Source organism: Sphingomonas sp. (genome assembly GCF_041661885.1).
Taxonomy (GTDB): Bacteria; Pseudomonadota; Alphaproteobacteria; order Sphingomonadales; family Sphingomonadaceae; genus Sphingomonas.
The window spans coordinates 226,148-282,490 of record NZ_JBAZTL010000004.1 but is presented as its reverse complement, the minus strand read 5'-3'; the positions used below and the strand labels follow the sequence as shown (position 1 = coordinate 282,490).

Annotated in this window: 58 protein-coding genes (2 of these 58 only partly in view); 37 read left to right on the top strand and 21 right to left on the bottom strand. The window is 64.2% G+C overall.

What is annotated here, in order from left to right; all coding sequences use genetic code 11:
- Positions 1-187: the 5' end (the start) of a response regulator gene (locus tag WC704_RS10130; protein WP_372889795.1), read on the bottom strand. It extends 251 nt beyond the left edge of the window; the window shows 187 of its 438 coding nt (coding positions 1-187); its start codon is at positions 185-187; its stop codon lies beyond the left edge, outside the window.
- A gap of 144 nt (positions 188-331) precedes the next feature.
- Here WC704_RS10130 and WC704_RS10125 point away from each other — a divergent pair, with 144 nt between their 5' ends.
- Positions 332-1,576, top strand: a complete 1,245-nt coding sequence (locus WC704_RS10125; protein ID WP_372889794.1) for a pseudouridine synthase — start codon at positions 332-334, stop codon at positions 1,574-1,576.
- A 73-nt stretch (positions 1,577-1,649) separates the two neighbouring features.
- Positions 1,650-2,198 carry a 16S rRNA (guanine(966)-N(2))-methyltransferase RsmD gene (gene rsmD, locus WC704_RS10120; protein WP_372889793.1) on the top strand — a complete coding sequence of 183 codons (549 nt, stop codon included), beginning with the start codon at positions 1,650-1,652 and terminating at the stop codon, positions 2,196-2,198.
- Positions 2,199-2,341: 143 nt separating this feature from the next.
- On the opposite strand, the gene WC704_RS10115 is transcribed toward rsmD, so the two are convergent.
- Positions 2,342-3,994, bottom strand: a complete 1,653-nt coding sequence (locus WC704_RS10115; protein WP_372889792.1) for an inorganic phosphate transporter — start codon at positions 3,992-3,994, stop codon at positions 2,342-2,344.
- 368 nt (positions 3,995-4,362) lie between these two features.
- On the opposite strand from WC704_RS10115, the gene WC704_RS10110 reads away from it, so the two are divergent.
- Complete coding sequence (locus WC704_RS10110) at positions 4,363-5,523, top strand: glycosyltransferase (protein WP_372889791.1); 1,161 nt, start codon at positions 4,363-4,365, stop codon at positions 5,521-5,523.
- Between the two features lie 56 nt (positions 5,524-5,579).
- On the top strand, positions 5,580-7,895 hold the full coding sequence (locus tag WC704_RS10105) for an ATP-dependent helicase (RefSeq protein WP_372889790.1): 2,316 nt from the start codon (positions 5,580-5,582) through the stop codon (positions 7,893-7,895).
- Here WC704_RS10105 and WC704_RS10100 read toward each other — a convergent pair.
- Together WC704_RS10100 and WC704_RS10095 are read right to left on the bottom strand one after the other, a co-directional pair.
- Complete coding sequence (locus tag WC704_RS10100; protein ID WP_372889789.1) at positions 7,892-8,482, bottom strand: hypothetical protein; 591 nt, start codon at positions 8,480-8,482, stop codon at positions 7,892-7,894. The two genes, WC704_RS10105 and WC704_RS10100, sit on opposite strands and share 4 nt — an antisense overlap.
- A 126-nt stretch (positions 8,483-8,608) precedes the next feature.
- Positions 8,609-8,860 (bottom strand): hypothetical protein, encoded by a 252-nt coding sequence (locus WC704_RS10095; RefSeq protein WP_372889788.1) that lies wholly within the window; start codon positions 8,858-8,860, stop codon positions 8,609-8,611.
- A 260-nt stretch (positions 8,861-9,120) separates the two neighbouring features.
- On the opposite strand from WC704_RS10095, the gene WC704_RS10090 reads away from it, so the two are divergent.
- From WC704_RS10090 to WC704_RS10075, 4 genes are all read left to right on the top strand, one after another.
- On the top strand, positions 9,121-9,618 hold the full coding sequence (locus WC704_RS10090; protein ID WP_372889787.1) for a hypothetical protein: 498 nt from the start codon (positions 9,121-9,123) through the stop codon (positions 9,616-9,618).
- 138 nt (positions 9,619-9,756) lie between these two features.
- A complete protein-coding gene (locus WC704_RS10085; protein ID WP_372889786.1) occupies positions 9,757-10,107 on the top strand; it encodes a DUF3147 family protein in 351 nt (116 codons plus the stop codon).
- Positions 10,108-10,209: 102 nt separating this feature from the next.
- Positions 10,210-10,446 (top strand): hypothetical protein, encoded by a 237-nt coding sequence (locus tag WC704_RS10080; protein WP_372889785.1) that lies wholly within the window; start codon positions 10,210-10,212, stop codon positions 10,444-10,446.
- Between the two features lie 150 nt (positions 10,447-10,596).
- Positions 10,597-11,568 carry a phosphatase PAP2 family protein gene (locus WC704_RS10075; protein WP_372889784.1) on the top strand — a complete coding sequence of 324 codons (972 nt, stop codon included), beginning with the start codon at positions 10,597-10,599 and terminating at the stop codon, positions 11,566-11,568.
- On the opposite strand, the gene WC704_RS10070 is transcribed toward WC704_RS10075, so the two are convergent.
- Positions 11,565-11,888, bottom strand: a complete 324-nt coding sequence (locus WC704_RS10070) for a hypothetical protein (RefSeq protein ID WP_126845409.1) — start codon at positions 11,886-11,888, stop codon at positions 11,565-11,567. The two genes, WC704_RS10075 and WC704_RS10070, sit on opposite strands and share 4 nt — an antisense overlap.
- A 134-nt stretch (positions 11,889-12,022) precedes the next feature.
- On the opposite strand from WC704_RS10070, the gene WC704_RS10065 reads away from it, so the two are divergent.
- From WC704_RS10065 to WC704_RS10050, 4 genes are all read left to right on the top strand, one after another.
- The gene (locus tag WC704_RS10065) at positions 12,023-12,433 is read left to right on the top strand and encodes a hypothetical protein (protein WP_372889783.1); all 411 of its coding nucleotides are present in this window, start codon (positions 12,023-12,025) and stop codon (positions 12,431-12,433) included.
- Positions 12,434-12,467: 34 nt separating this feature from the next.
- On the top strand, positions 12,468-14,783 hold the full coding sequence (locus WC704_RS10060; RefSeq protein WP_372889782.1) for a TonB-dependent receptor: 2,316 nt from the start codon (positions 12,468-12,470) through the stop codon (positions 14,781-14,783).
- Between the two features lie 38 nt (positions 14,784-14,821).
- On the top strand, positions 14,822-15,208 hold the full coding sequence (locus WC704_RS10055; RefSeq protein ID WP_372889781.1) for a cupin domain-containing protein: 387 nt from the start codon (positions 14,822-14,824) through the stop codon (positions 15,206-15,208).
- Positions 15,209-15,349: 141 nt separating this feature from the next.
- Positions 15,350-16,744 carry an MFS transporter gene (locus tag WC704_RS10050; protein WP_372889780.1) on the top strand — a complete coding sequence of 465 codons (1,395 nt, stop codon included), beginning with the start codon at positions 15,350-15,352 and terminating at the stop codon, positions 16,742-16,744.
- A 16-nt stretch (positions 16,745-16,760) separates the two neighbouring features.
- On the opposite strand, the gene WC704_RS10045 is transcribed toward WC704_RS10050, so the two are convergent.
- The 3 genes from WC704_RS10045 to eno form a co-directional block, all read right to left on the bottom strand.
- Complete coding sequence (locus tag WC704_RS10045) at positions 16,761-18,509, bottom strand: DUF885 domain-containing protein (protein WP_372889779.1); 1,749 nt, start codon at positions 18,507-18,509, stop codon at positions 16,761-16,763.
- Between the two features lie 95 nt (positions 18,510-18,604).
- Complete coding sequence (locus tag WC704_RS10040) at positions 18,605-18,889, bottom strand: septum formation initiator family protein (RefSeq protein WP_372889886.1); 285 nt, start codon at positions 18,887-18,889, stop codon at positions 18,605-18,607.
- Between the two features lie 85 nt (positions 18,890-18,974).
- Positions 18,975-20,252 (bottom strand): phosphopyruvate hydratase, encoded by a 1,278-nt coding sequence (gene eno / locus WC704_RS10035; protein ID WP_372889778.1) that lies wholly within the window; start codon positions 20,250-20,252, stop codon positions 18,975-18,977.
- Between the two features lie 168 nt (positions 20,253-20,420).
- On the opposite strand from eno, the gene WC704_RS10030 reads away from it, so the two are divergent.
- The 5 genes from WC704_RS10030 to WC704_RS10010 all read left to right on the top strand — a co-directional run bounded on the left by WC704_RS10030 (position 20,421) and on the right by WC704_RS10010 (position 22,426).
- Positions 20,421-20,909 carry a hypothetical protein gene (locus WC704_RS10030; protein WP_372889777.1) on the top strand — a complete coding sequence of 163 codons (489 nt, stop codon included), beginning with the start codon at positions 20,421-20,423 and terminating at the stop codon, positions 20,907-20,909.
- A 23-nt stretch (positions 20,910-20,932) separates the two neighbouring features.
- Complete coding sequence (locus WC704_RS10025) at positions 20,933-21,289, top strand: phage holin family protein (RefSeq protein ID WP_372889776.1); 357 nt, start codon at positions 20,933-20,935, stop codon at positions 21,287-21,289.
- Positions 21,286-21,603, top strand: a complete 318-nt coding sequence (locus tag WC704_RS10020) for a DUF3618 domain-containing protein (protein WP_372889775.1) — start codon at positions 21,286-21,288, stop codon at positions 21,601-21,603. The genes WC704_RS10025 and WC704_RS10020 overlap by 4 nt, the downstream gene beginning before the upstream one ends.
- Positions 21,600-22,118 carry a hypothetical protein gene (locus WC704_RS10015; RefSeq protein ID WP_372889774.1) on the top strand — a complete coding sequence of 173 codons (519 nt, stop codon included), beginning with the start codon at positions 21,600-21,602 and terminating at the stop codon, positions 22,116-22,118. Before WC704_RS10020 ends, WC704_RS10015 begins: the two co-directional genes overlap by 4 nt.
- A gap of 80 nt (positions 22,119-22,198) precedes the next feature.
- A complete protein-coding gene (locus tag WC704_RS10010; protein WP_372889773.1) occupies positions 22,199-22,426 on the top strand; it encodes a DUF4170 domain-containing protein in 228 nt (75 codons plus the stop codon).
- A gap of 47 nt (positions 22,427-22,473) precedes the next feature.
- Here the strand turns inward: WC704_RS10010 and greA are convergent, their stop codons facing one another.
- Both greA and carB read right to left on the bottom strand, forming a co-directional pair.
- Complete coding sequence (gene greA, locus WC704_RS10005) at positions 22,474-22,950, bottom strand: transcription elongation factor GreA (protein WP_372889772.1); 477 nt, start codon at positions 22,948-22,950, stop codon at positions 22,474-22,476.
- Between the two features lie 82 nt (positions 22,951-23,032).
- The gene (gene carB / locus WC704_RS10000; protein WP_372889771.1) at positions 23,033-26,368 is read right to left on the bottom strand and encodes a carbamoyl-phosphate synthase large subunit; all 3,336 of its coding nucleotides are present in this window, start codon (positions 26,366-26,368) and stop codon (positions 23,033-23,035) included.
- 57 nt (positions 26,369-26,425) lie between these two features.
- Between carB and WC704_RS09995 the strand changes: the two genes are divergently transcribed.
- Complete coding sequence (locus tag WC704_RS09995) at positions 26,426-26,689, top strand: plasmid stabilization protein (protein WP_372889770.1); 264 nt, start codon at positions 26,426-26,428, stop codon at positions 26,687-26,689.
- Positions 26,686-27,099 (top strand): PIN domain-containing protein, encoded by a 414-nt coding sequence (locus tag WC704_RS09990; RefSeq protein ID WP_372889769.1) that lies wholly within the window; start codon positions 26,686-26,688, stop codon positions 27,097-27,099. The genes WC704_RS09995 and WC704_RS09990 overlap by 4 nt, the downstream gene beginning before the upstream one ends.
- Positions 27,100-27,105: 6 nt before the next feature.
- Here WC704_RS09990 and WC704_RS09985 read toward each other — a convergent pair whose 3' ends face one another.
- From WC704_RS09985 to carA, 3 genes are read right to left on the bottom strand one after another with little or no spacing between them, the layout of a single operon-like run.
- The gene (locus WC704_RS09985) at positions 27,106-27,465 is read right to left on the bottom strand and encodes a ribonuclease E inhibitor RraB (protein WP_010408179.1); all 360 of its coding nucleotides are present in this window, start codon (positions 27,463-27,465) and stop codon (positions 27,106-27,108) included.
- A 36-nt stretch (positions 27,466-27,501) separates the two neighbouring features.
- Positions 27,502-28,335, bottom strand: coding sequence for a ribonuclease E inhibitor RraB (locus tag WC704_RS09980; protein WP_372889768.1), 834 nt, complete (start codon positions 28,333-28,335; stop codon positions 27,502-27,504).
- Entirely contained in the window at positions 28,332-29,609 is a 1,278-nt protein-coding gene (gene carA, locus WC704_RS09975) for a glutamine-hydrolyzing carbamoyl-phosphate synthase small subunit (protein WP_372889767.1), read from the bottom strand. The genes WC704_RS09980 and carA overlap by 4 nt, the downstream gene beginning before the upstream one ends.
- A 122-nt stretch (positions 29,610-29,731) precedes the next feature.
- Between carA and WC704_RS09970 the strand changes: the two genes are divergently transcribed.
- The 10 genes from WC704_RS09970 (at position 29,732) to WC704_RS09925 (ending at position 40,453) form a co-directional block, all read left to right on the top strand.
- Positions 29,732-30,184, top strand: coding sequence for a GatB/YqeY domain-containing protein (locus WC704_RS09970; protein ID WP_372889766.1), 453 nt, complete (start codon positions 29,732-29,734; stop codon positions 30,182-30,184).
- Between the two features lie 184 nt (positions 30,185-30,368).
- A complete protein-coding gene (gene dnaG / locus WC704_RS09965) occupies positions 30,369-32,258 on the top strand; it encodes a DNA primase (protein ID WP_372889765.1) in 1,890 nt (629 codons plus the stop codon).
- Positions 32,258-34,285, top strand: coding sequence for an RNA polymerase sigma factor RpoD (gene rpoD / locus WC704_RS09960; RefSeq protein WP_372889764.1), 2,028 nt, complete (start codon positions 32,258-32,260; stop codon positions 34,283-34,285). The genes dnaG and rpoD overlap by 1 nt, the downstream gene beginning before the upstream one ends.
- A 149-nt stretch (positions 34,286-34,434) precedes the next feature.
- Positions 34,435-34,983 (top strand): PAS domain-containing protein, encoded by a 549-nt coding sequence (locus WC704_RS09955; protein ID WP_372889763.1) that lies wholly within the window; start codon positions 34,435-34,437, stop codon positions 34,981-34,983.
- A gap of 173 nt (positions 34,984-35,156) precedes the next feature.
- Entirely contained in the window at positions 35,157-35,816 is a 660-nt protein-coding gene (locus WC704_RS09950; protein ID WP_372889762.1) for a hypothetical protein, read from the top strand.
- Between the two features lie 72 nt (positions 35,817-35,888).
- Positions 35,889-36,743 carry an AAA family ATPase gene (locus WC704_RS09945; protein WP_372889761.1) on the top strand — a complete coding sequence of 285 codons (855 nt, stop codon included), beginning with the start codon at positions 35,889-35,891 and terminating at the stop codon, positions 36,741-36,743.
- Between the two features lie 103 nt (positions 36,744-36,846).
- Entirely contained in the window at positions 36,847-37,404 is a 558-nt protein-coding gene (locus WC704_RS09940; RefSeq protein ID WP_372889760.1) for a CHAP domain-containing protein, read from the top strand.
- Between the two features lie 57 nt (positions 37,405-37,461).
- Complete coding sequence (locus WC704_RS09935) at positions 37,462-38,847, top strand: hypothetical protein (protein WP_372889759.1); 1,386 nt, start codon at positions 37,462-37,464, stop codon at positions 38,845-38,847.
- An 8-nt stretch (positions 38,848-38,855) separates the two neighbouring features.
- On the top strand, positions 38,856-40,034 hold the full coding sequence (locus WC704_RS09930; RefSeq protein WP_372889758.1) for a VWA domain-containing protein: 1,179 nt from the start codon (positions 38,856-38,858) through the stop codon (positions 40,032-40,034).
- Complete coding sequence (locus WC704_RS09925) at positions 40,034-40,453, top strand: hypothetical protein (RefSeq protein ID WP_372889757.1); 420 nt, start codon at positions 40,034-40,036, stop codon at positions 40,451-40,453. The genes WC704_RS09930 and WC704_RS09925 overlap by 1 nt, the downstream gene beginning before the upstream one ends.
- Here WC704_RS09925 and WC704_RS09920 read toward each other — a convergent pair.
- The 4 genes from WC704_RS09920 to WC704_RS09905 form a co-directional block, all read right to left on the bottom strand.
- Positions 40,450-40,593, bottom strand: coding sequence for a hypothetical protein (locus tag WC704_RS09920; protein ID WP_372889756.1), 144 nt, complete (start codon positions 40,591-40,593; stop codon positions 40,450-40,452). The two genes, WC704_RS09925 and WC704_RS09920, sit on opposite strands and share 4 nt — an antisense overlap.
- 170 nt (positions 40,594-40,763) lie before the next feature.
- Positions 40,764-41,960 (bottom strand): exo-beta-N-acetylmuramidase NamZ domain-containing protein, encoded by a 1,197-nt coding sequence (locus WC704_RS09915; RefSeq protein WP_372889755.1) that lies wholly within the window; start codon positions 41,958-41,960, stop codon positions 40,764-40,766.
- A gap of 140 nt (positions 41,961-42,100) precedes the next feature.
- On the bottom strand, positions 42,101-42,670 hold the full coding sequence (locus WC704_RS09910) for a DOMON-like domain-containing protein (RefSeq protein ID WP_372889754.1): 570 nt from the start codon (positions 42,668-42,670) through the stop codon (positions 42,101-42,103).
- Positions 42,667-42,963 carry a GIY-YIG nuclease family protein gene (locus WC704_RS09905; RefSeq protein WP_372889753.1) on the bottom strand — a complete coding sequence of 99 codons (297 nt, stop codon included), beginning with the start codon at positions 42,961-42,963 and terminating at the stop codon, positions 42,667-42,669. Before WC704_RS09905 ends, WC704_RS09910 begins: the two co-directional genes overlap by 4 nt.
- 98 nt (positions 42,964-43,061) lie before the next feature.
- On the opposite strand from WC704_RS09905, the gene rimO reads away from it, so the two are divergent.
- Together rimO and WC704_RS09895 are read left to right on the top strand one after the other, a co-directional pair.
- Positions 43,062-44,390: a 30S ribosomal protein S12 methylthiotransferase RimO gene (rimO, locus tag WC704_RS09900; RefSeq protein WP_372889752.1), complete on the top strand. Its 1,329-nt coding sequence runs from the start codon at positions 43,062-43,064 to the stop codon at positions 44,388-44,390.
- 48 nt (positions 44,391-44,438) lie between these two features.
- Positions 44,439-45,830, top strand: a complete 1,392-nt coding sequence (locus tag WC704_RS09895) for a M17 family metallopeptidase (protein WP_372889751.1) — start codon at positions 44,439-44,441, stop codon at positions 45,828-45,830.
- 22 nt (positions 45,831-45,852) lie between these two features.
- Here the strand turns inward: WC704_RS09895 and WC704_RS09890 are convergent, their stop codons facing one another.
- Entirely contained in the window at positions 45,853-46,053 is a 201-nt protein-coding gene (locus WC704_RS09890) for a hypothetical protein (RefSeq protein ID WP_372889750.1), read from the bottom strand.
- A gap of 197 nt (positions 46,054-46,250) precedes the next feature.
- On the bottom strand, positions 46,251-46,991 hold the full coding sequence (tpiA, locus tag WC704_RS09885; RefSeq protein WP_372889749.1) for a triose-phosphate isomerase: 741 nt from the start codon (positions 46,989-46,991) through the stop codon (positions 46,251-46,253).
- A gap of 140 nt (positions 46,992-47,131) precedes the next feature.
- Here tpiA and WC704_RS09880 point away from each other — a divergent pair, with 140 nt between their 5' ends.
- Positions 47,132-49,087, top strand: a complete 1,956-nt coding sequence (locus WC704_RS09880; RefSeq protein WP_372889748.1) for a SurA N-terminal domain-containing protein — start codon at positions 47,132-47,134, stop codon at positions 49,085-49,087.
- Positions 49,068-50,582: an anthranilate synthase component I family protein gene (locus WC704_RS09875; protein ID WP_372889747.1), complete on the top strand. Its 1,515-nt coding sequence runs from the start codon at positions 49,068-49,070 to the stop codon at positions 50,580-50,582. The genes WC704_RS09880 and WC704_RS09875 overlap by 20 nt, the downstream gene beginning before the upstream one ends.
- Positions 50,583-50,722: 140 nt before the next feature.
- Here WC704_RS09875 and WC704_RS09870 read toward each other — a convergent pair whose 3' ends face one another.
- A complete protein-coding gene (locus tag WC704_RS09870) occupies positions 50,723-51,169 on the bottom strand; it encodes a hypothetical protein (RefSeq protein ID WP_372889746.1) in 447 nt (148 codons plus the stop codon).
- A 113-nt stretch (positions 51,170-51,282) separates the two neighbouring features.
- Between WC704_RS09870 and WC704_RS09865 the strand changes: the two genes are divergently transcribed.
- The 4 genes from WC704_RS09865 to moaC all read left to right on the top strand — a co-directional run bounded on the left by WC704_RS09865 (position 51,283) and on the right by moaC (position 54,242).
- Positions 51,283-51,867 (top strand): aminodeoxychorismate/anthranilate synthase component II, encoded by a 585-nt coding sequence (locus WC704_RS09865; protein WP_372889745.1) that lies wholly within the window; start codon positions 51,283-51,285, stop codon positions 51,865-51,867.
- A gap of 133 nt (positions 51,868-52,000) precedes the next feature.
- Positions 52,001-52,996, top strand: a complete 996-nt coding sequence (trpD, locus tag WC704_RS09860) for an anthranilate phosphoribosyltransferase (RefSeq protein ID WP_372889744.1) — start codon at positions 52,001-52,003, stop codon at positions 52,994-52,996.
- Positions 52,993-53,778: an indole-3-glycerol phosphate synthase TrpC gene (gene trpC, locus WC704_RS09855; protein ID WP_372889743.1), complete on the top strand. Its 786-nt coding sequence runs from the start codon at positions 52,993-52,995 to the stop codon at positions 53,776-53,778. The genes trpD and trpC overlap by 4 nt, the downstream gene beginning before the upstream one ends.
- Entirely contained in the window at positions 53,775-54,242 is a 468-nt protein-coding gene (gene moaC, locus WC704_RS09850; RefSeq protein ID WP_372889742.1) for a cyclic pyranopterin monophosphate synthase MoaC, read from the top strand. Before trpC ends, moaC begins: the two co-directional genes overlap by 4 nt.
- Before the next feature lie 106 nt (positions 54,243-54,348).
- Here moaC and WC704_RS09845 read toward each other — a convergent pair whose 3' ends face one another.
- Positions 54,349-56,343: the 3' portion of a TonB-dependent receptor gene (locus tag WC704_RS09845; RefSeq protein ID WP_372889741.1), read on the bottom strand. Its footprint extends 375 nt past the window's final position; only the last 1,995 of its 2,370 coding nucleotides appear in the window; the start codon falls outside the window, past its right edge; its stop codon occupies positions 54,349-54,351.

Genomic DNA, 56,343 nt, shown 5'->3' with positions numbered 1-56,343 from the left:
CGACCAGTACCAGATCGATGTCGCGCGCATCGGCGATCACGGCGAGCGCATCGCTCACCCGATCGACGGTCGCGACCATCTCGAATTCGGCGTCGCGCAGGAAATGTTCGGTGTCGAAGGCGACCAGTGGTTCATCCTCGACGAGCAACAATCTGGAGATCCGCCGCTTTTTTCTGGCGAACAACATCGCTTCACCACCCACCTTGTGCCCGCGCTCAACAGGCCGCGCGTCGCGCCCTCGTTACGCACCCGTGCCTGAACGTTCGGCTACGAGATAGGACGCAAATTATTTTATACGGGCACTTTTCGACAAATTGGCTATCAGGGCGCGGTGTCAAGACCAGCAACCCCCAAAGATCGCCCCAAAGAGCAACAGCGGATCGCCAAGCTCCTCGCCCGTGCGGGCGTCGCCTCGCGCCGGGAAGTCGAACGCATGATCGCCGAAGGGCGCGTCGCGCTCAACGGCACCGTGCTCGATACGCCCGCCACGATCCTCGCCTCGCTCGCCGGTGTCACCGTCGATGGCGAACCCGTCGAGGCGCCCGCCGCCGCGCGGCTGTTCCTCTATCACAAGCCACCGGGCTTGCTCGTCACCGAGCGCGATCCGGCTGGCCGCCCGACCATCTATGATCGCCTGCCCGAGGGGCTGCCGCGACTCGTTCCGGTCGGTCGCCTCGATCTCGCGACCGAGGGGCTGCTGCTGCTCACCACCGATGGCGAGTTGAAGCGCCAGCTCGAATTGCCCGCGACCGGCGTCGAACGCGCTTACCGGGCCCGCGCCTACGGCCCGATCACGCAGGAACAGCTCGAAGAGCTGATCCACGGCGTCGAAATCGAGGGCGTTCGTTATGGCGCGATCGACGCCAATCTCGAACGCCGCACCGGGGCGAATGTCTGGATCGAGCTGATCCTGACCGAGGGCAAGAATCGCGAAGTGCGCCGCGTGCTCGAATATCTCGGGCTCAAGGTCTCGCGCCTGATCCGCACCCGCTACGGCCCGTTCGTGCTGGGTGATCTGGCCGTCGGCGAAATCGGCGAAGTGAAGCAGCATGACGTCGTCGCCTTCCGCAAGGACCCGACACGCAAGGGCGGCGGCGAAGCGCCCAAGCTGGTCGAAAAGCCCCGCCCCGCCGGGCGCGGGCGCATCAACCCCAACGAGTCCACCGCCCCCACTTCATTGCCCAAGCCGCGCCCGGTGCGCCGCATCACCAAGGCGACCGCCAACCGTGCCGACAAGGAGGCCTTTGCCGAGCCCGCGCGCCAGGCACAGCCCGGTCGCGATCCGGTGGTGCTGACCAAGGCAACCAAGGTGAAACGTTTCTACGACGCCAAGCCCAAGGCCGGCACCGCCGCGCCCGTCGCCGACACACGCCCCAAGCGCGTGTTCAACCCCGAACTCGGCCGCAACGTGCGCGCCAAGCCGCCGCGCGATGCCAAGCCGACCGAGCGGACCGAACGCCCGGAACGCGCCGAACGCGCCCCCAACAAATCCACCCCGCGCACGCCGGGCAAGGCGCTGGCCCGCCCGTCCAAGCCGCGCACCGTCAAGACCCATAAGAGCCGGACTCGCAAGTGAACGCATACGACACTGCATTTTTTAGCCAACCTTCCCCTTCACGCTTCCCCGGCGACCTTCAGGGGAACGCTTGATGCGAATCATCGCTGGAAAGTGGCGCGGTCGTCCGATCGTCGCGCCGAAGGGGGATGCCACCCGTCCCACCGCAGACCGTGTGCGCGAGGCGTTGTTCTCGATGCTCGCCAGCCGCCTCGGCAGTTTCGAGGATCTGGCGGTGGCCGATCTGTTTGCGGGATCGGGCGCGCTGGGGCTGGAGGCGCTGTCGCGCGGGGCCGCCTCGTGCATCTTCGTCGAACAGGACAAGGCCGCGCTCGACGCGCTGCGCACCAACATCACCAAGCTGGGTGGCGCCAGGGAAATTGGCGCCGATGTCCGTGCGCAATCGGTGCTGGCGCTGGGCCATGCGGTCGCGCCGCTGGACCTGATCGTGATGGACCCACCTTACGCCAGCGGCGCGGGTGCAGTGGCGCTCGACAAGCTCGCCCGGCTCGGCTGGATCGGCGATGCGACCTGGGTCAGCATCGAAACCGCCAAGCCCGAACTGGTCGAAGTGGCAGGGTTCGTGGAAGACGTCAGCCGCGTCCACGGCAAGGCCAGAATCACGCTGCTCCGCCGGGGTTAATCCCCAATCCCTCTCCCATCGGGAGAGGGAGGAAAGCGCAAAACGCCGGAAGCGTGAGGGCGGCGCGCGGGACGCGCCTGACCACCCTCACCCGTCCTCGTTCCGCCCGGCCACCCTCTCCCAAACGGAAAGGGGGAGAGGGGTTAGGCCCAGATCCTGGTGAACCCCAGGAATACCCAATACAGCCCGCCCGCCAGCGCCATCGCGGCCGGAAGCGTCAGCACCCAGGCCAGCGCCATCGAACCGATCGTGCGCGGCTGCAGGCCTGCCCCACTTGCAACCGAAGCACCCGCCACGCCCGAGGACAGGATGTGCGTGGTCGACACCGGCAAGCCGTAAACTTCGGCAGCCAGGATCGTTCCCGCCGCAACCAGCTCAGCCGATGCGCCCATGCCATAGGTCAGGTGCGACTTGCCGATCTTCTCGCCGACCGTGATGACGATCCGCCGCCAGCCGACCATCGTGCCGAGCCCCAGCGCAAGCGCGACGATCACCTTCACCCAGACCGGAATGTAGCGCGTGCCCTTTTCGAGATTGGTCTGATACGCCTTGATCGCCGCCAGTTCCGAAGCGCTGAAGATCTTCGCGGAGGCTTCCTTGTCCTTGGTCGCGAGCCGCGCGCTGTCGAGCAGCAGATACATGTCGTTGCGCAAATTCGGGGTGGCGGCGGCGGGCACCTTGTCGAGCGACCCGTAATTGCCGATCCGCTGCCCCAGATCACGCGACAGCGCGTCGGCGGCGGCGAACACTTGCGGTGTGTCGGCATGGCGCGCCTGCAATGCTGCCGTCAACACCGTGCGCGAAGCGGCGAGGTTGGTCGGCGCTGCACCCGACCCGGCGTGAGCCGCAAAGGCGTTGGCGGCGGTATTGGCGCTCGCCACGAATGCGGGCGTCGCGCTCTCGGGCATGGTGCGGTTGAGCGCATAAGCGGTCGGCGCGCACCCGATCAGGATCAGCATGATGAGCCCCATGCCCTTCTGCCCGTCATTGCCACCATGCGCAAAGCTGACGGCGGTGCAGGTGAAGATCAGCAGCGCGCGGATACCCGTGGGCGGCGGAGCGCTGCCCTCCGGCTCGCTGTACAATTTGGGGTTTTTGAGCACGAGCTTCATGACGTGCAGCAACAGGAAGGCCGCGCCAAAGCCGATCAGCGGTGCCATCCACAGCCCGGTCAGCACCTTGGTCGCCTGGCTCCAGTCGACGCCCGACGTGCCCCCGGTGCCTGCCGTCAGCAACTGGTTGGCAAGGCCGACGCCAAGGATCGATCCGATCAGCGCGTGGCTCGACGAATTGGGCAAGCCAACATACCAGGTCCCGAGATTCCACAGCACCGCCGCCAGCAGCAGCGCGAAAATCATCGCGAAGCCGGCATTGCTGCCGACATGCAGGATCAGATCGACCGGCAGCAGCGTGATGATCGAATAAGCGACTGCCCCGCTCGACAGCATCACCCCCAGGAAGTTGAAGAAACCCGACCACACCACCGCGAGTGCGGCGGGCATCGAGTGGGTGTAGATAACCGTCGCCACCGCATTGGCGGTGTCGTGAAAGCCGTTCACAAATTCAAAGCCGAGCGCGATCAACAGCGCCAGCCCCAGAAACGCGAAGGTGCCGAGCGCGAGACCTTCGCCCACTTCGGCCGTGTCCACAAAGATGCTGTACCCGGCATAGCCGATCCCAATCACCAGCAACGCCAGGAAAATCCAGCGCCCGGCGGGGTGCAATCGATGATCGAGCCGCAGCCCGTGCGAAGCGTCCGTCGCCGATTCGGGGGACGCTATGAATGTGGTAGCCATGCCGATGAAGGCCTTCGCTCGGTTGTGTTACGGGTTGATGACGCACGGTGCGGTTCGTCGCCCGATACCCGCGCAAACCACCAAAAGCCAGCCCTCAAAGGTACGCGGCGGCACGCTGCTGCGCACCATAATGTCGCCTTGTGGTCCGCAGATGGATGCGGTCAACCCCGGCCGACGGCGAACGACGCGGCGAACGATTTGCACAGCGCTTCCTGCTCGCTTATGCACAGCCATCGCTCAGGGAACGGCGTTGAGGGGGGACTGCTATCACGGTTGACGTCGCCTCGACAGCGGTCGACACCGCACGACGCGCGCAGGGATATCTCGCTTCGCTCGCGAATGGGCCGCAGCGTGCGCCGCTACGCATATTGACCTTTCTGCACAGCTTTGCGCCCGGCGGAGTCGAACGGATCGCTGCGCGCCTGCACGCGGCGTGGGTCAGGGCCGGGGCGGATGCGCAGATGGTGCTGGCCGATGCCAGCATCGCCCCACCAATCGCGCTGCAAGCCGTGTCGCAAATCGGCGCTACCCCGCGTCATCATACCGTGGCGCGCTTCGCTGCGCTGTTGCGCGGCCTCCGCGCCATGATCGCGCAGCAGCGCCCCGATGTGCTGTTCTGCGCCGGCAACACCTATACCGCGCTCGCGGTTGCGCTGAAACTGACACTCGGGCGCGCCTGTCCGCCGATCGTGGTCAAGATCAGCAACGATCTCGTCCGTCCCGACATGTCGCCGCCGCTGCGGTATGCCTATCACCGCTGGTTGCGTATCCAAGGCCGCCATCTCGACCATTTTGTCGGCATGGCCCCGGCGATGCGGGGTGAAATCGCGCGGCTGGTCGGCGTGTCGCAAAGCCGGATCAGCGTGATCGCCGACCCGGCGCTCGCCGATGCCGACCTGTGTCGCCTGGCCGCCGCGCGCGACGCGGCGGCGCGCGCGCGACCGGGCCGTCATTATCTCGCGGTCGGTCGCCTCGCCCCGCAGAAGAATTTCGCGCTGCTGCTCGATGCTTTCGCGCGCATCGCCGAGGCCGACGATACGTTGCGCATCCTCGGCGAAGGCCCCGAACGCCGCGCGCTTGAGGCGCAGGCCGCACGGCTCGGCATTGCCGGGTCGGTCTATATACCCGGCCATGTTGATCCGCTCGACGGCTGGCTGGCCGAGGCCGACGCCTTCGTGCTGTCCTCGGATTATGAGGGCGTGCCCGCCGTGGTGATCGAGGCGCTGGCGACAGGCCTGCCGATCGTCGCGACCGATTGCTGCGTCAGCATGGCCGATCTGCTCGGCCACGGCACGCTCGGCCATCTCGTCCCGACCGGCGACGCCGCCGCGCTGGCCGAAGCGATGGCGACGATCCCGCCCGATTCGGCCAGGACCATCGCCGCACGCCGCGCCGCCGCCGCGACCTTCACGATCGAATCGGCCACCGACAAATATCTCGGCCTGATGCGCACGCTCGCCGCCACGCGCACCGCCGAAACCGCGATCGGTAGTCCGCGCAGCGATCCGCTCCCAAGCCCGACGGCGTAACGCCCCCCTGCACGACGCGCTTGCCCGCGGCGCCCGCGTTCCCTACCTGTTCACCGATGATGCTCCCCGCCCCCACCCCGCAGGACCCGCCCTATCTCGCGGGCCTCAACCCGCAGCAGCGCGAGGCCGTGCTGACCACCGAAGGCCCCGTATTGGTGCTGGCGGGGGCCGGCACCGGCAAGACCGCCGCGCTCACCGCGCGGCTCGCGCACCTGCTTGCCACGCGCAAGGCGTGGCCGAGCGAGATCCTCAGCGTCACCTTCACCAACAAGGCCGCGCGCGAGATGCGCCACCGCGTCGGGCGGCTGGTCGGCGATGTGGTCGAGGGGATGCCGTGGCTCGGCACCTTCCACGCGATCGGCGCGAAGATGCTGCGCCGCCATGCCGAGCTGGTCGGGCTGCAAAGCAACTTCACCATCCTCGACACCGACGACCAGTTGCGGCTGCTGAAGCAGCTCATCCAGGCCGCCGATCTCGACGAAAAACGCTGGCCCGCGCGCCAACTCGCAGGCCTCATCGACGGCTGGAAGAACAAAGGTCTGACGCCCGCCCAGATTGATGCGGGCGAGAGCGAGCTCTACGCCAATGGCCGCGGGCAGGAGCTGTACGCCGCCTATCAAACCCGCCTGATCGCGCTCAACGCCTGCGATTTCGGCGATTTGCTGCTGCACATGCTCGTCATCCTGCAGCGCGACCGCGACGTGCTCGCCGACTATCAGCGCCGCTTCAAATATATCATGGTGGACGAATATCAGGACACCAACAGCGTCCAATATCTGTGGCTGCGCCTGTTGGCCCAAGAGCGCAAGAACATCGCCTGTGTCGGCGATGACGACCAGTCGATCTATTCGTGGCGCGGCGCGCAGGTCGAGAATATCCTGAAGTTCGAGAAGGATTTCCCCGGCGCCAGGATCATCCGGCTGGAGCAGAATTACCGCTCCACCCCGCACATCCTCGGCGCCGCCTCGGGCGTGATCGCCAACAATAGCGGCCGCCTCGGCAAGCAATTGTGGACCGAGCTCGACGCGGGCGAGAAGGTCAAGGTCTTGGGCGTATGGGACGGCCCCGAGGAAGCGCGCCGCGTCGGCGAGGAAATCGAAAGCGCGCAGCGCGGCGGTAGGTCATTGGACGAGATCGCCATCCTCGTCCGCGCGCAGCACCAGACGCGCGAATTCGAAGACCGCTTCATCGCCACCGGCATCCCCTATCGCATCATCGGCGGCTTCCGCTTCTATGAACGCGCCGAAATCCGCGATGCGCTCGCCTATCTGCGCGTGGTGGCTCAGCCCGCCGACGACCTCGCCTTCGATCGCATCGTCAACGCCCCCAAGCGCGGCCTGGGCGACAAGGCCGTCGCCAAGGTCCACCAACTCGCCCGCGCGCAGCAGGTGCCGCTGGTCACCGCCGCCGCGCGTCTGCTCGATACCGATGAACTGACCGGCGCCGCGCGCAAGTCGCTCGGCAATCTCGTCATCGACATGGCGCGGTGGCGCGCGCAAATGACCGAACTGCCGCATGGCGAGCTGGCGCGCATCATCCTCGACGAAAGCGGCTATACGGCCATGCTCCAGGCCGACAAATCGGTCGAGGCGGCGGGTCGGCTCGAAAACCTCACCGAACTCGTCCGCGCGATGGAGGAATATGAGACGCTGGGCGCGTTCCTCGAACATGTCAGCCTCGTCATGGATAATGAGGCCTCGGCCGAGGACCCCAAGGTCACCATCATGACGATCCACGCCGCCAAGGGGCTGGAATATGACACGGTGTTCCTGGTCGGCTGGGAGGAAGGGCTGTTCCCGTCGCAGCGCGCGCTCGACGAAGGCGGCACCAGGAGCCTGGAGGAGGAACGCCGCCTGGCGTATGTCGCCATCACCCGCGCGCGCCGCCGCGCGATCATCCTCCACGCCGCCAACCGCCGCATTTACGGCCAATGGACAAGCAGCATCCCCAGCCGCTTCGTCGGTGAATTGCCGCCCGAACATATCGAGGCGGAATCGAGCCTGGCAGGCGGCGAGAGCCTGTGGCGCGCCAATTGGTCCGAACGCGCCGACCCCTTCGCCAATGTCGCACGCGGCACCGGTCGCGGCCCCGGCTGGCAACGCGCAGCGGGGATCGGGGGCACCAAGCCCGGCGGCGATTTCACCAGCCGCACCTTCTCGCGCGAGCCCAGCCGCGTGCAGGAATCCCGCGCCTCGGCGATCAGCCTCGGCAACAAAGGCCGCTCGGACGTGGCGGTCGGGATGCGCGTGTTCCACCAGAAATTCGGCTACGGCCTGATCGCCGAGATCGAAGGCAATAAGCTGGAGATCGATTTCGAGACCGCAGGGCGGAAACGGGTGATGGATAGTTTTGTGACGGTGGAGGGGTTTTAGGCGATCGTCTGTCGACCCTGTCGTATGAAAGTTGCGACCTCCTTGTGCAGCCGCTTTAGGTCGTCCACCTGCGGTTGGTTTTGAATCGGCTGCAATCGCCCTCGAATGATTTCCGCTTTGTCCAACAATCGCGCCTCTCCGCTGAGGAGAAAGGCCTTTATTGCGCGCTCCAAGGCAACCGCACAGTCCATTTCGGGCGCATCGAGCGAGGTATCTAGGAGCAGTTCCTGATAGGCGGCGATGCTATCCAACTCATCTAGCCCCAAGCCCACCCTGTGCTCAAATTCGGCTTCCTGGCCGTCCTCAAATTCAATCCAGTCCGTTCTCTTTAAGTCAGAAGGAGCTATCGCAGCGCGTGACTTAACGATCATGATCGGCTTGCCGAACATTGCAGCGAAACCAAGCTCCAAGGCAATATTGGCTAATGCAGTAGGGCGAGTTTCGTGAGAGAAAATCGCAATAGTAACAGCAGTTCCGCGAATCAAACCGATGATACGTTCAAGATAGTCCTTGCTGCCAGTCGACGCGACCGCGTCGATTGTCGTCAGTCCACGAATCCCACAACTTCCTGTAATCAAGGCAGCCATTGCACTGTCTATCGCCGGGGGATTTCCAATCTGACGCATCACAAATGCGTGACGCGGTAAAAGGCGTAATGCCGGAAGGTCAATCGTTTCTTCGGAAAGAGGCGAGAATATAAGAGGCAATAGGGCCTACTTTTTGTCTGAAGGCGATTTGGCTTCTCGAATTCCCTTGTAGGGTCCGGCAGTTTTTTTGTGATCGATAATTCGGCCACTGCTCGTATCGATTTTTACGTAACGTTTTGTCACCGGGTTAAGCGCCTGCACTCTTCCCTTCACTGCTCCCTTGCGAGATCCTTCGCCCGTATTGGTACCCACTGCATCACCTACCCAATGCCGCTGCGGCAGTGAGTAGGTATATAGGAATATGGTCGGCGCTTCCATGCCCCTTCCTGCCAAGGAATCTAAAAAATCCAAACCGCCACCCGATCCACCTAAATCCCGCCCAAAAAGCGAGTGGCTTGAACCCGTCACTGTTGGCAGCCATATTAAATATGCTGTCGTCTAAAGGTAGGACGCGCCGTTTACACCGGTTCAATCTCGGTTCGACCCCGAGCAGCCCATCCCCCTCCTAATTCAAACTGAGACACTACCCCCAAAACCCCGCTGTCCTACAACCCCACCGCCATGACATAAACTCGGCGATGCGCCCCCGCTTTGCCCCGCCGCCCGCAATGCCCAACCCCGCAGCCCCCGCTGCGCCAGACATCGCCTTCACCCCCGTACCAAGCGGCTCGACCCGGCATGACGGCTGGACGCCCGAGCGCCAGCGCGCCTTTCTCGAGCAACTCGCCCGCATCGGTGTGGTCTCGGCGGCGGCGGGCGCGGTCGGGATGTCGGCGAAATCGGCTTACGCGTTGCGCAAGCGCGCCGGGGCGGAAAGCTTCGTGGCGGCGTGGGAGGCGGCGCTCGGCGAAGGGCGGGACCGCGCGCGTGATCTGGCGATCGAACGCGCGCTCACCGGCACCGCGACACCGATCTTCTATCGCGGGCGGCAAATCGGGGAGCGGCGCGTGTTCGACAATCGGCTGGTGCTCGCCGTGCTGCGCGCGATGCCGCCGGTCGAGCCGGATGCCATGAGTTTGCACGCGGCGCTGGCAGCGCTGGACGAGACGCCCGCACCCGATGAGCGCACCGAATGACCGCGCCCCGGCACGCGGCTCGTCGCCCGTCGCCAACGCTTCGGCGTGCTCGCGCGGAGCCGTCGGCTTACCTTCGTTACCTTCGCCCGATGCGCAATGCCGCTGGCCTGCGCCCGCGCCCGGCCGCATATAGGGGCCATGCTGTTCCTCGCGCTGAAGGCCCTGATCTCGGGCATCCTGATTGCCATCGCCTCGACGCTGGCCAAGCGCTATCCGGGGTTCGGTGCGCTGGTGGCGGCGCTGCCCTTGGTGTCGGTGCTCGGCATGATCTGGCTGTGGGGCGAGAAGCCCGACCCCGCCAACATGGCAGCGCATGTCCAGGCGACCTTCTGGTATGTGCTGCCCTCGCTGCCGATGTTCCTCGTCATTCCCGCCTTGCTGCGCGCAGGCATCGGTTTCTGGCCCGCGCTTGGCCTCGGCTGCGCGCTGACGGTGTTGCTGTATCTTGGCATGGTCGCGCTCGCGCCGCGGCTCGGCATCGCGCTGTAACCCGCCAAGCTGTACGCAGCCCTACAGACGCGTTCAGCAACCATCGCGACAGTAAAGCGTAAAGGAGTCTCACGCCCGATCGACGGGCCGAAAGGACAGGACATGAAGCTGACCCACCTTATCGCCGCCGGGCTCATGGTTGCCGGGCTTGGTGTTTCCACCGCCGCTTCCGCGCAGGACTATCGCGGTGATCGCCACCGGTATGACCGCCGCTATGAACATCGCGAAGAGCGCCGCGACTGGCGCGACCATCGCCGTTATTATGGTGGCGATCGCCACCGGCCGCGCTGCCACACCGAATGGCGCCATCACCGCCGCGTAACGGTGTGCTACCGCTAATTCCGGCCGGAGGAGGGGGAACGCTCCCTCCTCCGGCAAATGTCATCTGGACGTCACAAAAAGTTCACGTCATGGAGGGTAGCCGTTTGCGGCAACGCTTATCCCTTCCCAGTCGGCGATTGCGAACATCGTCTGCTCATCAGGCGCCCCGTGAACCGTCCCACCACCACCTTCTTCCCGCTGTCGGCACCGCTTTACCCCGGCAGCGCGGCGCAGCCCGGCCTCATCCCCGGACGCTGGCTCGCGCTCGGTCTCGCCATCAGCACCCTGTGCGTGGGGGCGTTGCTGTGGGATGCGGGGATGACGATCAACCCACGCACGCCAAGCTCGCTGATCTTCTCGGCCTTCGCCGCGCTCGCGCTCGGCTTGCGCTATGCCATGCGGGCCCCTGCCAGCCCGGCACAGCGCGTTGCCCGCGATTTGTCGGAATCGGTCGGCCTGTTCACCGGCATCGCCCTGCTCGGCGCGGTCGCCACCTATCCGCTTGCCGCCGATACGCGCGGCAGCATCGATCCGCTGCTCCAGCAAATCGACGTGGCGCTGCGGTTCGACTGGCTCGCCTGGTATCGTGCCGTCGCCGCGCATCGCACGCTGCAAGTGCTGGGGACCGCCGCCTACCAGAGCATCTTCGTCACCCCCGCACTCATCCTCGGCTATTGCGCCTGGGCCGACAAGCGCACCGAGGGCCGCGCCTTCCTCGCCAGTTTCTGGGTCGCGGCGGTGCTGTGCCTGTTGTTGTTCCGCTATCTTCCGGCGGTGGGGCCGCTCGCCACGCTGTGGCACGGCCCGGTCCCGTATCTGCCCGAAAGCGCGCTGTACGAAGCGGAGCTGATTCCGCAATTGCGCGCGCATATATTGCTGGAGGTCGATCTGGGATCGCTGCGCGGGCTCGTCTCTGCCCCCAGCTTCCACACGGCAAGTGCGGTGCTGTACATCGCGGCAGGCTGGCCGTTGCTCCGGCTGCGCGGGCCGGTCGTGGTCCTCAGCACCGCGATGTTGCTCGCAACCCCGGTCGAGGGCACGCATTATCTGGCGGATATGCTGATCGGCGCCGCCGTCGCGGGCGCGGCGCTTGCCCTGGTCGCAAAGGTGCGCCGCCATTTGGCGGCGCGCGGGCGTTAAGCTTCGACCGCCATCAACGCGGCTTCGCCATATTTCGGGTCGTTGGCGGCGAACAGCGGGTTGGCATCAAAGTCGCGCTCGGTCAGCCCGACGCCGTTGAGCCCGGCCAGCTTAAAGGTGCCAAGCTTCAATTCGCGCGGCGGCTTGCCATCGCGTTCGAGCACAACGCCATCGACGAACAGGTCGTCGTGGCGGGTGTAGATGATGTGCGGCGCCAGCGTGATGTCGGTGCGATTATAGGTGGCCCGCAGGCAGCGCTTGCGCACGATGGCTTCGAAAACGGTCGGAACGGGGCCGGTCGGCCCAGAGGGATTTTGCACAGCTTCGCCCTGCTACTCGGGAATGTTTATGCCAGCGATGTACCCAAAATGGTGCGCTGCAGCAAGAACCAACTCGGCGGCGATCGGTTCCGTCTCCCTTGAGTTGCGCAGCCGCCAGTTGTAGCACCCGCCGCATGTCGCTCCTGCGCACCAGTAACCTCTATCGCGCCTGTGCGGTCGCGTTGCTGCTCTGCGCGCTCGCAGTGCGCGTGCTCGTGCCGCAGGGCTTCATGTGGTCGACCGGCGCCGACGGCACGCCGACGATGGTGATTTGCTCGGGCTTCGGCCCCATGCCGGCCATGCCCGGCATGGCCGCCGACATGCAGCATCACGGTGGTGGGCATCATAACGATGGCCAGTCTGCCGACCATCCCTGCGCTTTCGCCGCCGCCAGCACGGCGCTCGATCTCGCGACCGAAATTCATCCGGTCTCGACACCGCTCGATCATTCCGACGTTCCGACGCTGCTGTACATCTTCGCACGCCCGGGCCTTGGCCTTGCCGCCCCGCCGCCGCCCAAGACCGGACCACCTACGCTCGCCTGACGCCTTTCCCTTCCGTCAGACGAAAGCCCTTTTCATGAAGATCATCCCTTCGCGCGCCGCCGTGCGCGCGTTGGCGTTGCTGGCGTCCGCCACCATCGCCTCGCCCGCCTTTGCCGAAGACGCCGCTACCCCCGCCGCGACCACCAGCGACGAGGATATCCTCGTCACCGCGCAACGCCGCACGCAGACGATCGAAAACGCGCCCGCCTCCAAGGCATCGGTCGATGCCGCGACGATCGCGACGACGATCAACGCCCGCAACGTCGAGGATACGCTGAAATATCTGCCCAGCCTCGTCGTCCGCAAACGCCATATCGGCGACAGCCAGGCACCGCTGGCGACGCGCACCTCGGGACTCGGCGCCAGCGCGCGCAGCCTGATCTATGCCGACGGCGCGATCCTGTCGGCGCTGATCGGCAACAACAACACCTCGGCCAGCCCGCGCTGGAACCTGGTATCGACCGAAGAAATCGCGCGGATCGATGTGCTCTATGGCCCGTTTTCGGCGGCCTATTCCGGCAATTCGATCGGCGCGGTCGTCAACATCACGACGCGCCTGCCCGGTACATTTGAGGGAACGCTGGTGGCCGGCACCACGGTCCAGCAGTTCGATCTGTACAATACCCACCGCACGCTGCCAGCGTATCAGCTCGGTGGCACGATCGGCGACCGGTTCGGGCCGTTGGCGGTTTTCGCGAGCGCCGACCATGTTGACAGCAACAGCCAGCCATTGGGCTTTGCGACAGCAACCCGACCGGCGGCGACAAGCGCGACCGGCACGCCAACCACCGGCGGCTTCAACGACCTGAACCGCACGGGCGGCGCAATCCGTATTTTGGGCGCGACCGGGTTCGAGCATCAGGTGCAGGACCGCTTCAAGATCAAAGCAGCGCTCGACCTGTCGTCGGCGCTGCGCCTGACCTATGTTGGTAGCCTGTTCCTGAACACGACCGATTCCACGGTCGAGAGCTACCTCACCAACACCGCCACGGGCGCGCCGCTCTATGCCGGATCGATCAACAATGATGGGCGGGCCTATTCGGTCTCCCGAAGCACCTTTGCGGGGAACGTCTATCACACCGAGCAGCGGCAATGGTCGCACAATCTATCGCTAAACGGCAGTGGCAGCCGGTTCGACTGGCAGGTGATCGGCACGCTTTATGATGTCGACAAGGACGAACAGCGGATTTCCGATACCGCCTTGCCGGCCGGGCAGACGGGGGGCGCAGGCTTCCTCACCGATCTCGCCGGGACCGGCTGGAAAACGCTCGACGCCAAGGGCGCGTGGCGCTCGGACGCGGCGGCGACGCATACGGTCAGCTTCGGCGCCCATGCCGACTGGTACGAACTCGACAGCAATCGCTACAACACGACCGACTGGGTGAACGGGTCGAAAGGCACGCTGAACCTGCAAGGCAGCGGCAAGACCCGCACCTATGCGGTGTGGGCGCAGGATGCGTGGCGCATTTTGTCACCGCTGACGCTGACGCTTGGCGGCCGCTACGAATGGTGGCGGGCGTATGGCGGGGTCAATTTCTCGCAATCGCCCGTGATCGGCCCGGTCAACCAGCCGGTGCTGACCAGCGCCAAATTTTCGCCCAAGGCGGCCCTCGCCTATGCGATTGACGATCATTTGACCGCTCGCCTGTCGTTCGGGCAGGCGTGGCGCTTCCCCACGGTCGGGGAACTCTATCAAATCGTCACCACGCCGGTTCCCTCGGTCCCAAACCCAAGCCTTCGCCCAGAACGCGCACGGTCGCTGGAATTGGCGTTGGAGCAGCATGACAGCCACGGCACCGTTCGGTTGTCACTGTTCAACGAAGTGGTGAAGAACGCGCTCATTTCGCAGACCGGCCCGTTGCCGGTAATCCCGGCTGCGGAGGGCACCTATGTCCAGAATGTCGATGAAACCCGCGCCCGTGGTGTCGAGCTGTACATCACCCGCAAGAACATCGTGCCGCGTATCGATGTGTCGGGCAGCGTGACCTATGCCGATGCCATCACCACGAAGGATGCAATTTTCCCCAACGCGATCGGCAAGCTGCTGCCAAGCGTGCCGCACTGGAAAGCAACAGCCGTCGCCACGTGGCGACCGGTCGATGCGGTCGCGCTGACCGCCGCCGCGCGCTACGCGAGCCGCAATTACGGGGCGCTCAATAACAACGACATCGTCGGCAACACGTATCAGGGCTTCTACAAATACTTCGTCGTCGATCTGCGCGCGCAGTTCCGGGTGGCCAAACATTTGGAATTCGGCTTCGGGATCGATAACGTCAACAACGATAAATACTTTCTCTTCCATCCCTTCCCGCAACGCAGCTTTGCCGCCGACGTGAAGCTGACGTTCTGATGGGGGAATCGGCCCTGAATTGAACCACAGAAAGCGCAATGCCCCATCCGTTGATCGCCTCGCTCAATCTGGCGCCGCACCCCGAGGGCGGCTGGTATCGTGAAACGATGCGCCAGCCCGCCCCCGATGGTGGGCGCGGGCTGGCGACGGCGATCCTGTTTTTGCTGGAAGAGGGGCAACGCTCGCACTGGCACCGCGTCGATGCGACCGAAATGTGGTTGTGGCACGACGGCGCGCCGCTCACCTTGCTGATCGACCGAACCGAGCATGTGCTGTCCGGGGAAAACCCGCAAGCGATCGTGCCCGCAAGCGCCTGGCAATCGGCAGAAGCGCGCTCCGGGTGGGCGCTGGTCAGTTGCGTCGTTACTCCGGCCTTTGATTTCGTCGGCTTCGAGCTCGCACCACCGGGCTGGTCACCCGACTGACCCGCCGAAAAGAAGTGGCAAATACGATGTGAAACAACATTGCCAAGTTTGCGACGACACGGTCGCCAAAGTTCCGCCCGGCTGACTATAAGGGGAGAAAGGCCGCTTGCACCGCGCGTGCCGAGGATTAGGCACGCATCGATGACCGACGGCCTTCCCCTGCCCCGCCGCTATGCGGCCATCGCGGCGCTTTGCCTCGGTACGGCGCTCATCATCATCGACGGTGGCGTCGCCAATATCGCGCTGCCAACGATCGCGCGTGACCTCCACATTGGTCGTTCGGCGGCGGTGTCGGTGGTGACAGTGTATCAGTTGATGCTGGTCATGCTGCTGTTGCCCTTTGCGGGTCTGGGCGAGCGCATTGGCCTGAAACGCCTGTATCAGATCGGCCAGATGGTGTTCACCATCGCCACCCTACTGTGCTTTTTCGCCAAGAGCCTACCCTTCCTGCTGATCGTGCGTGCGGCGCAAGCAATGGGGGCTGCCGCCGCGTTGAGTGTATCATCGGCGCTGATCCGCTCCACATATCCGGCCCAGCAACTCGGCAGCGGCCTGGGCATCAATTCCGCGATCGTGTCGGCGGGCGCCGCGCTCGCCCCCTCGCTTGGCGGCTTCATCCTGGGCGTTGCACCGTGGCCGTGGGTGTTCGCCAGCGCCGTCCCCTTCGCGATCGGATCGCTGATCCTCGGCCGCGCCCTGCCCGATGAACCGCCCGGCAATACCCCGTTCGACGTGATCGGCGGCGTGATGTGCGCCGCGATGTTCGGGCTGGTCATTGGTGGCCTGGAAACCGCGGTGCATGGCGACAGCCCGGTCATATCGGCGGCAATCGTGCTCAGCGGCCTTTTGGTCGGCGTTTATTTCGTACGGCGAGAACGGCGGGAAACCGATCCGATCCTGCCGATCGACCTGCTCGCACGCCCGGTGCTGCGCCTGTCGGTGATCGGGGCGTATACCGCCTTCATCGCCTCGATGACGCTCATCATCTCGATGCCGTTCCGCCTGACCAGCGAATTTGGCTTCACGCCGCCTGAAATGGGCCTGTTGATGGCGCCGTGGCCGCTTACCAACATCATCGTCGCGCCGCTGTCGGGCTGGCTGTCGAGCCGCATTCCGGCGGGGGTATTGGGCGGGATCGGCATGGCGATCTCGATCGTCGCGCTGTTGCTGATCGCGGACATGCCAGCGCACCCGACGCATTTCGACGTAATCTGGCGGATGGCGCTGTGCGGTGGCGGGTTTGGCACTTTCCTGCCACCCAATGCGCGGCTCATCATCGGCAGCGCCCCGCGCGAGCGGGCAGCAGCGGCGGGCGGCCTCGTCTCGACCACGCGCTTGCTCGGCCAGACGACCGGGGCGACGCTGGTCGCCGCTTTGCTCGCGCTCGGCGTCGGTGGCGGCGCCACCCCACCGCTGGTTGCGGCAGGGCTCGCCTTCATCGCCGGGCTATGCAGCCTGGCGCGCCTGCGCCCCTCGATCCGTATGCCGCAGGAGAAAGAAGCCGCGGACGTCCAGCCGGCCAGCCAAGTGCGCTGACCGGCCTTCCGCAGCTTCAGAACACCGCCTTGCCATCACCGCCCAGCATCGCCTTGCGCACCAGCGGGATCGGTGGCCCGCCATAGCGCAGGAACTGGTCGTGGAACGCCTTCCACCCGACACGCCCGCCCAAGGGGTATTTGTGCGCCGCGGTCCAGTCGGCGCGCAGCTTGCGAATCATCAATTTGCCCATCGTGTAATTGAGATAGGCCGGGTCATAGGTGCCGCGCGCCGATTGCTGCTTGGCATTGCCCTCGTCCTGATAGCATTGCTCGACGAACATCTTGCGCGATTGCTCCTGCGTCATGCCCTGCGTGTGCATCCCGATCGCCGAGAGGAAACGGCAATCGCGCAGCAGCGCATTCGACAATTGCCCGATATGCGTCTCCGCATCGCCCTTGTGGAGCCCCGCCTCCCACATCATTTCCTCGGTATAATGCGCCCAGCCCTCGGCAAAGGCATAGCCGACAAACAGCCGCCCGAAGATCGATGGCGAGGCATTGGCATGGCGGAATTGCAGGAAATGCCCCGGCATCACCTCATGGACCGAGGTGAACAGCAAATCCATCTTGCCAGGGATGAAGCCCTCCTGCTCGGCCTTGCTCCACGACGGGTCGGGCGGGGAGATGTAATAGACCGAGGGGATGCCCTTCTCGAACGGCCCCGGCGGATCGATATAGGCGCTGTTCTGGCGGTTATAGGGTGGGCTCTCCTCGACCAAAGCCTGTTCGTTGTCGGGGATCGTCACGACATCGTTGGCCAGCACGAACGCGCGCAATTCGGGGATCTGCTTGCGCGCTTCGGCGACCGGATCGCTATTGGCGGGCTTGTTGGCGTTCATCTTGGCCATACATGCCGGGATCGTCGCGCCCGGCGCGAAGTGCGCGCACGCCTCGGCCAGCGCCTTCTGGTTGCGCAACAAATCGGCCTTGCCCGCCGCCTCCAGCGTGGCCAGCGGTACATCGACGCCTTCGGTCATCTTGATCATGCGCGAGAAACGGTCGGCCCCGAGCGCAAAGTCCTGCGTTGCCGTTCCGCGCTGGCCTTCCACCCATTTACCAAGATCGTGCATCGATTTGGACGCCGCCATCGCTGCCTTGTCGAACGCCTCCTGCAAAGCCGGGCTCTTCACGTCGGCAAACGCCTTCTTGGCGTCGCCGGTGTAATAATCGCCAAAGCCGTTGAACGCCGCCACGCCGAAATTGACAAAGCTGAGCGGCATCGGCGCCTTGAGGTTAGCCTTGATCTGCGCCGCCGCGTTGGGGATTTTGCGCAGGAAGGTTATCATCGCCCGCATCCGCGTCGGCGCATCGGCATAATGGCGCGCGATATAGACGTTGGGGTCAAGCCCGGCGTTCACATACCAGGCCGGGTTGCGGTGCGGCGAATCCGCATCTTCCAGCCAGAACAATTTGCCCTGCGCAACCGTCACCAGATAATCGCGCTCGAACGCCTCGTCCTGGCTCAGCTTGGCGGTATCGAACGCCTTCGCCTTGGTGATCGCCTCGCGGAAGAAGTCGCCTTGCCGCTTCAGCCCGCCGGGAGTCCAATCGCCCAGCCCACCATCGAAATCATGCCGCCCCTGATACACCGCATCTGCCGGGGATATCTTGAACCAATCCTCGATGAAGGTGTCGCGGAAGCTTTTCCAGTCGGTCGTCGGCAAGGCGGCAAGCGGTGCCATCGTGCCCACCGGCTCCGCCGGTCGCGCGGAACACGACACCAACGCCAATCCGGCGATTCCCGCCAGCAACACTTTCCGCATACACGCTCCCACATCATCTCGATTGATTCGCCGAATGCGGGACGCTGACAGTTTGCGATCGATCGCGCCAGCCCGGCCGATCGGGAATATCCGCGCTATTTCAACGGGACGATCACTTCGTCCTGATGCGCCACACCCAGATCCTTGCGCGCCAGCTCATCGACAAGATCAGGATCGGCATGTTTCGGATCGAGCAAATCGACGCGGTTCTTCAACTCGGCGCGGGCTTTGTCCAACATTGCCAGTTGTTGCTTCTTCACCGCAAGCTGCCGCTCGATATCGCCATAGGCCAGTGCGCCGTTCGGCCCGAAGATCGCATACCCCCCAAAAAACACGCCGACGATCATCAACGCCGCCGGTGCAATGGCGCGGCGCAGCATGGTGCGGAGGAGAGACGGCTTCTTGATCACGGTCGCGATTCTCGCGCATCGCGACTCGTGGATCAAGCCCGTATTTACTACATTTTTACGCGCGGATGACGGAGCGTCCGGCATAGACGCCAGCGCCTTCCAGCTCCTCCTCGATGCGGATAAGCTGGTTGTACTTTGCAAGCCGGTCCGAGCGCGCGAGGCTGCCCGTCTTGATCTGTCCGCAATTGGTGGCAACAGCCAAATCGGCGATCGTCGAGTCCTCGGTCTCCCCCGAGCGATGCGACATCACGGCGGTATAGCCCGCTCGGTTCGCCATCGAAACGGCTTCGAGCGTTTCGGTCAGCGTACCGATCTGGTTCACCTTGACCAGCAGCGAGTTGGCATAACCGCCCGCGATGCCGCGCGTCAGGCGCTTGGGGTTGGTAACGAACAGGTCGTCACCAACGAGCTGAACCTTGTTGCCGACCATGTCGGTGAGCGCCTTCCAGCCCTCCCAATCATCCTCGGCCATGCCATCTTCGATCGAGAAGATCGGATAACGCCGCGTCAGGTCGGCGAGATATTCGGCCATTTCGACGCTCGACAGGCTCTTGCCCTCGCCCGAAATCTCATACTTTCCGTTCTTGTAAAACTCGGTGGCGGCGCAATCGAGCGCAAGCATCACGTCGTCACCGGGAGTGTAGCCCGCCGTCTCGATCGAGCGCAGGATGAATTCGATCGCTTCGTTGGTCGACGCGATGTTGGGCGCGAAGCCCCCTTCGTCACCGACCGAAGTCGCCAGCCCCTTTTCGTGCAGCGCCTTCTTGAGCGTGTGGAAAATCTCCGACCCGCAGCGTACCGCCTCGATCATCGAGCTCGCGCCAACCGGCACGATCATGAACTCCTGGAAATCGATCGGGTTGTCGGCATGTTCGCCGCCGTTGATGATGTTCATCATCGGCACCGGCAGCACATGCGCCGAAACCCCACCGACATAACGATACAGCGGCAGCGTACGCGCGTCCGCCGCCGCCTTGGCCACCGCGAGGCTGACGCCAAGGATGGCATTGGCACCGAGGCGGCCCTTGTTTTCGGTGCCGTCGAGTTCGATCATCGTTGCGTCAATGTCGCGCTGATCCTCGGCTTCGAAGCCGAGTACGGCATCGGCGATCTCTCCATTCACGGCTTGCACGGCGGCATCGACGCCCTTGCCGCCCCAGCGGCTCTTGTCGCCGTCGCGCTTTTCGACCGCTTCATGCGCGCCGGTCGAAGCACCCGAAGGCACCGCCGCGCGGCCAAAACTGCCGTCTTCCAGCATCACATCAACCTCGACCGTGGGGTTGCCGCGGCTGTCCAGGATCGTGCGGGCGTGAATGTCGATGATTGCGGTCATGGAACGATCCTTCTAACGGTCTAAACGGGTTCGCGCGTGCCTCTATCGGCTAAGTCGAACGCCCGCAATTCGCATGGGGGGCCCCTTGCGCATTTGCGGCCGCCGATGGAACCGGGATACGGGCTTGCCGGTTATCTGCTGCAGACACTTCACTGAAGGACGCTTGTCATGGCCACCACTCCTAACGATCTGTCCGAGACGCTTAAGGGCGTAGAAGCAGCCGCCACCGAAACCGCGCAGGAGGCCACCAAGGCCACGCTCAGCGCAACCCAATTGCTGAAGGACAGCGCCGCCAAGCTCGGCAAGGAAGCCGTCGATCGCGCCAAGACCTACGCCGAGGACGGCAAGGCCCGCGCTGGTGGTGCGCTCGACGAAATCGTTAAGATGATCAACGATGCCGCGGGCACCGTCGATGAAAAGCTGGGCGAACAATATGGCCAATATGCCCGCACCGCCGCCGACAAGGTCGCCGGATTTTCCGAAGGGCTGAAGGCCAAGGAACTCGACGACTTGATCGAGGATGCGCGCGGTTTCGTGCAGAAGAGCCCGGCAATCGCGATCGGTACGGCTGCCGCAATCGGCTTTGTGCTGGTGCGCTTGATCCAGTCGGGCCTCACCGCCGATCACGACGACGCCAATCACGAAAACAAGGCCTGATCCGGCCACACCGGGGGGCGATGATGGACAGGCGTGAAGATCCGGTCGAACAGGAGAGCCTTGCCGCGCTTCTGGCGCGCGTCGCCAGCGATGCAGAGCAGGTCGCGCGCGCCGAAATCGAACTGCAAAAGGCGAAGGTCGTCGCCAAAATCGATGACGCCCGCGACGCCATATTGTTGCTGGTCGCGGCAATCGCCACGGGGGCGGTCGCGTTGACGGCGTTTGTGGTGGGCGCGCTGCTGGTTTTGACGCAATATATCGGGCCATTGGGTGCAACTGCGGTGGTGGTCGGCTCGCTGGTCGTGCTCGCGATCCTGCTCGGGTGGTTTTCGATGCGGCAATTCAAGCGGCTGTTCGGCGCGACCGAGGATCTGCCATGACCGGACGCACAATCGGCACACGTCTCGCCCTTGCCCAGGCACGGGCAGAAGAAGCACGCACCCGCCTGGCAAATACGATCGGCACCTTGCAACATCGCGCCAGCCCGCAAGCGCTTGCGCAGGACGTAGCCGAAACGCTCAAGGCGCGCGGCGTGGATGCGGTGCGCGGCGCGGTGGAAAGCGCGCGGCGTCGCCCGGTACGCCTGGGCATTGCGCTTGCCGCCATTGGCCTTTTTCTGGCGCGGGGCGTGATTTTGCGTGCGGTCCGCCAGCGCTCTTCGCCTCCCCCCTCCAAGACAGGACTCCGCCGATGACCAATGCCAAACCCGCCAAGCGCAAGATCAAGGCTGTGGATAAGGCTGTGGATACGGTTCGCGACGCTGCCTCCACCGCCATCGCGGCAACGACCAGCACCACGCGCGCGGTAACCCACAAGGCCGTTGCCGGTATTGAGGCTAATCCGATGGCGGTCCTCGGCGGCGGGATTGCGCTTGGCGTTCTGGTCGGCGCATTCGTGCCGCGCAGTGCGGTCGAGCGCAAAATGCTCAAGTCCGTTGGCAAGCGCCTCAACGACACCGCCCAGGGCGCTATCGACGCCGCGCGCGATACCGCCAAGGCCGAATTTGACGTGCTCGGGCTCTCGCGCGATGCCGCCCGCGATCAGGTCGGCAAAATGCTGGGTGGCGTGGTCAAGGCACTGGCAACCGCCGGCACCGCCGCGCTGGCGGCGCGAACGGTGGTCGACCAGGCCCAGGCGGAGCAGGCACCGCCCGCCTCCGCCCCTGCGCCCGCCCCACGCAAGCGGAAAAAGCCCGTTTCCACCGAATAAACCTGCCACAAAAGGTTCCCGAACCGGCATCCCGCTCCTAAGACGAGCGGGAACCCAACGCATTTCGGGAAAGTGATTTTATGAGCAAACTCCACATGGTCTTCGGCGGTCGTGTCACCGATCCGCGCGGCCTCGATTTCGACGATCTCGATTCGATCGAAATCGTCGGCATCTTCCCGGACTATGCGAGTGCCGAAAAGGCATGGCGCGCTGCTGCACAGCGCACGGTTGACGATGCCGAGATGAAATATGTGGTGGTGCACCTGCACCGCCTGCTGCAGCCCGATCTGCTCGCGCCGGGCGCGTGAGGGCTTTGCCCCTCTCCCACTGCGGGAGAGGGGCGTTTTAAGCGGTTTTAGATGAACTCGATCTTCGAGACGACGTAATAGCGGTCACCCGACGGCACCGTCACTTCGACCTCATCATCGATCTTGCGCCCGATCAATGCGCGCCCGAGCGGCGAATTGTACGAGATGCGCCCGCCCTTGGCATCGGCCTCGGTCTGACCAACGATCTGATACTTCAGAGGCTTGTCGTCTTCGTCGAGCAGGGTCACCGTCGCGCCGAACACGACCTTGTCGCCCGACAAGTCGCGCGGATCGATAACCTGGGCGCGCGACAATTTGTCCTCGATATCGCTGATCGACGCTTCGATCTGGCCCTGGCGTTCCTTGGCCGCATGGTATTCGGCGTTTTCCGACAAATCGCCATGCGCGCGGGCTTCCTCGATCGCGTCGACGATGGTCGGGCGCTCCGCCTTAAGCCGTTTCAGGTCCGCAGTGAGCCGCTCATAGCCCTCTTGCAGCATCGGCATCTTTTCGACGGTAGCCATCCCTCTTCGTCCTTCGTCTTCAAAATTCCCCGGTTGGCCGACCCTGCTGGGCCCGCCCGCACGTTGTTTCTCATGTGGGGAATTAGGTGTGCGAGTGCGAATAATAGGATTGCAAGGGCCGTACTTCAAGGCTGCGTGTCGAAAGCGCGACAATCGCAAGCGCCGCCTCCACGCTGGCCGGGGCCGTGGTGAAGTATGGAATCTTCAACGACAACGCAGATCCGCGGATCGGCGAGCTGTCTTTCAGGCTCTGCCAGCCTTCGGTCGTGTTGAAAATCAGGTCGATTCCACCATCCTTGATCCGGTCGACGATATGCGGGCGCCCCTGCGCCACTTTGTTGATGCGTTCCACGGTTACGCCATGTTCCGTCAGATAATCGGCGGTGCCGCTGGTCGCCACGATGGTGAAGCCATGTGCGGAAAGCGCGCGAATGCCGGGGAGAATGACCGGCTTGTCGCTGTCCTTCACGCTGACGAACAGCGCGCCGTTCTTGGGCAGAACCGTTCCCGCCCCCAATTGCGACTTGGCAAAGGCGAGCGTGAAATCGGGATCGATTCCCATCACTTCGCCCGTGCTCTTCATTTCCGGCGACAAGACGGGATCGACGCCGGGGAAGCGGTTGAACGGGAAGACGGCTTCCTTCACCGCAAAATAGTCAATGTGACGATCGACCTTGGGTAGATCCGCCAGCTTTTCGCCCGCCATCACGCGTGCGGCAATCTTGGCGATCGGCGCGCCAATCGCCTTGGCGACGAACGGCACGGTGCGCGAGGCGCGCGGGTTGACCTCGATCAGATAGACAAGGCCATCCTTCACCGCGAACTGAATGTTCATCAGCCCCACGACCGAGAGCGCCTTGGCCAGCGCAACCGTCTGCCGCTCGATTTCGGCGATCACCTCGTTCGAGAGCGAATAAGGCGGGATCGAGCACGCGCTGTCGCCCGAATGGACGCCGGCTTCCTCGATATGCTGGAGCACGCCTGCCACCGTTACGTCGGTGCCGTCCGAGATCGCATCGACATCGACCTCAACCGCATCGCGCAGATATTGGTCGATCAGCACCGGCGATTCGCCGGAAACCTGCACCGCTGTCTGGATATATTCCTCAAGCTGTGGCCGGCCATCGACGATTTCCATCGCGCGGCCACCCAGCACGTAGCTTGGGCGCATCAGCACGGGGTAGCCGATCCGTTCGGCGGCGACGATCGCCTCTTCGCGGCTGCGCGCCAGGCCGTTGGCGGGCTGCAACAGGCCAAGCGTGTTGACGAGCGCGGCGAAGCGCTCGCGATCCTCGGCCAGGTCGATCGCGTCGGGGCTGGTGCCGAGGATCGGGATTCCGGCGTCCTGCAGCGCTTGCGCGAGGTTGAGCGGAGTTTGCCCGCCAAACTGCACGATCACACCCGCCAGCGTGCCGTTCTGCTGCTCGACATGCAGGATTTCGAGCACATCCTCGGCGGTCAGCGGTTCGAAATACAAGCGGTCGCTGGTGTCGTAGTCGGTCGACACCGTCTCCGGGTTGCAATTGACCATGATCGTCTCAAAACCGACATCCGCCAACGCGAAACAGGCGTGGCAGCAGCAATAATCGAACTCGATCCCCTGCCCGATCCGGTTGGGACCACCGCCGAGGATGACGACCTTCTTCCGGTCGGTCGGCTGGCTCTCGCATTCGGGTTCGCCGAAGCTGGGCGCTTCGTAGGTCGAATACATATACGGCGTCTTGGCGTTGAATTCGGCGGCGCAGGTGTCGATCCGCTTGAACACCGGCCGCACGCCGAGCCGGTGGCGCAAAGCGCGCACTTCCTGCTCGGTCACGCCGCCCGTCATCGCAACGACGGCGTCATGCACCAGCCCCGACCCGCGCGCGACGCCGCGATCCATGCCTTCGCGCAGATTGGCGGATTTGAGCGCGAGATAGGCCAGGCGCTTGTCGCTGAAACCCATTGCCTTCAAACGGCGCATCCCCGCCGCGTCGATCGGCAGGCCATTCCGGCACACCTCTTCCTCCGCCGCGACGATTTCGGCGATACGCTCCAGGAACCACGGATCGTATTTGGCGATTGCGTGGACCTCGGCGACGGTAAAGCCTTCGCGCAGCGCTTGTGCCGCGACCAGCAGCCGGTCGGGCGTGGCCACCGCCAGCGCCGCCTCGATTTCCGCCCGTGGTGCGCCGACCAGGCGATCGACCATGTTGAAGCCGGACAAGCCCGTCTCCAGCCCGCGCAGCGCCTTCTGCATCGATTCATGGATGTTGCGGCCGATCGCCATCACTTCGCCGACCGACTTCATCGCGGTCGATAGCACGGCCTCTGCCCCCTTGAACTTTTCAAAGGCGAAACGCGGGATCTTGGTGACGACATAATCGATCGTCGGCTCGAACGACGCCGGCGTCGCGCCGGTAATGTCGTTCATGATTTCGTCGAGCGTGTAGCCCACCGCCAGCTTGGCGGCGACCTTGGCGATCGGGAAGCCGGTCGCCTTGGACGCGAGCGCCGAGGAGCGCGACACGCGCGGGTTCATCTCGATCACGATCAAGCGACCATCCTTGGGGTTGACCGCGAACTGCACGTTCGACCCGCCCGTCTCGACCCCGATCTCGCGCAGGCACGCGATGCTCGCGTTGCGCATGATCTGATATTCCTTGTCGGTCAGCGTCAGCGCGGGCGCGACGGTGATCGAGTCACCGGTGTGGACGCCCATCGGATCGATATTCTCGATCGAGCAAATGATGATGGCATTGTCGGCGCGGTCGCGCACGACTTCCATCTCATATTCCTTCCAGCCGATCAGCGATTCCTCGATCAGCACCTCGGTGGTCGGCGACAGGTCGAGCCCGCGCCGCACGATCTCCAGAAATTCCTCGCGATTATAGGCGATGCCGCCGCCGGTGCCGCCCATGGTGAAGCTCGGGCGGATGATCGCGGGAAGACCGGTGCGCTCCAGCCCGGCGAGCGCTTCCTCGACGGTGTGGGCGATCGCCGAACGGGCGCTTTCGAGCCCGATCTTGGTCATCGCATCCTTGAACTTCAGCCGGTCCTCGGCCTTGTCGATCGCTTCCGCGTCAGCACCGATCATCTCGACGCCATATTTCTCCAGCGTGCCGTCATTGAACAGCGCCAGCGCGGTGTTGAGCGCGGTCTGGCCGCCCATCGTCGGCAGCACCGCATCGGGGCGCTCCTTCTCGATGATCTTGGCGACGATCTCGGGCGTGATCGGCTCGACATAGGTCGCATCGGCCAGCTCGGGATCGGTCATGATCGTCGCCGGGTTCGAATTGACCAGGATGATGCGATAGCCATCCTCCTTCAGCGCCTTGATCGCCTGCGTGCCCGAATAATCGAACTCGCACGCCTGGCCGATGACGATCGGCCCCGCGCCGATGACGAGGATGGAGGAGATGTCGGTGCGCTTTGGCATTGGTCTTCAGGCCGCTTTCGGGTTAAATGATTGCATTGCAATCAGTGGAGACGCGATATGGGCAGTATCACCATTCGCAACGTTGATGACGAGATCAAGCGCGGCGCGCGCTTGGCTGCCGCGCGACATGGTCGATCCATGGAAGCGGAGATCAAGGCTCTCCTCGAACGAACCTACCGCTCGCCCGAAGACGAGCGTGCTGAACGGATCAGAGCGATGTCCGGCACCGAGTTTGTGGCGCATCTGGTGGCCGTTGCGAATGGCGCGACCCTCGACATCCCGGATAGGGAGCATGAAGAAATCGCGTTTCCCGATCTGTGATTCTAGTCGACACAAATGTTTGGAGCGCGCTGAATCGCCCCGCTTCGCATCCACAGGTATCGATCTGGTTTGCGGCAAACGCGACGCAGGTTTGGTTGTCGACGATCGTGATTGCCGAGATCCGTTTTGGCATAGAGAACCCGACAACCGCCGCGCGACGGCCAGCCTTGGAGCGCTGGCTGGCCGATATCGAATTGGCCCACGCAGGTCGCACGCTATCGTTCGATTCGGCAGCAGCGCATATTTTTGGGACGCTGGTGGCTCGGCGCAAATTGCAAAAGCAGGAAACCAAGCTGCTCGACCTCCAGATTGCCGCCCAAGCGATGGCACACGATTGCCCCGTGGCGACGCGCAACGTGAAGGATTTTGCCTGGACCGGAGTCGCGCTGATCGATCCGTGGCGGGCGTGACGCCTGTCATTCCGCGCCATCCTCCGCGGTGCAGCCCCAGCCGTCATATTCCACGTCGTAGATCAGTTCGATCTGCAGACATTTGAGCGTGAGCGCGCGGATCGCGTCGTCATCCGACGTCTGCTCGCGGCCGAGGAACAGGCTGATCTCGCCTTCCTCATCCTCTTCGCGCTCGATCACTTCAAAGCCCAGTTCCTCGGCATCCTCTTCCAGCCGGTCGAGCGCAGGCTCGGTGCCGCGAAAGCTGACATCGACCATGCGGACGATCTCGGGGCGATCGCCATTCTCGCGCAGCGAAGCGAGCACATCCTTGTCGGCGGCCCATTCCTCTTCGAGGCGCGCGGGGGAGACTTCTGGGAGGGTCATAGGGTGGCCTCTTGAGTGGTGATGCGCTTTGGCATTTTAGTTTTTCTTGGCCCCGAACAGTTTGCTCAGCAGGGACTTTGGCTTATCGCCAACTGGATCGACCAGATCAGGCACCGGGCGAACGACAAACGTTTCCCAGCCATCGTACACAACGTCGTGGCGTTCTGCCGCTCTTACCAAGATAGGCGTGAGTTCCAGAAACGTCGAAAAATCTACCGGCATTTCACGTGTCAGAACCACTCCAGTCGGATCGTCGAGCCAGTGATCGACACCGTACCCCCAAGCTTCCAACTCTACCGCCAACGGATTCAGTCGGTCCTTTGGTCCGTAGAACCAGAAGTCCGTTTTCCTGCTGCTAAGGCCCGTGTCGCCGTTCTTCTCAAGATTGGAGATTACACTTCGGTCCCCGTTCAACTGTAGTTCGACCACCGTCGGAGTCACGAGACCGATCAATTTCGCGCGGTCGCTTGGTATCGTTGCTGCCAGCGAATATCCCGCTATATCAAATCGTTCGAGAATTGCGTCCCACTCAATCGGTGCGGCATGGGCGAACACGATACGACGCTCACCATCTCCGGTCACGCTGGCGACGTGAAAAGTCGCGAAATCCAGCAAAGCCAGCTCAGCAGCTAACCCCTCTTCAACCGCATAGAGACGATCGCTGTGTTGCGGCATGCCGGCTTCGTTGACCAAGGTTGGGTCAGCTTGACAATGAACGACGGTCACCAGCTTATCGCGAAGCGCATCCTCCACCACAGAGTTTCCGGTACGCGCGAGAATAACGAACGGCTGTCCGTCGTCGGCAAGTCGATCGAACAGCATCCAAGTGTCCGCGTCACCACCAACAGATTGATCGATCGGCGACGTCACACCAACATCCCCACGAACTTCTCGAACAGATACAGGCTGTCCTGTGGGCCGGGGCTCGCTTCGGGGTGATATTGCACGCTGAAGGCGGGGCGGTCGGTGAGTTCGATGCCGGCGTTGGAGCCGTCGAACAGCGAGACGTGGGTTTCGCGCGCGGTGGCGGGCAGGCTGGTGCGCTCGACCGCGAAGCCGTGGTTCATCGAGGTGATCTCGACTGCGCCGTCGCTGAGGCGCTGCACCGGATGGTTGGCGCCGCGGTGCCCCTGGAACATCTTGGTGGTGCTGGCGCCGACCGCGAGCGCGAGCAATTGGTGGCCAAGGCAAATGCCGAACAGCGGTTTGCCGGTGTCGAGCAATTGCTGGATCACCGGCACGGCATAGACGCCGGTCGCGGCGGGATCGCCCGGTCCGTTCGACAGGAAGATGCCATCGGGCGCGAGCGCCATTACGTCTTCAAAGCTCGCGGTGGCGGGCACGACCGAGACATCGGCCCCGGCGCGCACGAGGTTGCGGAAGATGTTGCGCTTCGAGCCGTAATCGATCGCGACGACGTGGGGGCGCTTGGCACTCCCCTCCCGCTCGCGGGAGGGGTTGGGGGAGGGAACACCATCGGGGGAAAGCGCGTCCTCTGCGGTCAGGTCCACCCCTAGCCCCTCCCGCAAGCGGGAGGGGAACGATGTGTCATAGCCTTCGCCCAGCCGCCATACGCCGCCAGCCCAGCCATAATGGGTCTGGGTCGTCACCGCGATTGCCAGATCCATGCCTTCCAGCCCCGGCCACGCCTGCGCCATCGCCAGCAAGGCGGGCACATCGAACACGCCATCGGCGGAATGCGCGATCACGGCATTGGGGGCGCCGTTGCTACGGATGCGCCGCGTCAGCGCGCGCGTATCGACGCCCGACAGGCCGATTCGCTTGTGCTTGGCCATCCACGCATCGAGCCGCTCGGCACTGCGGAAGTTGCTGGGGCCGGTCACATCCTCGCGCACGATCATGCCGAGCGCGTGCGGCTCGTCCGCCTCGACGTCATCGGCGTTCGCGCCGACATTGCCGATATGCGGGAAAGTAAAGGTAATCATCTGCCCGGCAAAGCTCGGGTCGGTCATGATTTCCTGGTAACCCGTCATCGCGGTGTGGAAGCAGACTTCGCCGACGGCGACGCCTTGCGCGCCGAATCCGCGGCCCCACACCACCTCCCCGGTTGACAGCACCAGCACGCCGGTGGCGCCTTGGGGAGCGATGCTGTTGGACGCAGGCAGAGGTTTGGCGTCGGCCATTGCGGCGGGCACTCCGTTTAAAAAATTGTCGATGTCGCTAAGCGGCGGGGACTAGGAGTGCGGGGGCGATGCGTCAATCCGATAAAGCCGCTATACCCGCCGACCACCGAAAAGGACGTTCAATGATTCGTGACGACATCAAGGCTGCACTCATCACCGCGATGAAGGGCGGCGACAAAGCGGGCACCGCGACGCTGCGCCTCGTGCAATCCGCGATCAAGAACCGCGACATCGAGGCGCGCACCGGCAAGGCCCCCGACGATGACGATGCGCTGGTGGTGGAAGTGCTGCAGAAGATGGTCAAGCAGCGCCGCGAATCGATCGAGATGTTCGTGAAGGGCGGCCGCCAGGAACTCGCCGATGGCGAAGCCGCCGAAGTCGCGGTGATCGAAACCTTCCTGCCGACGCAGATGGACGAAGCGGCAACGGCGGCGGCAATCGAGGCGATCAAGGCCGAGCTGGGCGCGACGGGGATGAAGGACATGGGCCGCGTGATGGCCGAGCTGAAAGCGCGTCACGCGACGACGCTCGACATGAGCAAGGCGAGTGCTGCGGTGAAGGCCGCGCTGGCGTAATGCACGAGGGCGCGGCCTTTCTGCCTCCCCTCCCGCTTGCGGGAGGGGCTGGGGGAGGGAATGCACCTCCGCGCCCTTTGGTTACGCGTGATTTCGAGCCGGGTTTCTCGGCTTCGCTCGAAACGAACGGTGGGAGTGGTTTCCCCTCCCCCAACCCCTCCCGCAGGCGGGAGGGGAGCTGGTTATGACCCTCTCCCCGCAATTCCTCGATGAACTGCGCGCGCGGACCTTGCTGTCGGGCCTCATCGGCAAGACCACCAAGCTGCAAAAGGCCGGGCGGGAATGGCGCGCGTGCTGCCCGTTCCATAACGAGAAGACGCCGAGCTTTTACGTCAATGACGATAAGGGCTTCTACCATTGCTTCGGCTGCTCGGCGCATGGCGATGCGATTCGCTGGATGACCGACCAGCGCGGCTTGCCCTTCATGGATGCGGTGAAGGAGTTGGCACAGGCAGCGGGGATGGAGATGCCTGCAATGGACCCGCGCGCGGCGGAGAAGGCCGAGGCGGCCAAGGGGCTGCACGAGGCCTGCGCCGATGCCGCCACCTGGTTCACCGAGCAACTGAACGGCTTGCCCGGCGCAACCGCGCGCGACGTGCTGGCCAAGCGCGGCATTCGGCCCGACACCGCGCGCGCCTTTGGCCTCGGCTTTGCGCCCGATTCGCGCGGCGGGCTGAAGGCGGCGCTAAAGGGCTATGGCGACCCGCTACTGGTCGAGGCCGGTTTGCTGATCCAGGTCGAGGACAAGGCGCCGTACGACCGCTTCCGCGGGCGGCTGATGATCCCGATTCGCGATCCGCGCGGGCGCACCGTGGCATTTGGCGGGCGGATCATTGGGGATGGCGAACCGAAGTATCTCAACAGCCCCGAGACCCCGCTGTTCGACAAGGGCCGCACGCTCTACAATCTCGACAAGGCAGCCCCCGCCACGCGCAAGACCGGGCGGGTGCTGGTGGTCGAGGGTTATATGGACGTCATCGCGCTCGCTCAGGCGGGCTTTGGCGAGGCGGTGGCGCCGCTTGGCACCGCGCTGACCGAGGCGCAGCTTGAGCGGCTGTGGCGGCTGGCCGAGGTGCCGATCCTGTGTTTCGATGGCGATGGCGCCGGGCAGAAGGCCGCCCTGCGCGCCGCACACCGCGCGCTGCCGTTGCTGGCACCGGGGCGCAGCCTCGCCTTCGTCACGCTGCCACAGGGGCAGGATCCCGACGATATGGTGCGCCAGAAGGGCCCCGCCGCGTTCGAGGCGCTGCTCAAGACCGCCGAGCCGCTGGTCGATCGGCTGTGGTCGAGCGAACTTGCCGCAGAACCGCTCGCCACGCCTGAGCAAAAGGCCGGGCTGAAGCAGCGGCTGAAGGATTTAGCCGAGAGCATCGCCGATCCCGGCGTGCGCACCGAATATCTGGCGGAATTTCGTCGCCGCTTCGACGCGCTCTATGCGCAGCAACGCGCGGCGTTCGTGCCGCGTGCGCCATTTACGCCGCGTGGCGGTGGTGCGCGCAAGCCCGGCCAGCCGTGGAAAATGCCGCCAGGCCCGGTCGGTGCCGAGGCCAAGCGCCTGCAACGACACGGTATTGACGGTGTGTTGACCAAACCCGTGCTGGCGGGATTGTTGCTGCATCCCACCGAAATCAGCCGGCATATGGGGGAGTTGGGTCGGCTGCATTTGACCGATCCGGCGCTCGCTCATCTGCTCGATGCGATGATTGATTCAGCCGTTGAGCATCCGGCGCTTGATAGTGAGCACCTTCTTACCATATTGGCTGCATCTGGATTTGATATAATCGCGCAAGATTTGCTGCGGGCCGACCAACTCTCGTGTTCGTTTACGCAAAAGGAGGCGGACCCCGTCAGGGCACGTGAGGACCTCGACGAGGCGATCGCGATCCTGGTGACTCGGCCGGAAGTGGACGCGGCTTTGGCCGAGGCGACGGCGGCGATGCAGGCGAAGTATTCGGATGACGCATATGAGCGGCAAGTGTCGCTTGTGAATGAACAACAGGCTTTGAACGCGCGGCTTGCCAATCTGGTGCAGTCGAACGAAGACGCCAGAGCTTTTAGTACTGAGGGCAATTGATGGCGAAGACGGATATGGCGGACGTGAGCGAAACCACCGAGGGTAGCGACGCACCGCTGATCGATTTGAACGACGCGTCGATCAAGAAGGTGATCGCCCGCGCGAAAAAGCGCGGCTATATCACCTACGAACAGCTCAACGAAGCGCTGCCCCAGGGCGAGATGTCGTCCGACCAGATCGAGGACATCAGCGCCGCGCTCAGCGAAATGGGCATCAACATCGTCGAGAATGACGAGCAGGGCGAAGAAGGCGACGAAACCACCAAGGCCGAGGACGATGAGGACGCCGAGCCCGTCGATGCCTCCGAAGACCTTGGGCCTGCGCTCGACGTAAAGAAAAAAGAGGTCATCGATCGCACCGATGATCCGGTGCGCATGTACCTGCGCGAAATGGGCGCGGTCGAGCTGCTGAGCCGCGAGGGTGAAATCGCCATCGCCAAGCGGATCGAGGCCGGTCGCGACACGATGATCCTCGGGCTGTGCGAATCACCCATCACCTTCAACGCGATCATCGCGTGGTCGACCGCGCTCAACGAAGGCACGATGCAGCTCCGCGAGATCATGGATCTCGACGCGATGCTGTCGAAGGACCCTGCCCCGGAGGCGCTGGCCGAAGCCGAAGAGGGCGATGGCGAGATCTCCGAGAAGAATGCGGGCCCGTCGTTCAAGGAAGAGGCCGAGCCCGAAGAACCGTCGGTCGACGAGGATGAAGATGGCGAGCGCCGCACACCGCGCGCCTCCGACGATGAGGAAGAGGACAACACCCTCAGCCTCGCGCAGATGGAGGAGCAGCTCAAACCGATCGCGCTCGAACGCTTCGCCAACATCACCGCACTCTACAAGAAATTCTCCAAAATCCAGCAGTCGCGACTCGACGCGATGGCGGGCGGCGGCGAACTGTCGAGCAGCGACGAGAAGAAATATCACAAGCTGCGCGAGGAACTCACCGCCGAGGTCGAGAGCGTCCAGTTCCACAATGCCAAGATCGAATATCTGGTCGACCAGCTTTACGCCTTCAACCGGCGCCTGACCGCGCTGGGCGGGCAAATGCTGCGCCTGGCCGAGCGCCACAAGGTGTCGCGCAAGGATTTCCTCGATCGCTATATCGGGCATGAGCTGGACGAACAGTTCTTGCCTTCGGTCGCCAAGCTCGACAAGAAATGGACCGCCTTCGTCACCAACGAAAGCGAAGCCGCCGATCGTATCCGCATGGAAATTTCGGACATCAGCCAGGCGACCGGCATGGCGCTGACCGAGTTCCGCCGCATCGTCAACATGGTCCAGAAGGGCGAGCGCGAGGCGCGCATTGCGAAGAAGGAGATGGTCGAGGCCAATCTCCGCCTCGTGATTTCGATCGCCAAGAAATACACCAATCGCGGCCTGCAGTTCCTGGATTTGATCCAGGAGGGCAATATTGGCCTGATGAAGGCGGTGGATAAGTTCGAATATCGCCGCGGCTACAAGTTCAGCACCTATGCGACCTGGTGGATCCGCCAGGCGATCACTCGCTCGATCGCCGATCAGGCGCGCACCATCCGTATTCCGGTGCACATGATCGAGACGATCAACAAGCTGGTGCGCACCAGCCGCCAGTTCCTCCACGAGCAGGGCCGCGAGCCCACGCCCGAGGAAATGGCCGAGCGCCTCTCCATGCCACTGGAGAAGGTGCGCAAGGTGATGAAGATCGCCAAGGAGCCGATTTCCCTCGAAACGCCGATCGGCGACGAGGAGGATTCGCATCTCGGCGACTTCATCGAGGACAAGAACGCGATCATCCCGGTGGATGCCGCCATTCAGGCGAACCTCAAGGAAACCGTCACCCGCGTCCTGGCCAGCCTCACCCCGCGCGAGGAGCGCGTGCTGCGGATGCGCTTCGGCATCGGCATGAACACCGATCACACGCTGGAAGAAGTCGGCCAGCAATTCTCGGTGACGCGCGAGCGTATTCGCCAGATCGAGGCCAAGGCGCTGCGCAAACTGAAACACCCGAGCCGCAGCCGCAAGATGCGGTCGTTCCTCGACCAATAAGCGACAGAACCCGGCGGCGAGCGCCACGCCGCCGGGTTATTCTTAAAAAAAAAGGTGTCGGCCTTTTACGTAATTTGCGGTCGCCAATCGGTCGGTACGCCCTGCAGATTGCTCCATTTCGGAGGGAATGTGTGACGTAGCGGCGGGCGTTGCCTACCGTAACGGTCATGTCGTCGCTGCCGCCCCTTCCCGCCGATCAGGTCGTTACCGCGTCTGATTTCGTGCGACATTTCGGCCTTTGGCAGGAACGTGCAACACGCACGCCGCTCTATATTTTGCAGCGCGGTCGCCCCCGCTTCGTCCTTATCTCGATCGAGACGATGAACGCCTTGTGCGCGCCTCAGGCGAGCCAAGCCTTCGGCAACGCCTCGCCCAACACGCCGCTCGACGTGGCGGTGTTGCTGGATAACGTCCGCGACCTGATCCTCATCGCGGATAGTGAGGGGGCGATCGTGGCGTGCAGCCGGACGGCCCGTGCGCATTTTGGCCGGATTGTTGCGCTCGGCGCACCAATCGACGCGATCACGCCGCCGCCATCGCGCGCGCTCCTTGTCGAATCTGTCAGCCGCGTTGCCGCCTCTGGCATCGGCGAACAGATGAAGGCTCCGTCCGCCGCGCGCGAGGGGCGCATCCTTGCCCTCAACATCGAACCTGTCGGCGATGGCGTTGGGGTGTTTGCCGAGGATATTACCCCCTAGCGCTAACAAAAGCTGCGCCTCCCGGCGACCGCGCTCGCCAAAGCTGGTTGAGACACCCTTAACTGCACCTACACCAGGTCTTTACGCGCTTCAGTATAACCCTTGCCGCAATGTTTGCCCATCGGGCGAGATCCGGCACGCGCGCCGCAAGATATAGGGATTGTAGGAAAATCATGGCGATCGCATCGATCCAGTTGAAGGTAGGTGGAGAAGCCGGCAGCATTGCGACGCTTGCAGTGAGCGATGGTTGCGCGCAGCATCCCTTCGTACGCCAGTTGACCGCCACGGGTGCTGCAGGGCGTGATATTGCCGATGCGGTCCATGTTTTGTGTGCGGTCCACGGGCGGTTGACCGATTTGTTCGAGGAAGCCAGCCGCCGCCCGGTCCCGGACCTCGACGATCGCTGGCTTGCGCAGGCAACCGAGGCGTTTGGGGTCGAGCGAGCCTATCTCGCACGCCTTACCGCCGCCGTCGGTCCGCTTCCGTCCACCCCGGGGCAGGCCGAAAGCGACGCGGCCTTTGCGGCACAACGCCACACCTTCGATATGCTGGCGCGATCCGATCGAACCGGCTGCGCGGCGGGCGCGGCGATGGCGCTGGTGATCGACTGGCATAGCTTTCGCCAAATCCTGAACGTCGCGGCGGTCCGCACCAACATTGCGGTGGCGCCCTCAACTTTGCCCGACGCACCTGAAATCGCCGCGCTCGCGACCGACAACCTGCCTGCGGCGGTTCGTCGCGCAATGGCGTTCGGCGCGCAGCAGACCTTCGCGCAGCATCGCGGGCTGTGCGATTTGATCGAGGCCCGCGCGATCGCGCGCGACAAGCTCTAACCACGCCTTGCGCGCAGAGGGCGTTTCCCTCTATCGCCGTACCCGGTATTCAAATGAAACGGGATGCAAGCGATGAAGCGCTTCAACGGTACGCAAGGCTATGTCGCAACCGACGATCTGAAAGTCGCGGTCAACGCCGCCGTTACGCTCCGCCGTCCCTTGCTGGTCAAGGGCGAACCCGGCACAGGAAAAACCGTCCTTGCCTATGAAATCGCCAAGGCGCTCGATGCCGAGTTGATCGAGTGGAACATCAAATCCACCACCAAGGCGCAGCAGGGTCTGTACGAATATGATGCGGTGGCGCGCCTGCGCGATGGCCAGCTTGGCGACGAACGCGTTCACGACATCGGCAATTACATCCGCCGCGGCAAATTATGGGAGGCGTTCACCCGCCCCAAGCCGCCGGTGTTGCTGATCGACGAGATCGACAAGGCGGATATCGAATTCCCCAACGATCTGTTGCAGGAACTCGATCGCATGGAATTTCATGTCTATGAAACCCGGGAAACGATCCGCGCGGTGGAACGCCCAATCGTCATCATCACCAGCAACAATGAGAAGGAACTGCCCGACGCCTTTCTGCGCCGCTGTTTCTTCCACTACATCAAATTTCCCGATCGCGAGACGATGCAGGCCATCGTCGACGTCCACTTCCCCGGCATCCAGAAGATTTTGGTCAACCGCGCGATGGACATTTTCTATGACGTGCGCGACGTGCCGGGCCTGAAAAAGAAGCCGAGCACCAGCGAATTGCTCGACTGGCTCAAATTGCTGCTGCACGAGGACATGCCGCTCGACGTGTTGCAAAACCGCGATCCGACCAAGGCGATCCCGCCGCTGCACGGCGCATTGCTCAAGAACGAGCAGGATGTGATGCTGTTCGAACGCCTCGCCTTCATGGCCAAACGGCAACAGAATAAGAGTTAACGTATATGCGCGGCAAATTATACGCAATTTCAACGTAGTAAACGCCTCATAAAGCCTGTAAGGATACGGTCTTGTGGGGGTGCAGCCAATATTGGGTGCACATATGCGTTGCGTCATCCTGTCTCTTACATTGTCCTGCGTCGCTCCGGCGACGGCGATGGCCGGACCACCACTGCTCGACTATGTCGGCGAGTGCGTACCCTTCGCCCGCGCCGCCTCCGGTATCCAGATTTACGGCGACGCCTGGACCTGGTGGGACCAAGCCGCCGGTCGATATCGTCGCGGTGAAACGCCCCGTCCGGGCGCGGTGATCGTCTTTGCCCGTAGCGCGCGGCTGCCGCTCGGCCACGTCGCGGTCATCAGCCGAGTCGTGGACCGTCGCGTGGTGTTGGTCACCCATGCCAATTGGTCACGCCAGAATGGCGAACGCGGCCATGCCGAACAGGACGTAACCTTGACCGACGCCTCTCCCGACAATGACTGGAGCGCGGTGAAGGTTTGGTATCGCGACAGAGACGGGCTCGGCAGCACGACCTATCCAACCTATGGTTTCATCTACGGCGTCCCGGTTGCGGATGGCCCGCGCGCGCGCGCGGCAGCCGACCTCACCGGGCGCAGCCCCGATTATGTTGGCGCCCTGATCGATTCATACGTCCGCTGAGGCGTTAACCCTCGCGCAACGCACCACTGATAGAGGCCGTCTTATTGGGGGCTAATTGTGGTTAACCGGCGCTTTCCTGTTTTTGTCTGGGTGATCGTCCTGCTCGGCCTCGCGTTGCGAATCGCCTCGGCACAGGGCGGATTGTGGCTCGACGAGGCCTGGTCGGCCGAGCTTGCGCGTCAGGCGCACACGCCGCTGGGCGTGTTCCTCAACATCAACCATGATAACAACCATCATCTGAACTCGCTGTGGCTGCAATGCGTCGGCTTCGGCGCGGCGCCCGTATTGCAGCGTGCGCTGTCGATTGCGGCTGGCACGATCACGATTGCCGTCGCCGCCGAGATTTTTCGTACCCGCAGCAAGGGCACCGCGCTGATCGCTGCGCTGCTGTTCGCCATTTCGCCGATGGTCGTGACGATGGGATCGGAGGCACGCGGCTATGCCTGCATGACGCTCGCTTTGCTGGTGGCGATTTTGCTGATCGATCGCTGGCTGCTCGACCAACGGGGTGAACGCACGCGCAGCCGACTCGCTTTATGCTTCGGGCTTGGCGTACTTTCGCAATTGACGATGCTGTTCGGGTGCGTGGCGCTGCTTGGCTGGGTGTTCTTCGCGCTGTGGAAGCGCACGGGCCTCGTCCCGGCGGTGCGAGGCACACTCACTTTGTTTACTCCTGCCTTGGTCGCGCTTGCGGCGGTGCTAGGCCTGGTCGCAGGTGCGGCATGGGCGAGCCCGACCGGCTTCCAGTTCGGCGACTACAAGCCGTTCGAGATCCTCCTGTTCCTGCACGCGATCGTCGAAATGCTCGGTTACACAATCGGGTGGCCGGTGGTCTCGCTGTGGCTGATTCCGGCGGCGCTGATCCTCGTCGTGCTGGCAAGGCGCGCGGGTGCCCGGCATCTCGCTTTCTATCGGCTGGCCATCGTCGCTTTTCCGGTCATGCTGGCGGTCCTCCATGCCGGGAACCCCGGGCATCCGCGTTATTATCTGCTGACCGCTGTCGCGTTGCTGCTGCTGATCGCCGAGACCACCGGCACGATGATTGCGCGCGGCGGCTGGCAACGCGTCGGCGCGCGGGCCGCGCTGGCGGCAATGCTGGCAGGGGGATTGTGGCAGGATGTCGACCTGATCCGCAATCAGCGCGGCGACCCCACCCCCGCCATCACGGCGATGAAAGCGCGCGCACCCGGCGGTGCGGTGGTGGTGCTCGATCGACCGACCGGCCTTGCCATGCTGAAATCGGCGGCCGCGCATCTGCGCTATCCGGTCGACATCATCGCAACAGGCTGCAAACCGGCACAATTCCTGTTCGTTGACCGCTTCAAGGGGGAGGATTTACCCCTCGCGCCACAGCGCTGTGGCGCGCCCTATCGCGCAATTGCGGCGGCCCGCGCGCGCGGCCTGTCCGGAACCCACTGGACTCTGTATGAGCGTCAGCCCTAGCAAGGGGCATGTTTCTCGATTTTCTCGACGCGCTGCGCGCCGCCGGCATTCCGGCCAGCCTCAAAGAGCATTTGCTGCTGCTCGAGGCACTCGATGCCGAGGTGATCGACCGCACACCCGAGGATTTTTATTATCTCTCGCGCGCGGTGTACGTGAAGGATGAAGGCCTGCTCGACCGCTTCGATCAGGTCTTTGCCAAGGTGTTCAAGGGTATCGCCACCACCTTTGGGCAGAACCCGGCGGACATCCCGGCCGATTGGCTGAAGGCCGTCGCCGAGAAATATCTGACGCCTGAGGAAATGGAGCAGATCAAGTCGCTCGGATCGTGGGACGAGATCATGGAGACGCTCAAGAAGCGGCTCGACGAGCAGCAGGAGCGCCATCAGGGCGGCAATAAATGGATCGGCACCGGCGGCACCTCGCCTTATGGCAATTCGGGCTACAACCCCGAAGGCGTCCGCATCGGGGGCGAATCGACGCACAAGCGCGCGTTGAAGGTGTGGGACCAGCGCGACTTCAAGAACCTCGACAACACGAAGGAGCTTGGCACGCGCAACATCAAGATCGCGCTGCGCCGCCTGCGCAAATTCGCGCGGGAGGGGGCCGCCGACGAACTCGACATCGATGCAACGATCGCGGGAACGGCGCGGCAGGGCTGGCTCGATGTCGTGATGCGCGCCGAACGCCGCAATGCGGTGAAGCTGCTGCTGTTCCTTGACGTTGGCGGATCGATGGACCCGTGGGTGAAGTTGTGCGAGGAATTGTTCTCGGCAGCGACCAGCGAGTTCAAGAATCTCGAATTCTTCTATTTCCACAATTGCCCGTATGAGGGCGTGTGGAAGGACAATAAGCGCCGCTTTTCCGAACGCACGCCGATGTGGGAGGTGCTTCACAAGTTCGGCCATGATTACAAACTGGTGTTCGTCGGTGATGCGTCGATGAGCCCGTATGAGATCACCCATCCGGGCGGCTCGGTCGAGCATTTCAACGAGGAATCGGGTGCGGTGTGGATGCAGCGGCTGACCAACACCTATCCGGCGGCGGTGTGGCTCAACCCGATCCCCGAACAGCAATGGGGCTATTCGCAGAGCCTGCGCATCCTCCGCGAATTGATGAACGAACGCATGTACCCGCTGACGCTGGCGGGCCTCGATGAGGCAATGCGGGAATTGACGCGGAAGCGGTGATGAACAGTGCGGCGGCGCTCATCTTCGCTTTGCCACAATGGTATTTCGGGATGCTGCTAGCACCGCTTGGTGCCGGTGCCTTAAGCATCATCCCCGCGCTTGGAGCGTGTTGCGGCTTGGCAGGTCTAGTGTTGGGCATCTGGCACCGCGACGCGCGCCTGTTCTGGTTCACGGCACCGGCTGTTGCGAGCCAAGCGCTCATTGCGGTGGCTGGCTTTTTCCACGGTCAGTTTCGCGGCGAACCATCCGACATCACTTTGTGCCTGTTTTTAATCGCTCAGCTCGCCGCGGCCTTTTACCTGGTCTATCGACTGGACGGTCGCAGACTTGCGGCATTGCTGCTCGCGGTCTTCTCCCTCACCTACAGCCTGTTCGCAGCATTCGTCGCGGCAATGGCGTTCAGCGATAACTGGATCTAGGCCGACATCGCCTGCAGCTTCTGCAGATAGGTCTCGATCAGAACGAGGCGGCGCTTGCGGGCTTCCTCGGTAACCGCACGGGCGACCGCAAGCCGCTCCGCCGTAACACGACGCATGTAGAAGTGGCGATCGGATTCCACGACGTCCCATCCTCTCGGATTTAACCGATCCGACAAGGCTCCCGCCTGCCGCGAATCGTATAAATGCGTCATGACGAGCGATGCGGCACCGCGCCATTGCCGCAAGTCCGTAGAATCCCTGAGTCGTTGCGCAAGCGCGACGAACCGAGTGTCAAAATTTTCAGACTGTCCTAATAGCGCAAATAGGGTCGTCGCAACTCGGCCCAGGCCGCCTCGTCGGGTGCCGTCCGTGCGTTTAGATCCGCCGGAGTCGCGGCAGCGTCATCGACCCATTCCCGTAAACCGGGCCCGCCATTGATGACGTCAATCGGCAATTTGCCGAAGGCGTATTCATAGGGAAAATCGCGCCACAGGTCATAGTCCGGGTACAGCGCGCGGATCGCCTTGAACGCCAGCGCCTGCACTCGCCACGGGCGGAACGCCGCGTGATCGTAAGACGGCCCCTCGGCATGGATCTGCACACCATTGCACAGCATCTTCACATGCTTGTGGAAGGTCGGCTCGAACCAGATGTCGCGCAAGCGTGCGCCGGCGAGCCAATCGGGTGCAAGGCGGTGCATTTCCGCCACGACCGCACGCGCATCGATGTCGGGCGCGCCAAACAGTTCGAGCGGGCGCGTGGTGCCGCGCCCTTCGGACAAAGTGGTGCCCTCCAGCATGACGGTGCCCGGATAAGCGCGCGCCATCATGACATTGGGGGCATTGGGGCTGGGGTTGATCCACACGCGGTCGCTCGGCCAGCCAAAGCCGGGCGCAGCGTCGGGCTGCCAGCCTTCCATTTCGATCACGCGATACTCGACATCGAGTTTCAGCAGATCGATGAACCAATGGCCGAGTTCGCCCATCGTCAGCCCGTGGCGCATCGGCATCGGCCCCGCACCCACGAAACTCTCCCAGCCGGGCAGCAGCGTCAGCCCCTCGACCGGGCGGCCGACGGGATTGGGGCGATCGAGCACCCACACCGCTTTGTTATGATCGGCGGCGGCCTCCAGCACGTAGCGCAGCGTGGTGATGAAAGTGTAGATGCGCGTGCCGAGATCCTGCAAATCGACCAGCATCACGTCGAATGTACCCATCGATTGCCCGGTGGGCCTGCGGACTTCGCCGTAGAGGCTGAACACGGGGATGCCGTAGGTCGGATCGGTGAAGTCGGGCGATTCCTCCATATTGTCCTGCAAGTCCCCCCGCACGCCATGCTGCGGGCCAAACATCGCGGTGACGTTCAACCCCGCTGCGATCAGCGCATCCACCGAATGCGTGAGATCACGCGTGACCGAGGCGGGGTGGGCGAGCAGAGCGACGCGCTTGCCCTCCAGTGGCTTGCGCAAAGCGGGGTCGGCGAGAAGGCGATCGATACCGAAGGTCATGGGTTAAGGATCCCGCGTAATCTTCCCTTCCCCGGCGAAGACCGGGGCCTAGTAGCGAAGGTGGTCGCTAGCGAGCGCTGCGCCAGCATAACGACTGTTCGACGACTAGGCCCCGGCCTTCGCCGGGGAAGGGAATTTGGTCAAGGGCGGCCCGCAACCGGGAGGGTGGCAATCCAGCAATCCCGGTTGTGGAAATCGGGCGCGCCGGGCGCGTGGGCAAGCGCCCAATAGGATTTGGTGCCGTCGGTTTCCTCGATGACGGCGGTGAGGCCAACAGCGCCGACCGCCATGTTGGGCCACTCGATGATGACCGGGACAATCAGGCAGTCCCCCTCATCGCTCACCAAAATAACCGGCGGTTCGTCAACAGGTAACGCTTGCATCCCAGCCCTGTAATTATCGAAGCGATATTCGGCCCACTGTGATGATGGGGAGAAGTTGAACTCCAGATAAGACTCCGGCCCGGTCGCAACGAAAAACTCCAGGCAGGTCGTGCGCCATAATTCATCGGTTCGATATGGTTTGGCGGGTTGCGGCAGGGCGAGGCGCTCGGTCGCTCCTTCTATCGCGAAGGTGATGTGCATCGATCGACCTGATCGATGCATCGACACATTGACGTGCTGCACCGAGCGCGGCGGCGTATCCGGATGCGGGATCAAGAAATATTCCTTCCCCGGCGAAGGCCGGGGCCCAGTGGCGGCATCCATCATGGTCGGGCAATCCGCTCGTACAGATCGTCCCATTCAGGGTTGAGCCCCTCGATTTCGCGCAGCTTCCATGCCCGCTTCCAAGACTTCATTTGAAACTCCCGCACGCGCGCCGTTTCCAGCGTGCCGTGTAGCTCATACCAGACGAGCAGCTTGCAACCGTAGGTTTTCGTGAAGCCAGGGACGACTCCTTCTCGGTGCTCCCACGCCCTCCGCGCGAGGTGGTCGGTCGAGCCGAGATAGATCGTGCCATTCCGCTTGCTTGCCATGATGTAAACATAGGCTTGTTCATCCATCGCAAGCGTCTCGCAACTATGCCCCGGCCTGCGCCGGGGAAGGGCTAATGCGCTACACTGGCAAATGCGCGCCAAGATCGCTACATGCCGCCGTTCTCATGGCAACAACACTCCCCTCCCCGCCGAAGATCGGCATGGTCTCGCTCGGCTGCCCGAAGAATCTGGTCGATAGCGAACGGATCCTGACCAAGCTGCGCAGCGACGGCTATCAGATGTCACCCGATTATGCCGGGGCCGATGTTGTGCTGGTCAACACCTGCGGCTTTCTCGATTCGGCCAAGGAGGAAAGCCTCGAAGCCATTGGCGAGGCGATCGCCGAGAATGGCCGCGTCATCGTCACCGGCTGCATGGGCAAGGAAGCCGAGACGATCCGCGCGCGCTTCCCCAATGTGCTGGCCGTCACCGGCGCGCACCAATATGAGGAAGTGGTCGGCGCGGTGCATGAGGCGGCCCCGATGCCGCCGAGCGCGTTCCTCAATCTGGTGCCCGAAAGCGGACTGAAGCTGACGCCGCGCCATTACAGCTATCTCAAGATTTCCGAGGGCTGCAACCATCGCTGCGCCTTCTGCATCATCCCGAGCCTGCGCGGCGATCTGGTCAGCCGCCGCCCCGATGCGATCCTGCGCGAGGCGGAGAAGCTGATCGAAGCGGGCACGCGGGAATTGCTGGTCATCAGCCAGGATACCTCGGCCTACGGTGTCGACATCCGCCACCAGCCGCGCATGTGGCATGGCGAGGAAGTCCGCGCGCACATGACCGATCTGTCGCGCGAGCTGGGCAAATTGGGCGCGTGGGTGCGGCTGCACTATGTCTACCCGTACCCGCATGTCGACCAGGTCATCCCGCTCATGGCCGAGGGGCTGATCCTCCCCTATCTCGACATCCCGTTCCAACATGCCAGCCGCAACGTGCTGAAGCTGATGAAGCGCCCGGCGAACGAGACCAAGGTGCTCGAACGCATCAAAAATTGGCGGACGATCGCGCCCGATATTGCGATCCGTTCGACCTTCGTCGTCGGCTTCCCCGGCGAGACCGAGGACGATTTCGCCTATCTGATGGACTGGCTGCAGGAAGCGCAGTTGGACCGCGTCGGCGCGTTCCGATTCGAGCCGGTCGAGGGCGCGGCGGCCAATGCCCTGCCCGATCCGGTGCCAGAGGAGATCAAGGAAGAGCGCTACGCCCGGCTGATGGAGCTGACCGCGCGCATCTCGGCTGAGAAATTGCAGGCCAAGGTTGGCCGCACGCTCGACGTGATCATCGACGAGATTGGTGAGGATGGCGCCACCGGGCGATCCAAGGCCGATGCGCCCGAGATCGACGGCGAGGTGTTCCTGCGCGATGCCGGGCATTTGACGCAGGGCGACATCGTCCGCGTCGAGATCGAGGATGCCGACGAGCATGATCTGTACGGGGTGCCGCTCGCCTGATTGCGCGCGGCGCTTGCGCAGCGGCCCCGCGCTTCCGATAAAGGGCGCATGATCTTCAACCCCGCAGCCTTGCTGCAGCCCGATCGCGGCCAGCCCGCGCGCCTCATCCATGTCGTGCATCCCGACCAGTGGGAGAGCTGGCTGAAAGCACAGCCGCCACGCATCCGCACCACGGTGGCGGCGCACCGGCTGACCGGCAAGGCAGGCAACCGCGCGGTGCTGCCGGGCGATGGGCCCGATGACTGGGCGATGCTGCTGGTGTGCAACGAAAGCCTCGAGTCGCCGTGGCGGATCGCCTCATTGGGGGAGCAATTGCCCGAGGGCACCTATCGCCTGGCCGAGGGCGAGCCCGGCGCGGCGATGCTCGGCTGGGCGCTCGCGCAGCACAAGTTCGACCGCTATCGCAGCGACGAGGTGACGACGGGCGCGCGCGTGCTGTTGACCGGCGAACCCGCGCGGATCGAGGAGACGGTGCGCCTGGCGCAAGCGGTCGCCAGCGTGCGCGATCTGGTCAACACCGCCGCCGCCGATCTCGGGCCCGCCGAGTTGGAGGGTGAGGCTGAGGCGCTGGCCAAGACCCACGGCGCGAGCGTGACCGTCACCAAGGGCGACGCACTCGTAAAGGGCTATCCGATGATCCACGCGGTCGGCCAGGCCGCCGCCAAGGGGCGCGAACCACGGTTGATCGAGCTCGAATGGGGCAATCCGGCGCATCCGCGCATCGCGATCATCGGCAAGGGCGTGTGCTTCGATTCGGGCGGGCTCGACATCAAGCCATCCTCGGGGATGCGGCTGATGAAGAAGGACATGGGCGGCGCGGCGCACGCGCTGGCGCTGGCCGGGCTGGTGATGGCGGCGCGGCTGCCGGTGCGGCTGCATCTGCTGATCCCGGCGGTGGAGAACAGCATCGCGGGCAACGCCTTCCGTCCCGGCGACGTGCTGCGCACGCGCAAGGGGCTGACGGTCGAGAACACCAATACCGATGCCGAAGGGCGGCTGGTGCTGGGCGATGCGATCACCCGCGCCGCCGAGGAGAAGCCCGCGCTGATCCTCGATTTCGCAACGCTGACCGGCGCGGCGCGAGTGGCGCTGGGGCCGGACCTGCCCGCGACCTTCGCCAATGACGATGCGCTGGCCGAGGCGTTGCTGGCGGCGGGCACGACGGCTTACGATCCCTTGTGGCGGATGCCGCTATGGGATGGCTATGACGACATGCTGTCCTCCGACATTGCCGATCTGGTCAACGCGCCCGATGGCGGCTTTGCCGGCGCAGTGACGGCGGCGCTGTTCCTGCGCCGCTTCGTGTCCGAGGGGACACCGTGGGCGCATTTCGACACCTTTGCCTGGCGACCAGCGGCGAAGCCGGGGCGGCCCAAAGGCGGCGAGGCGCTGGGCCTGCGCGCGGCCTGGGCGATGCTGAAGGCGCGCTATCCGGGTTGAGCCGCGCGCGCGCGAGGAGCCCCTACGCCTTGGGCGTCACCCATACCGACACCGGCACGACGAATTTGCCGGGTGCGGGTTTGCCGACTTCGACGCGGTCGGCGGTGACCAGTTCGCCGGTGGCGAGGTTGAAGGAAATCCAGGGCTTGGGCATCCGCCCGAAGGTCATTTTCTGGATGGGCTGGCCGGTGGCCGTGTTCATGATCGTGGCAATAACACTCATCGCGCCCCGATAAGCGGCGCGCGGTTTGCGTGTCCAGTGGGGATTAAAATGCGCGCCTGAGGTTGAGGGAAAACGCTTCCCCGGCGGAGGCCGGGGCCCAGTCTTAGGCGGGGGATTGGCGGGGGCTGCGCTCCGTTACAGCCTACGTCGCGACTGGGCCCCGGCCTTCGCCGGGGAAGTGTATGGCGCTGCGCCCCCTACCCCGCCGCTTCAATGATCGGCACGAATTTCGCCGCGGTGAGGCTCGCGCCGCCGACCAGCGCACCATCGACATCCTCGGTTTCCAAAATCGCCGCCGCATTCGCGCCCGTCACCGATCCGCCGTAGAGGATGCGGATCGTGTCGGCGGCGTCGCCGACCAGCGTGCGCAGCTTGGCGCGCGCGATCGAATGGACTTCGGCGATTTCATCGAGCGTGGGGGTGCGGCCGGTGCCGATCGCCCAGCGCGGTTCATAAGCGAGCGTCAGCCACGCGCCGGTGGCGAGATCGGGCACCGATTTCTCGATCTGCGCCTGCACCACGCGCGCGGCGCGCCCGGCATCGCGCTCGGCATCGGTTTCGCCGACGCACAGGATGACGCCGAGGCCGTGGCGGTGCGCGGCGCTGGCCTTGGCCCAGGCGTCCTGGCTGGTTTCGCCTTGATCGGCACGCCGCTCACTATGGCCAACGATGGTGAAGCTCGCCCCCGCTTCGGCGAGCATCGCGGCGGACAGGCAACCGGTGTGTGCGCCGCTTTCGGCGGCATGGACATCCTGCCCGCCAATGGCGAGGCCGGGGACGCGCTGAACGGCGGGGGCGATCAGCGTCGCGGGCAGTGCCACCGCGACATCAACCGCCGGATGCGCGCGCGCCGCCGCCGCGATCGCGTCAAGTTCCGCCAGCGCGGCCACGCTGCCGTTCATTTTCCAATTCCCGGCGACCAGCTTGCGACGTGTCATTCCCATCCCCCGTTTTTCCCTCTGGCCCTGCGATAACGCACCCACCGCACCGCACAAGTCCAAGCCCCCGCTTGAAGCCGCCCCGACACCCCCCTAAAGCGGCAAAGATTACGCTCCAAACAGATTGGCCGCTCCCGCTCATGCTCAGTTTTTTCCGCCGAATGATCCGCCATCCGCTGGGGGCCGCGATTGCGCTTGGCTTCGTGGCGTTGCTCGGCCTGGCGTTCGTGCTGTCCGATAAATCGGACCTGTCGGGCACCGGCACGCCTGCGAGCAAGGGCGACACCGTCGCCACCGTCGGCACCAAGACGATCGCGCTGGCCGATCTGCAAGCGGCGGTGCAGCGCGACTTCAACCAATATCGGCAGGAGCAGCCCTCGCTGACGATGGCGCAATTCGTCACGGGCGGCGGATTCGATGCGACGCTGGAGCGGCTGATCGATTCGACCGCCTTCCGCCAGTTCGCGCAGAAGCAGGGCATGGTCGTCAGCAAGCAGGCGGTCGACGCCATCATCGCCAGCCAGCCGGGCCTGACCGGGCTCGACGGCAAGTTCGACCAGGCGCGGTATGAGGCGGTGTTGCGGCAAAATGGCACGAGCGATGCGCAAGTCCGCCTCGATATTGCCGACCAGACGCTGACCCGTCACCTGATCCTGCCGACGATCGGTGCGAGCCAGGTGCCAGTGCAGCTTGCCCTGGCTTATTCGAACTCGCTGCTGGAAAAGCGTATTGGGACGGTTGGCTTCATCCCGAGTCAGGCGGTCGCCGCCGGCCCCGCCCCGACCGACCCCGAGCTGAACACCTTCTACACCCGCAACCTGTCGCGCTATCGCCTGCCCGAGCGGCGGATCGTGCGCTATGCGCGGATCGACGCCGCCGCAGTCGCCGCCAGCGCAACGCCGAGCGAGGCCGAGATCGCCGCCGCCTATAAGGCACAAGCCGCGACCTTCGCCGCCGCCGATTTGCGCACGATCGCGCAAGTGGTGGTCGCCGATCAGGCCGCCGCCACCGCGCTGGCCGCCAAGGTGCGCGCAGGCACGCCAATCGAACAGGCAGCGCGCGCTGCGGGCCTTGAGGCCGCGACGCTGACCGACCAGCGCAAGGCCGCTTATGCCGGGCAAACCTCCGCCGCCGTCGCCGACGCGGCCTTTGCCGCCAAGGCTGGCGATGTCGTGGGGCCGGTGCGCGCGCCGCTTGGCTTCATCGTCGCCAAGATCGTGAAGCAGCATATCCAGCCCGCCAAAACGCTGGCCGAGGCGACGTCTGGCCTGCGCGAGACGCTGCTGAAGCAAAAGACCGCCGCCGCGCTGACCGACAAGCGCAACGCGATGGAAGATGCGCTGTCGAAGAGCAATTTCGACACTCTGGTGACGCAGCAAAAGTTGACGCCACTGCGCACCCCCGCCCTGCTCGCCAGCGGTCAGGACATCGACAACCCCACCGCCAAGCCCGATCCGGCGCTCGCCCCGATCCTCGCCGCCGCCTTTGCCGCGCAAGCCGGCGATGCCCCGCAAACGGTGCCGCTCGGCCCCGATGGCAGCTTCGCGCTGGTCGCGGTCGAAAAGATCGTGCCCGCAGCACCGCGCCCGCTGGCGCAGATCCGCGATGCCGTGGTGCGCGATTTCACGATCGACCGTGGCCAGCGCGAGGCGCGCAAGATTGCCGCTGCTGTCGTAGCCAGTGCCAACAAGGGCATGCCGCTGGCCGAGGCGCTGGCCGCGACCAAATTGAAGCTGCCGCCGCTGCGCCCGGTCGAGGCGCCCCGTGCTGCGCTGATGGCCAATCCGCGTGGCGTGCCCGCGCCGCTGTCGCTTTTGTTCGCCATGCCCGCCAAGACCACCAAGCTGCTGGAGGCCCCCGACAAGGCCGGGTGGATCATCGTGCATCTCGACACGATCGTGCCGGGTGATGCGCGCGGGAACGACCGCGTCATCAACGGCACTCGCGGCGACATCGGCAAGGTGATCGGTCGCGAATATGCCGCAGAATTCGGCAAGGCCATACAGAAGGCGGTCGGCACCTCGCGCAATGCGGCGGCGATTGCCAAGCTCAAGCTCGACATGTTGGGTGGCGTGAGTGCGACCGATCAGCCCTGATACGGCGGCCGCGCGCACCGCGCTCACCGCCGGTCGCCCGGCGCTGCTGTGGCAGCGTCAGGTCGCCGATACCGAAACCCCGGTCGCCGCCGCGCTCAAGCTGATCGAGCCTGGGCGCGGCGACTTTTTGCTCGAATCGGTCGAGGGCGGAGAAACGCGCGGGCGACACAGCCTGATCGGCCTCGCGCCCGATCTGGTGTTTCGCGCGCATGGTCACGACGCCGCGATCAACCCGCATTGGTTAACCGACCGCGATGCCTTTACCCCATGCGCCGAACCCACGCTCGACGCTTTGCGCGCGCTGGTGGCGTCGTGCCGGATGGATGTGCCCGCCGAACTGCCGCGCGCGCTCGCCTGTCTGGTCGGCTATTTCGGCTATGAGACGATTGGCCTGGTCGAGCGGCTGCCGCGCCCTGAGACCAATGCGCTGGGCCTGCCCGACATGATCTTCGTGCGGCCGACGGTGGTGCTGATTTTCGACCGGCTGGCCGACGCGCTGTTCCTGGTCGCGCCGGTCTGGCCCGATGCAACACGCACGCCCGAGGCGATCATCGCCGGGGGGCTGGAGCGGATCGAGGCGACCGCCGCGCGGCTTGCCACCGCGCCTTTGCCCGCGCCGGTCCGCGCCGAGGCGAGCGAAATCGCGCTGACCCCGACGCTGCCGCCGGGTCGCTATGCGGAGATGGTCGCGCGCGCGAAGGACTATATCGTTGCAGGCGATATCTTTCAGGTGGTGCTGTCGCAGCGCTTCACCGCGCCGTTCACCCTGCCGCCGTTCGAACTGTACCGCGCGCTGCGGCGAATCAATCCGTCACCATTCCTCTATCATCTAGATCTACCGGGTTTTGCGCTGACGGGATCGAGCCCGGAAATCCTGGTGCGCGTGCGTGATGGCGAGGTTACGATCCGCCCAATCGCGGGCACGCGCCCGCGCGGCAAGACCGCCGCCGAGGACGAGGCCAACCGCCAAAGCCTGCTCGCTGACCCGAAAGAACGTGCCGAGCATCTCATGCTGCTCGATCTCGGGCGCAACGATGTCGGGCGCGTGGCGACGGCGGGCAGCGTGACGGTGACGGCAAGCTACACCACCGAATTTTACAGCCACGTCATGCACATCGTGTCGAACGTGGTCGGCCAGTTATCGCCCGAGCATGACGCGCTCGATGCGCTGTTCGCGGGCTTTCCGGCGGGCACGGTCAGCGGCGCGCCCAAGGTGCGCGCGTGCGAGATCATCGCCGAGCTGGAGGGGGCCGTGCGTGGGCCCTATGCCGGGGGCGTCGGTTATTTCTCACCCGACGGATCGATGGATTCGTGCATCGTGCTGCGCACCGCGATCGTGAAAGACGGCGTCATGAATGTGCAGGCGGGTGCCGGCATCGTCGCCGATAGCGAGGCGGCGTATGAACAGCGTGAGTGCGAGGCCAAGGCGGGTGCCCTGCTCGCCGCCGCGCGCGAGGCGATCGCGCGGGCAGCGGAAAGCGGGTTCGGGCAGTAACCGGCGGTTAGCGCCGCACTTACCTCCCCCCGTTCGGGCTGAGCTTGTCGAAGCCCTGCTCTCCACCGGGGCGTGTGTCTGCGTGGCGAGGTGCCCTTCGACAGGCTCAGGGCGAACGGGGGGAAGCGAGGCTCCGGTCGTTACGGAACCCGGCTCGCCTGACGCTTGGCATCTGCCTTTTCGGCGGCATATTGTTCGGCGGCCAGCTTGGCGCAGCCGGTCTGGCCACCCGAGCCGGTCGGCGAACACGTGTCGGGCAAGCCACCCGCACGCCGCCCGACATCGTCGGCCAGTGCTGCGCGATTGACCCAGCTCTGGTTCTGCGCCGGGATCGGCTTTTCATCGCGCAGCGCCTTGGGGATGCGATAAGGTTCGCCGACGCGCGCGCACACGACAATCTCCTCATCGGGATTGTTGGGTTGCGGACACGTTTCGTTGCCGGTTAGCGTGACAGAACGAATCCGCAGCGGCGGCTTGCCCGATTCGGCCTGTTTGCCTTCGGTCGTCGAAGCCTGCGGCGCCGTCTGCGCAAACGTCGCGGTGGGGACTGTGGCCAGCAAAACGGCGACGGCGAGAGAGCGCAGCATGGGAAATTCTCCTTGGGACACGGCAACGTGTAGCACGTTTGGTTAGATCCAACCTGAACGACGTGTTTATCACCGCGATTGTCGGATCGGCACAAACAGGTTAGCGGCGCGCCATGATCCTCGTCATCGACAATTACGACAGCTTCACCTGGAACCTGGTCCACTACCTGATGGAGTTGGGCGCGGAGGTAAAGGTCGTGCGCAACGACGCGCTGACCGCCGCCGAGGCGCTGGCCAGCAATGCGCAAGGGTTCCTCATCTCACCCGGCCCAAAAACCCCGACCGAGGCCGGTATTTCGCTCGATCTGGTGGCGGCCTGCGCCGCCGCCGGGCGACCGTTGCTGGGGGTGTGTCTGGGGCATCAGGCGATTGGCCAGCATTTCGGCGGGCGCGTGGTGCGCGGCGGGTTGATGCACGGCAAGACCTCGCCCGTGACGCATGATGGAACCGGCGTATTCGCCGGCCTGCCCTCCCCGTTCACCGCGACGCGCTATCATTCGCTGATCGTCGAGGATCTGCCCGCCGACCTGATCGTCAACGCGCGCGCCGATGACGGATCGGTGATGGGCGTGCGCCATGCGACGCTGCCGATCCACGGCGTGCAATTCCACCCGGAGAGCATCGCCACCGAACATGGCCATGCGATGCTCGCCAATTTCCTGGCGGATGCGGGCATTCAAACAAAGGTGGTGGCGTGAACGCGGTGCTTTTCCTCCCCCTCCCGCTTGCGGGAGGGGCCAGGGGTGGGCGCGCGCTGTCCGGCAGGCGCACCGCTAGCGGGGGTCGGGCGCCCACCCCCATCCCCTCCCGCAAGCGGGAGGGGAGTCTCCGGTGAGCACCCTAACCCTCCTCCCCGACACGGCATCGCCGCTCAGTCGCGAAACCGCCGCGCAGGCCTTTGCCGACCTGCTCGACGCGCGGACATCGGAAAGCGAGATCGAGACCTTCCTGATCGGGCTGACCGAGCGCGGCGAGACCAGCATCGAAATCGCCGAAGCGGCGCGGGCAATGCGGGCGCGGCTGCTGCCGATCGATGCGCCGCCGGGAACGGTCGACGTCTGCGGCACCGGCGGCGACGGGCATCATACGCTTAACGTCTCGACCGCGGTGTCGATCGTCGTCGCCAGCACCGGCGTCCCCGTTGCCAAGCACGGCAACCGCGCGGCCTCCTCCAAAGCGGGCGCGGCGGATACGCTCGAAGTGCTGGGCCTCGACATGCACCGCGCCGGGCTGTGCGCCGAGGCGAGCCTGCGCGATATCGGCATCGCCTTCCTGTTCGCCGCCAACCATCACCCGGCGATGAAGCGCATTACGCCGATCCGCCAACGACTTGGCCGCCGCACGATCTTCAATTTGATGGGCCCGCTCGCCAATCCTGCCGGGGTGACGCGCCAGTTGATCGGCATCGCTCGGCCCGATTATGTCGCGACCTATGCTGCCGCGCTCGAACAGCTCGGCACCGAAGCGGCGCTGGTCGTATCGGGCGAGGAAGGGCTCGATGAACTGTCGAGCGCGGGGCCAAGCATCGCGGTCAGCATTGGCCAGGTCGCGCTGCCCGACATCATCGTGCCCGAAGACGCGGGATTGCCGCGCTATCCTGTCAGCGCGATCCGTGGTGGCGATGCCGCCTATAACGCCGCCGCGCTGCGCCGCTTGCTTCAGGGCGAAGCGGGCCCATATCGCGATGCTGTTCTCTTCAATACCGCCGCCGCGCTGATCGTGGCGGGCACGAGCCAGACGCTTGCCGAAGGCGTGGAGATCGCGCGCGACGCGATCGACAGCGGCGCGGCGAACGGCTTGCTCGATCGATGGATTGCCTATTCATGACCGACGTCCTTACCCGCATTCTCGAAACCAAACGCGCGGAGGTTGCCGCCCGCAAAGCGACCACCGCAATCGCCGAACTCGACGACCGCATCGCCGCGCAAAGCACGCCGCGCGGCTTTCGCGCCGCGTTGGATGCGCGCGCCGGAACGGGCTTTGCGCTCGTCGCCGAAGTCAAGAAAGCGAGCCCGTCCAAGGGCCTGATCCGTGCCGATTTCGATCCCCCCGCCCATGCCGCTGCTTATCAGGCGGGTGGTGCAACGTGCCTGTCGGTGTTGACCGATGAAGCGTGGTTCCAGGGGGCCGACAGCTATTTGACCGCCGCGCGCAACGCCTGCACGCTGCCGGTGCTGCGTAAGGATTTCATGGTCGATCCGTGGCAAGTGCCCGAATCGCGCGGACTTGGTGCCGATGCGATCCTGCTCATCATGTCGGCACTCGACGACGTGCTGCTCGCCGAGATCGAGGCCAGCGCCCTCGAATGCGGCATGGACGTGCTGGTCGAGGTGCATTCGCACAGCGAAATGGAGCGCGCGTTGAAGCTCAAATCGCGGCTAATTGGTGTCAATAACCGCAATTTGCGCGATTTTACGGTCGATTTCGCGCGTACTTATGAGCTGGTTTCGAAGGCCCCGAAGGATTGCACGTTCGTCGCCGAGAGCGGACTCACCACGCGCGCCGATCTCGATGCGATGGCCGAACATGGCATTCGCTGCTTCCTGATCGGCGAATCGCTGATGCGCCAGCCCGACGTCGAAGCCGCAACGCGCGCGCTGGTGGGATGAGCGAGCTTACCCATCTCGACGCAGCGGGCGCGGCGCATATGGTCGATGTCGGCGGCAAGGCGGCGACGCGGCGCGAGGCGGTGGCGACCGGGCGGATCGAGATGGTGGCGGAGGCCGCACGCGCGATCCGCGACGGAACCGCGCTCAAGGGCGATGTACTGGCGGTGGCACGCATCGCGGGCATCATGGCCGCCAAGCGCACCAGCGAGCTGATCCCGCTGTGTCATCCATTGCCGCTGACGCGCGTGGCGATCGATTTGGCGGTGGACGATAGCGGCGTCACCGCAACGGCGACGGCGGCGACCGAGGGCAAGACCGGGGTCGAGATGGAAGCGCTCGCCGCCGTGACGGTCACGCTGTTGACGATTTACGACATGGCCAAGGCGATCGACAAAGGCATGACGATCGGCGGGGTGCAGTTGCTGACCAAGACCGGCGGCAAATCGGGCGACTGGGCGCGCTGAGGCGCGCGTTTCTCAAAAAAATAACGCTTCCCCGACAAAGGCCGGGGAAGCGTTTGATTCCACAGGCCCGCGCGCCCGCCGAAGCGAGCGCGCGCACCTTAACCCCTTAGAACTTGCCGCTCAGCGACACGCCGACGATGCGTGGCTCGTTGAACACGGCAGCGTTGGTGTTGTCGAGCACGCCCTTCAGGTTCTTCTCATCCGTCACGTTGCGCACGAACACAGCCAGTTCATACTTGTTGTCCGGCCCGGCATAACCGGCCTTCAGGCCAGCTTCGAAGGTGCCGTCCGAGGTGTACTCGATCGTCTTGTACGGCACGAAGCTGGTATAGCCCTGCAGCGCGACGTCGCCCGACAGGAACAGCTTGCCGCCATTGCCGAGCGGGAGATCATACCGCGCATTGGCGTCGAGCTGATACTTTGGCGCATTCGGCAGCGGGTTGCCGTTGATCGGCGCCAGCACACCCGTGAGCAGCGCCGGGTTGGCGGCGTTGGTGTGAAGCTGGATCAGGTTCGCACTCGGCACCAGCACCGTGCAAGTCAGCGCCCCGTTGAGGAAGCAGGCCGGGGTATAGACGCGGGTGTCGTTAACCTCGGTGTGCAGCACGCTGCCGCCCAAGCCGAGCGTGAGCTCGGGCACCGGACGCCAGGTCAGCTCCGCTTCGCCGCCCCACGCCTGCGCCTGATTGGCGTTGAACAGCAGGCCGTTATTGTTGGCGTCGTTGCCGTTCAACTGGATGTTGTGGACCTTGTAGTAGAAGCCCGTCGCGTTGAAGCGCAGCGTGTTGCCCAGCAGGTTCGACTTGAAGCCAGCTTCATACGACGTGATCGTCTCCGACGTCGCGGTTACGAAAGCCGAGCTGAACACCGCGTTGCGGCCCTGGATCGTCGGCCCACGGAAACCGTGCGAAACGCGGGCGAACACATTCAGGTTGGGGTCAACCGCGTAGTTGAGGCTTGCTTCCCAGCTCGGCTGGGTATCGGCCAAGCGCACATAGGTCGAGGCCGCCGCCGGGAAGGTTACTACGCCTGCCGCGTTGCGCGGTGGCGTGAGGAGGCGCGTCGTCTTTTCGTCATAGGTCACGCGCACGCCGCCCGTCAGCGTCAGCTTGGGGAGGATCTGATAGCTCGCCTGACCGAAGCCCGCATAAGAGGTGTTGTTGTTACGCAGCACGACGAAATTGTTCGGGTTGGGCGTGGTGCCGAACGAATTGTTGAGCAGGAAGAAGCCGCGCTGGTCAAACTCGGTCGTATCGCGCGAGTTAAAATAGATGCCGCCAATCTGCCACTTGAAGCGACCGGTGCCTTCGTTCGCAAGCCGAACTTCCTGGCTCCACTGGTCCAGATCGCGAACGCGACCCTGGCTCTCCTGGCTGATGCGTGCGCCGGCATAATTGGCGCCGATGCCGCCGTCGGTATCGCCACGGCTGTAGCCCGAGGTGGTTTCATAAGCGGTGATCGAGGTCAGCACGACGCCGCCAAAATCGTTCTTCGCGTTGAACGATCCACCATAGGTTTTGTACGCTTGCGGGTTGTTGTTGCCTTCGTCGAGGCCAATGCTGTCGCGCGGCTCCGCGCTCACGTCGTTCGACCCGAGTTTGATCGCGCCACGGTGGAAGAGCGTCGCCGTGCCCTTGTAATCACGCGCGTGGGCCGAAAGCAGCCCGGTAAAGCCGGTGTCGGGCGGGGTCAGTTGCAACTGGACGCGAATGTCCTTTTCCTCGAACCCGCCGAGCTTGTTCTTGCCGCCGACGGTGCCGTCGTCGCTCGTGCCGGTAAAGGTGTTGTCGATCCAGTTGTCGCGGCGCTGATACAGGCCCGATACGCGGAAGCTCAGCACGTCCTTGACGATTGGCCCGCCGACGCCGGCATCGGCCGTCACGGTGTTGTAGCTGCCATAGGAGGCCGACGCGCGGCCTTCGAAATCATTGGTCGGGCGGTTGGTGTCGAACTTGATGATGCCAGCGGTGGTGTTGCGGCCGAACAGCGTGCCTTGCGGGCCACGCAGCACTTCGACTTGGCGCACGTCGAACACCGGGTTCGACTTCAGCACGACATGTTCAAGCACAACATCGTCCTGGATGATCGACACCGGCTGCGA

Coding starts and splice junctions, on each gene's coding strand:
- rsmD (WP_372889793.1), top strand. CDS start 1,650: ATGCGAATCATCGCTGGAAAGTGGCGCGGTCGTCCGATCGTCGCGCCG.
- WC704_RS10115 (WP_372889792.1), bottom strand. CDS start 3,994: ATGGCTACCACATTCATAGCGTCCCCCGAATCGGCGACGGACGCTTCG.
- WC704_RS10105 (WP_372889790.1), top strand. CDS start 5,580: ATGATGCTCCCCGCCCCCACCCCGCAGGACCCGCCCTATCTCGCGGGC.
- WC704_RS10100 (WP_372889789.1), bottom strand. CDS start 8,482: ATGGCTGCCTTGATTACAGGAAGTTGTGGGATTCGTGGACTGACGACA.
- WC704_RS10095 (WP_372889788.1), bottom strand. CDS start 8,860: ATGGAAGCGCCGACCATATTCCTATATACCTACTCACTGCCGCAGCGG.
- WC704_RS10090 (WP_372889787.1), top strand. CDS start 9,121: ATGCGCCCCCGCTTTGCCCCGCCGCCCGCAATGCCCAACCCCGCAGCC.
- WC704_RS10085 (WP_372889786.1), top strand. CDS start 9,757: ATGCTGTTCCTCGCGCTGAAGGCCCTGATCTCGGGCATCCTGATTGCC.
- WC704_RS10080 (WP_372889785.1), top strand. CDS start 10,210: ATGAAGCTGACCCACCTTATCGCCGCCGGGCTCATGGTTGCCGGGCTT.
- WC704_RS10065 (WP_372889783.1), top strand. CDS start 12,023: ATGTCGCTCCTGCGCACCAGTAACCTCTATCGCGCCTGTGCGGTCGCG.
- WC704_RS10060 (WP_372889782.1), top strand. CDS start 12,468: ATGAAGATCATCCCTTCGCGCGCCGCCGTGCGCGCGTTGGCGTTGCTG.
- WC704_RS10055 (WP_372889781.1), top strand. CDS start 14,822: ATGCCCCATCCGTTGATCGCCTCGCTCAATCTGGCGCCGCACCCCGAG.
- WC704_RS10050 (WP_372889780.1), top strand. CDS start 15,350: ATGACCGACGGCCTTCCCCTGCCCCGCCGCTATGCGGCCATCGCGGCG.
- WC704_RS10045 (WP_372889779.1), bottom strand. CDS start 18,509: ATGCGGAAAGTGTTGCTGGCGGGAATCGCCGGATTGGCGTTGGTGTCG.
- WC704_RS10040 (WP_372889886.1), bottom strand. CDS start 18,889: ATGCTGCGCCGCGCCATTGCACCGGCGGCGTTGATGATCGTCGGCGTG.
- eno (WP_372889778.1), bottom strand. CDS start 20,252: ATGACCGCAATCATCGACATTCACGCCCGCACGATCCTGGACAGCCGC.
- WC704_RS10030 (WP_372889777.1), top strand. CDS start 20,421: ATGGCCACCACTCCTAACGATCTGTCCGAGACGCTTAAGGGCGTAGAA.
- WC704_RS10025 (WP_372889776.1), top strand. CDS start 20,933: ATGGACAGGCGTGAAGATCCGGTCGAACAGGAGAGCCTTGCCGCGCTT.
- WC704_RS10020 (WP_372889775.1), top strand. CDS start 21,286: ATGACCGGACGCACAATCGGCACACGTCTCGCCCTTGCCCAGGCACGG.
- WC704_RS10015 (WP_372889774.1), top strand. CDS start 21,600: ATGACCAATGCCAAACCCGCCAAGCGCAAGATCAAGGCTGTGGATAAG.
- WC704_RS10010 (WP_372889773.1), top strand. CDS start 22,199: ATGAGCAAACTCCACATGGTCTTCGGCGGTCGTGTCACCGATCCGCGC.
- greA (WP_372889772.1), bottom strand. CDS start 22,950: ATGGCTACCGTCGAAAAGATGCCGATGCTGCAAGAGGGCTATGAGCGG.
- carB (WP_372889771.1), bottom strand. CDS start 26,368: ATGCCAAAGCGCACCGACATCTCCTCCATCCTCGTCATCGGCGCGGGG.
- WC704_RS09995 (WP_372889770.1), top strand. CDS start 26,426: ATGGGCAGTATCACCATTCGCAACGTTGATGACGAGATCAAGCGCGGC.
- WC704_RS09985 (WP_010408179.1), bottom strand. CDS start 27,465: ATGACCCTCCCAGAAGTCTCCCCCGCGCGCCTCGAAGAGGAATGGGCC.
- carA (WP_372889767.1), bottom strand. CDS start 29,609: ATGGCCGACGCCAAACCTCTGCCTGCGTCCAACAGCATCGCTCCCCAA.
- WC704_RS09970 (WP_372889766.1), top strand. CDS start 29,732: ATGATTCGTGACGACATCAAGGCTGCACTCATCACCGCGATGAAGGGC.
- dnaG (WP_372889765.1), top strand. CDS start 30,369: ATGACCCTCTCCCCGCAATTCCTCGATGAACTGCGCGCGCGGACCTTG.
- rpoD (WP_372889764.1), top strand. CDS start 32,258: ATGGCGAAGACGGATATGGCGGACGTGAGCGAAACCACCGAGGGTAGC.
- WC704_RS09950 (WP_372889762.1), top strand. CDS start 35,157: ATGGCGATCGCATCGATCCAGTTGAAGGTAGGTGGAGAAGCCGGCAGC.
- WC704_RS09945 (WP_372889761.1), top strand. CDS start 35,889: ATGAAGCGCTTCAACGGTACGCAAGGCTATGTCGCAACCGACGATCTG.
- WC704_RS09940 (WP_372889760.1), top strand. CDS start 36,847: ATGCGTTGCGTCATCCTGTCTCTTACATTGTCCTGCGTCGCTCCGGCG.
- WC704_RS09930 (WP_372889758.1), top strand. CDS start 38,856: ATGTTTCTCGATTTTCTCGACGCGCTGCGCGCCGCCGGCATTCCGGCC.
- WC704_RS09925 (WP_372889757.1), top strand. CDS start 40,034: ATGAACAGTGCGGCGGCGCTCATCTTCGCTTTGCCACAATGGTATTTC.
- WC704_RS09915 (WP_372889755.1), bottom strand. CDS start 41,960: ATGACCTTCGGTATCGATCGCCTTCTCGCCGACCCCGCTTTGCGCAAG.
- WC704_RS09910 (WP_372889754.1), bottom strand. CDS start 42,670: ATGATGGATGCCGCCACTGGGCCCCGGCCTTCGCCGGGGAAGGAATAT.
- WC704_RS09905 (WP_372889753.1), bottom strand. CDS start 42,963: ATGGATGAACAAGCCTATGTTTACATCATGGCAAGCAAGCGGAATGGC.
- rimO (WP_372889752.1), top strand. CDS start 43,062: ATGGCAACAACACTCCCCTCCCCGCCGAAGATCGGCATGGTCTCGCTC.
- WC704_RS09895 (WP_372889751.1), top strand. CDS start 44,439: ATGATCTTCAACCCCGCAGCCTTGCTGCAGCCCGATCGCGGCCAGCCC.
- WC704_RS09890 (WP_372889750.1), bottom strand. CDS start 46,053: ATGAGTGTTATTGCCACGATCATGAACACGGCCACCGGCCAGCCCATC.
- tpiA (WP_372889749.1), bottom strand. CDS start 46,991: ATGACACGTCGCAAGCTGGTCGCCGGGAATTGGAAAATGAACGGCAGC.
- WC704_RS09880 (WP_372889748.1), top strand. CDS start 47,132: ATGCTCAGTTTTTTCCGCCGAATGATCCGCCATCCGCTGGGGGCCGCG.
- WC704_RS09870 (WP_372889746.1), bottom strand. CDS start 51,169: ATGCTGCGCTCTCTCGCCGTCGCCGTTTTGCTGGCCACAGTCCCCACC.
- WC704_RS09865 (WP_372889745.1), top strand. CDS start 51,283: ATGATCCTCGTCATCGACAATTACGACAGCTTCACCTGGAACCTGGTC.
- trpC (WP_372889743.1), top strand. CDS start 52,993: ATGACCGACGTCCTTACCCGCATTCTCGAAACCAAACGCGCGGAGGTT.
- moaC (WP_372889742.1), top strand. CDS start 53,775: ATGAGCGAGCTTACCCATCTCGACGCAGCGGGCGCGGCGCATATGGTC.